Genomic DNA, 50,458 nt, shown 5'->3' with positions numbered 1-50,458 from the left:
TTCTCGCAGTTCGTTGTGCAATCAGAGGAACGACGGAAAAGCATCACGCGGAGGCGCGGAGGAACTGATGAGGCGCGGAGGCGTTTTGGGCGTTCCCTCCGCGCCTCTTCTGTTTTCTCCGCGCCTCCGCGTGAAAATCGTTACCCCCACTGCACATCGAAATCCGCGAGATGGTATCAGGGGCTGGCGAGAGGAGAGCAAGCATCGGCATCCGCGCCGGCGCCTGACAATCGGCTGCAGGGGGTGCGGGGCTTTGCATGGCTTCCGTTGGAGGAACGGCTTGCGCGTCGGTCCCGCACGCCTGACTCTTGTGTCGTCAGGCCACCATGTGCAGACCTGTACCCTAGGAGAGAAGCATGCAACAGGCGTTTGCCCCAGGATCTACGGCCGAGTTGCGATGTGAACTCTCGATGCGGCTCCGATCCTTGCAGAATACCCGAGGCTCGACCGATTCAGTCACGATCCCTATCGGTATCTGTCTCGTACTGGCTTCTGAGCATGGCGGAAACACGGTCGCATCAGAGCTGATTCAACGTTTCCACCTCCTTAACCTGGAGTCTGGAGACGCAATCGATTTCTATTACCTTGGTTGGCGTGTTGAAACAGATGGCAAGGGGGATCAGCACCTGCAGTTCTCGCTTCCTGATTACGTCGCGGCGAAACAACTGCTTCAGTCCACGGGCGTTCGCGGTTTTAGTGGAAACGCGGATCTGATCTTGGTCGATGCCTCAGTAGCGCCTGACAAGCCAGTCGAGTTGAAACTTGAATCCGCGATTCAGATCGATCTTACCCGGCTCATTGCAGCAGAAGGGGCCGTTCTTACCCTCGGCAGCTTCTTCGATATGTTGATGGAGTCAGCGCGTAATTCCCCACCCACATCCACAACCGTACACAGTTTGAGCGATCGTCTTGGTATGGAGATGGGGAAGACTGCAATCTTGAATGTAGTATGGAAGAAGATTGGCGGACTGATCGGTGCGGAGCGGCTGTCTCAGCTTGCTACTCGTGGGGTAGGGCGGCGCTTGGTTCTCGACTGATCGATGTGTGCGTTCGATGGGGGCGTCGTCGCGGCCTGAGATAACCATCGGCTGCAGGGGATACGGGGCCCTGGGCTTTTGGGGAAGGGGAAGTTGTTGTGCGCTGGCCCCGGACCTCTGACCCGTCTGTCGCTAACGGCATGGCAGAACACGGTGCGCAGCCGCGGTCTGCTTTTGGATGAGGGGCCGACGGGGACGACGGCGCGCCACGCCCGCCGTTCGTCGCCGGAATCGTCCGCTCGTCGCCGATTTGTGCCGCCCACCGGCTGCATCATCGCATCCCCGTTCATCGCGTGCGAGCTTTCGATCAAGGTATTGAAGCAGCCTCGATCGACACGCCGTAGCGATGAGATTCATGTTCAGCCCCATCACCCGCCGTTCCTGCGCCGCCGCGCTGCTCGCCATCGCCGCCGCATCGCCGCTGGCGGCACAGCCGCGCGCCGCGACGTTCGATTCCCTCGCGGCCGCAAACCTGGCGCGGGACCGCACCGTCGGCGCCGTCGTCGGCATCGCGAAGGGCGCGGAGACCCCGTTCCTGGCGCCGTACGGCAAGGCGGACGTGGAGTCCGACGTCGCGATGGGCACGGACGCCGTCTTCGCCATCGGCTCCATCACCAAGCAGTTCACGGCCGCGGCCATCCTGCAGCTGCGCGACCAGGGAAAGCTCTCCCTGGACGACGACATCACCAGGTGGTTTCCCGATTTCGACACCCGCGGCGCCCGCATGCCCCTGCGCCGGCTGCTCGATCACACCTCCGGCATCCCCAACGTGCCGGAGCTCAACCGGTTCCGGGGCGATCCCAACGCCTCACGCGACACCATCTACGCCATCATCAGGCGATCGCCGCCGCGGTTTGCGCCGGGTACCGCGCAGATGTACAGCAACCGGGCGTACTGGCTGCTGCACCTGGTCATCGAAAAAGCGAGCGGGATGACCTATCCGCAGTACCTCCAGCGGATGATCTTCGAGCCGCTGGGGATGACGAGCTCGGGGATCTGCCACGGCGCGCCGGACTTTCCCCGCCGCGCCACGGGCTACCTGGTGCGCAACGGCGAGACGCGCCGCGCCCCGGTGCTCGTCCCCGTGGCCGACCTGGGCTCCGGTGCCCTGTGCTCGACGGCGGCCGACATGGTCACCTGGCTGCAGGCGCTGCACGGCGGAAGGGTGCTGTCCGACGCATCCTACGCGGAGATGATCCGGCCGGCGACCCTCGCCGACGGCACCGCGCTGCGCTACGGCATGGGCGTCGACGTGCGCCAGGATGCGCGCGGGAACCCCTTCATTGGCCACAGTGGGGAGATCACGGGCTACGCGGCGCGCGCAAACTGGTACCCGGAAGCGCGGATGGCCATCGTCGTCCTGATGAACAACAGCCTCGATTCGTCGCCGACCGCCCTGGTTGATGAGCTCGCGGGGCAGCTGCTCCCGGGGACGCTTGCCGCTCCACAGCCGTTCGCCGGCGACGCGGAGGCGCTTGCCGGCACGTACAGCGGGACCACGGGCGCGGGACCGGCCACCCTGCAGGTGGCGCGCGGGCCAGCGGGGCTGACGATCTCGATCAACAACGCCGCGCCGCAGCCCCTCGCCTGGGTCGACGGCCTCACCTTTCGGCAGGGAGGCATCCTGCTGAGCTTCCGGCGTGCGAACGGAGACAGCGGCCCGGTCACCGAACTGCGGTACGACACGGGTACGGAGCACTCCATCCTCAGGCGCTCGTAAGCGCCGCGGCGCTGTCGCGTCGCGAACGGACCATACGATCCGCAAAAAGTTTTAGGACGATCACTGTCATTCTAAGCCCGAGAGGGTGTTGAGAAACCTGAGGTCTTCGTACGAAGCGCACAGTCATCCTGAGGGAGCGCCACGCGGAACTTTCAGGAACACAAGAGCTCGCGCGCGACCGAAGGACCTTCTCTCCGCCATCGTGGGGCCAGATGCGGGGCATGAAGCCAGCCCCACGCTTCTGCCGGCAAGGTCCTTCGGTCGGCGCCAGAGTATTGTGTATGAGCAGATTATGGAGCGGCGCCTCCCTCAGGATGACTTGGCACGATTCGAGGTTTTCTCAACACCCTCTGAGCCTGACGCTGAGTCTGAGGCTGAGGAAGGCGCCCGCCACGAGGCGTGCGGAACCGCGCGGCAGCCCGTGCGCCGACCGAAGAATCTCTTTTCGGAAACGGGCGGGACTCGCGCCAAAGCAAGTCGTAGCCGACAGGGCGGTGGGCCCATCCGGCAGATTCTTCGGGCGGCGCACAGGCTTCGGTGCATCCCGACGGGAGCGTGCGGGCGCCTTCCTCAGAATGACAGCGATCCGCAGGATCGTGTAGATGGTATTTCGATGCGAAGTGTCCGGATGTGCTGCACGGCATCCCCGAAACTTTCGGCGCAAGGTGGTCGTACGGGCCAGAAACCCACCTCTGCCACAACCGCCATACCCATCTCCATCCCTGTCCCGTCATTGTGAACGCATGAGCCATAGAACACGACTCCCGGCACCACGCCGCGCCGCCACCCTCGCGGCCCTGTGGGCGCTCGCGGCCGGCGGGGTGCCGGCGGCGGCGGATGCGCAGTCGGTCTTTCAGCCGGCAACGGCGGTCGCCCGCGCCACCGCCAGCCAGCCGGTGGAGATCGAGCTGCGGAGCGCAACGCGCGTGCTGGTGCCCGGCGAGACGGCGGCCGTCGCGATCCGGCTTCGACCGGAGCCCGGATGGCATACGTACTGGCGGCACGCGGGCGACGTGGGAAGCCCGCCGTCGGTGGAGTGGCAGCTTCCCGAGGGGTTCACGGCCGACCCGCTGCGCTGGCCGGCGCCGGAGCTGATCGCGTCGCCGCCGCTGGCCAGCTACGGCTACGAGCGCGAGGTGCACCTGCTGGGCGCCGTCCACGTTCCCAGCACCGCGCGCGTGGGTTCGACCGCCACGCTCAGGGGCACCATCAACTGGGTGGTGTGCAGGGAGGAGTGCTTTGCCGCGGACGTGGACCTTGCGCTTACCCTGCCGGTGGGCGCGGCCGCGGAGGCCGACACCGCCGCCGCCCGCGCGTTCGCGGCCGAGGATGCCCGCGTGCCGGCGCGCCCGGCCGGCTGGGCGTTCCAGTCGGCGGTGGACGCGGGCGCGATCGTGCTGCGCGTTCGCCCGCCGGCCGAGTCGGGGCTGCTCGCGGCGGGGGACGCCGTGCCCGTCCGGTTCTTCGTGGATTCGGCCGGCGTCATCGACCACGCCGCGCCGGCCGCGGTACGGGTGGACGGCGACGCACTGGAGCTGCGGCTCACGCGTTCGCCGTACGCCAGCGGGACCCCCACCCGGCTCACGGGCGTGCTCGCGTTCGCCGGCGCGGGGAGCGGTGACCAGGGCCTCGCGGTAGAGGTGGATGCGCCGGTGGTGTCCATGGCGCAGCTCGCGCCGGCCGGCGGGGCGGGGGGCGCTAGCGGCGGCAGGTGGTTGGCGCTGCTGACCGCCGGGCTGCTCGCGCTGCTGGGCGGCACGCTGCTCAACCTGATGCCGTGCGTGCTTCCCGTGCTGTCGATCAAGGCGCTGGGCGTGGCCGAGGCGGCGGCGCACGACGGACGGACCGCGCGGCGGCACGCGCTGTACTTTGCCGCGGGCGTGCTGGCGTCGATGTGGGCGCTGGTGGGGATGCTGCTGGCCCTGCGCGCGGCCGGCGCGGAGGTCGGGTGGGGCTACCAGCTTCAGAGCCCCGCCATGGTGGGCGCGCTGGCGCTGATCGTGTTCGCCGCCGCGCTCAACATGGCCGGCGTGTTTGAGCTGGCCCCGGTGGGCGGCACGCTCTCCGTCGCCGCGACGCGCACGCCGCCGGCGGCGGAAGCGTTCCTGAGCGGCGTCCTGGTCACCGCCCTGGCGACGCCGTGCTCCGCGCCGTTCCTGGCCGCCGCGGTGGCGTACGGGATCGCCGGCGGGGCGGCCAGTGCGATCGTCGTCTTTACCGCGCTGGGGCTGGGCCTGGTGTGGCCGCTGGCGCTGGTGGCCGCGGCGCCGGGCGTGCGCCGGTGGCTGCCGAAGCCGGGTGCGTGGATGGTGACGCTGCGGCAGGCGCTCGCCTTTCCGCTGTTCGCGACCGTGGTGTGGCTGGCGTGGGTGCTGGGCCGGCAGGCCGGGACCGGCGCGGTGACGGTGCTGCTGGGCGCGCTTACGCTGCTGGCGTTCGGCCTGTGGGCGCTGGGCCGCTTCGGAACGCTGGTCGCGTCGGCCGGCCGGCGCCGCGCCGCACGGGGCGTCGCCCTGGCGGCCGGCGCGGGTGCGCTGGCGCTGGTGATCACCGGCGCGCGCTCCGTACCGTCCGGCGCCGCGGTGGCGACGGCCGCGGCGAGCCCGGCCGCGGGCGCGCTCCCCTGGCGGCCGTACAGCGCGGCGGCGCTGCAGGCGCTGCGCGACAGCGGGCGCGTGGTGCTGCTGGACTTTACCGCCGACTGGTGCCTTACCTGCCAGGTGAACGAGCGTGTCGCCTTCAACTCGGACGCGGTGCGCGCGTCGCTGCGCGCGCACGACGTCGCGCTTCTCCGCGCCGACTGGACCACGCGTGACCCGTCGATCACGCGCGCCCTGGCGGAGTTCAACCGCAACAGCGTGCCCTTCGTGGTGCTCTACGGCCGCGACCGCGCCGCGGAGCCCGCGGTTCTTCCGACGCTCCTTACGCCGGGGATCGTCACGCGCGCCCTGGACGCCGCCGCGGCAGGCCCGGCGCCCGCGCTTTCCGTCGCACCCGCGCGCTGACCGCCGCGGCCGCGCCGAACTTCACCCCTTCATCCTCTTATCCCGGGCTCCGTACCATGGCTTACTCAATACGTCGCAAGCTCTCGCTTCTCCTGGCCGGCCTCGTCGTCATCGTCGTCGCACTGGCCGGAGCGGTGTTCGTCGTCCCGCACCTGCAGGAGGAAGTCAAGCTGACGCCTGCTGAATTGAGCGCCGCGCCTACCACCGGCGCGCCCGCTCCGGCGTTCACCGCGGTCGACACGCGCGGCGCCTCGCACTCGCTGGCGGCGTACCGCGGCCGGTGGGTCGTGCTCGAGTGGTTCAACCACGACTGCCCGTATACCAAGAAGCACTACAAGGACCTCGACGGCGGTCCCGGCAACACGCAGGCAATGCAGCGCGACTATGCCAACCGCGTCGTGTGGCTATCGGTCGTCTCCTCCGCGCCCGGAAAGCAGGGCTTCACGACGGCGGAGGAGGCGGACGAGCTGACGCGCAAGAAGGGCGCGGCGCCCACCGCCGTCATCCGCGACACGGCCGGCACGCTGGGGCGGCTGTACGGCGCGCGCAACACGCCGCAGTACGCCATCATCGACCCGCAGGGGGTGCTTCGCTACTCGGGCGCCATCGACAGCAACTCGTCGTCCAGCGCCAAGTCCATCGCCGGCGCGACCAACTACGTCCGCGCCGCGCTGGACGCCGGCCTGGCGGGGACGCCCATCGCGGTCGCGCAGACGCAGCCCTACGGCTGCGACGTGAAGTACTGATACCGGATCCGCAAATACACTCATCGTTCCCAACTGCAGGTTCTCACGCAGAGGGAGCAGAGGAAGCAGAGAACTGCCTGGGAAATCCTCGCCGGACTAAACGAAACAGAGGTCAGGGTACAGAGGAACTGACAACAGCCAGAGGAACAGAGGACAGAATGCGGATCACCTCTGTTCCTCTGGCTGTTCTCGGTTCCTCTGTACCTTCCGATGTTGTTTTTTCGGATCGGTACCGATTCGAACCGCTTCACGACGCGCCGGTGCAGCTACATGAGCGGGTCGATGCCGATCATTTCGGCCAGCCAGCGATGCCTGTCGGCCCGGGCTTGCTGACCGAGGTTGTGTCCCGTCGTGTACCAGAGAACCGTTTTGGGCTCCGGCGCGGCTGCGTGCAGCTCCGCCGCGTCGGCGACGGGTATGAAGATGTCCTGCATCCCGTTCTGCAGCAGCAACGGGACGTTGGCGTGCCCGACGAATCGAATCGGCTCGATGGGTGCCATCGCCCGAATCCAGGCGACACGTGTGGCACACGGGAAACCGGAAATGTGTTTGAACCCTTCCGGACCGGTGGCATGCGAAACCTGGCCGCCGTGTCCGACCACGAGCGCCGCCGCCTGGAGGCGCCGTTCGATGCCGACGAACAGCGCACCCGTCGCGCCGCCCCAGCTGAAGCCCACGAAGGCGATGCGGTCATCGTCGACGTTTGGACGTGAGCGCAATACGTCTACGGCGCGTTGCAGATCCTTGATCACCTGGATCTGCTCGGCCCGGTCCGCGGCGGTGTAGCGCATGAGCGGTCCGTCGCGGCGAGCGAAGGGCGCGTCGATCGCGATGACGAGCGCACCGTGCCGCGCGTAGTTCTGCGCAAGGCCCTCCAGGGCTTTCGCGTTGCCGGGCAGGCCATGCATGAGCACCATGCCGGGGCGCGGATCCGTGCGCGTGACCGGGTCCCACATCAACCCGGTCACCAGGCCGCCATCCGGACTGCTGAAGGAAATGCTGCTGACCTCCACGCCGTTGGCCGTGGAATCGACCGTCTTTTGCAGATTCAGTGGTGCATCGGCGTCGTAGCGGAACAGGTCCCGGTCTGCCGCGGTAGCCAGCCCTCCGAAATCGGGACGTGCGCCTCCACAGGAATCGCCGTAGACGCGAACGCGGACCGCCGGTTCGCTGGCGTTGCGCACCGTCGCCGCCGCCCCAGCGGACGCGCCCACGTGCACCACGAGGCTGTCCGCGGCACGCGTGAGCAGCGGACCGTTCTGTTCGGCCGGGTGGGTGGCGAACGCCACCAAGGGGGCGGCCGCCAACAATGCAGGCACAAGCGCGACGACAGCTTTCATAACCCCGTCCAGAAAGTTGATCGTGGACCGGACACCGCGCCGAACCGCTTCACGACCCGTTGCCGAGCGCTACATGGGGTCGATACCCATCGTTTCGACCAGCCAGGCATGCCTGTCGGCCACGGCTTGCTGATTGAGGTTGTGTCCCGCGGTATACCAGAGACTCGTTTTGGGCTGTGGCGCGGCTGCGTGCAACTCCGCCGCATCGGCGACGGGGATCAGCCTGTCCAGCGTCCCGTTCTGCAGCAACAGCGGGGCGTTGGCATGCCCCACGAACCGGATCGGCTCGATGGGTGCCATCGCCTGAATCCACGCGACACGTCTGGCACACGGGACTCGGGCGATGTGTTTGAACCCATCGGGACCGGTGGAGTGCGAGACGGGACCGCCGTGTCCCACGACGAGCGCCGCCGCCGCAAGGCGCCGCTCGATGCCGACGAACAGCGCACCCATCGCGCCGCCCCAGCTGACGCCCATGCAGGCGATGCGGTCGGGGTCGACGTCGGGGCGTGAGCGCAATACGTCCACGGCGCGCTGCAGGTCCTTGATCAGCTGGATCTGCTCGGCCCGATCCTGAGCGGTAAACCTTCTGACGGGTCCTCCGCGGCGAACGAACGGCGCATTGATCGCAAGTACGACGGCGCCGTACCGTGCGTAGTTCTGCGCGATGTCCGTCATGGCTCTCGCGTTGCCCGGTATGCCGTGCATGAGCACCATGGCCGGACGCGGACCCGGGCGGGTGACCGGGGCCGTCACCCTTCCGGTCACCAGACCGCCGTCCGGACTGCTGAACGCGATGCGGCTGACCTCCACGCCGGCATTCGTGGATTCGACCGTCTTCCGCAGATTCAGTGGCGCGTTGACGTCATACCTGAAGAGGTCTCGGTCTTCCGCGGTGGCCGGCCCCCCGAAATCGGGACGTGCACCTCCACAAAGATCCCTGGAAACGCGAACGCGAACGGAGTCACGCATGTCTGGATGGTTCGAGAGCGCGGCGCCCAGGTCGAGCCTGCCGTGACGCGGCAACCGCGCCGAGGCCGCCATGTTCCGGCCGCGAGCAACGTACCGTGCCGGCTCAGGCGTCTCGCGTACCGTTGCGGCTAGCAGAAGCGCCTGCGTACACCCGGTGTGTGTCAGAGAATCCGCCTGAGCGGCTGATTTCCCGACGGCAGGCCGCTGTGCGACGAATCTGGCGCCGGCGGAAGGATCTCGCCAGCAGCGTCCGGGGCTGGACCCGTGCAGCGTGGCCGGCCCCGCGATGGCCGGGACGAGATCCGGCGGGACGGTCTGGTGCAGGGGGGACGCCCGTCGCGCGTGTCTACGAAGGACGACCCGCGCGGCCCGCGGACACGGTGCAGCTCGCCCCCGGGGGGACGGCGATCGGCCGCGGCGCCATGGTGGCGCAGCCGTTGCCTCTTGCCGGTTGACGCCCCATTTCGTCATCATACGATCGGGGCCGGACACCCGGCGGTACGGCGACGCGGTTCACCATCCTCAGCGGCGCGATTCGCGGGTTGGATCTCGCTGAATCGCGGAGCGGTGCGGATGCGGCGGACATCATCAACGGATGGGCAGATGAAGACGATGAAGTGGCTGGACGGCCCGGTCGGCGACCCCAAGGCCGGCCCGACCGTCCGCGCGGCGCGAACCGGCACAGGCGTTCCGGGTTCCAGCTCCCGCCGAGGTACCCCCATGCGCATGCGCTCCGTTGGACTGCTCCTGTCCCTGCTCGCCGGTGCCTGCAGCCAGCCGGCCGATCCCGGTCCCGGCCTGCCTGCCTGCACCGTCCCGGCGCTCAGCGCCACGCCGGCACCCGCCTCGGCCCTGGCCACGTTCGACTACGACCGCGCGGCGGACTACGACCCGGAGCTCCAGCTGGCCGGCACCCAGCCGGGCGTGCGGATCTACGAGCTGAGCTTCCGCAGCCCGCGCGGTACCGGCCGTGCCACGGGGCTGCTCTTTGTGCCCGAGGGTCCGGGTCCGTTCGCGGGGGTGCTGCTGGGGCACGGCTTGCCGGGCAACGCCCAGCAGGTGGCGGGCGAGGCGGTGGTGCTGGCGCGCCACGGGGCGGTGGTGGTGGCGCTGGACGCCCCGTTCGCGCGCCGCTCGGGCAGCCCGGTGCGCTTTACCGAGGCCGACAGCGCCGAGCAGGTGCAGTACATGACCGACCTGCAGCGGGCGGTGGACCTGCTGGTGGCGCGCCCGGACGTGGACGCGAGCCGGCTGGGCTACGTGGGCGTAAGCTACGGCGGGGCGATGGGCGCGCTCTTCGTCGGTATCGAGCGGCGGCTCAAGACGGGCATCCTGGTGGTGGCCGACGGGGGCCTCGTCTCGCACTTCACCGGCCCCTCGGGCGCAGGCACCGCCCTGCCCGGGCTTGCCTGCGAGGACAGGCGGCGCTGGCTGGAGTCGATGATCCCCATCGAGCCCATCAAGTACGTGGGCTTTGCGTCGCCGATGCCCCTGATGCTGCAGTCCGGGCGGCAGGACGACGCCGTGCCGCCGGCAATCGCCGAGCTGCTGCACGCCGCCGTGGGCGAGCCAAAGTCGATCCGCTGGTACAACGCGGGGCACAGCCTTACCGCCGCGGCCGCGCGCGACCGCCTGGTGTGGCTGCAGCAGCAGCTGGGAATGCTCCCCCCGGCCACCTGAGCCGGCGGCCCGGCGCTCAGCGCCCGTCCCAACTCCCGCCGGGCCGCTTCGGCCGCCCGGCAGGCGCCCCGCGCCCGCGGACGCGAACCCGTCGCGGACCGCAAGCCCCGGCCATGACGACCGGCACCCGCACGCGTCATCCCTCCCACTGATCGGACCGTGGCCCACATCATCAAGGAAACTGGCGGATGAAGACGAAGGCACTCATCGCGGCCGCGACCGTGGCGGCCTCCGGGCTGCTGTGGGTGGCCCGCACGGACGGCGCACCGCCCGCCCCCGGCGGGGTGGCGATCGATGGCGACGACATCGCGGGGGTGGTGAGGGGGGCGAGCGGCCCCGAGGCCGGCGTGTGGGTGATCGCCGAGACCTCGGACCTTCCCACCAAGTTCGCCAAGATCGTGGTAACCGACGACCAGGGGCGCTACCTGCTCCCCGACCTGCCGCGGGCCAACTACGACGTCTGGGTGCGCGGGTACGGGCTGGTCGATTCGCCCAAGCAGAAGGCGGAGCCCGGGGCCACGCTGAACCTGCAGGCCACCCCGGCGCCCAACCCGCGCGCCGCGGCGGAGTACTACCCGGCCGGGTACTGGTACTCGCTCATGCGCGTGCCGGCGGAGAGCGAGTTTCCCGGCACGGGGCCGGAGGGGAACGGCATCAACCCGGTCTTCAAGACGCAGGGGGACTACGTTCGGCTGCTGAAGAACGGCGCCTGCCTGGGCTGCCACCAGATGGGGAGCAAGGGAACGCGCGAGCTGCACCCCGCGCTGGGCACCTTCGAATCGTCGGTGGAGGCGTGGCGGCGGCGGCTGCAGGCGGGCCAGGCCGGAGGCTCGATGACCGGCATGGCCCACAACATGGGCCCGCGCACGCTGCAGATGTTCGCCGACTGGACCGACCGCATCGCCGCGGGCGAGGTGCCGCCCACGCCGCCCCGCCCGCAGGGGCTGGAGCGGAACGTGGTCATCACGATGTGGGACTGGGCAGACCCCAAGGCGTACCTGCACGACCTGGTCTCCACCGACCGGCGCAACCCCACGGTCAACGCGAACGGCCCGCTGTACGCCGTGCTGGAGGCGAGCGCCGACTACATGCCGGTGCTGGATCCCAATACCCATACGGCCACCCGCGTCCCGGTCACGCTCCGCGACTCCAGCGCCGGACCCGTGGCGCCGCAGCAGGGCTTTGGTGCCTCGCCATACTGGGGGACGGAGCCGATCTGGAACAGCCGGGCGAACGTGCACAACCCCATGTTCGACGAGCAGGGGCGCGTCTGGATCACCTCCCGGGTGCGTCCGCCGCCCAACCCGGCCTTTTGCAAGGCGGGGTCTAGCCATCCGTCGGCCCGCCTCTTTCCGCTGGACGCCGCCGGCCGGCACGTGGCGGTGTACGACCCGCGGACCAAGGAGATAAAGCACGTTTCCACCTGCTTTGGCACGCACCACCTGATGTTTGCCGAAGACGCCAACCGCACCCTGTGGTTCAGCGGCGGCGGACCGGTGGTGGGGTGGCTGAACACCCGGCTGTGGGACCAGACGGGCGACGAGGAGCGGGCGCAGGGATGGACGGCGCTGGTGCTGGACATCAACGGCAACGGCCGGCGCGACGAGTACGTGGAGCCGAACGTGCCCGTGGATCCCGCCAGGGACAAGCGCATCAACACGGGTCAGTACGGCTCGGTGTACGCGCTGGCGCCGGCGCCGGACGGATCGGTGTGGGGAACGACGTTCGGCTTTCCCGGCGCCATCATCCGGCTTAGCCCGGGCGCCAATCCGCCGGAAACCGCGCTCACCGAGATCTTCGAGATCCCGTGGAACAACCCGGCCGTGGCGAACGTCGGCTTTTCCCCGCGCGGCGGTGACGTGGACCGCAACGGCGTGTACTGGGCCGCCCTGGGAAGCGGGCACATGGCCAGCTTTGACCGGCGCAAGTGCCGCGGCCCGCTGAACGGCCCCACCGCCACCGGCCAGCACTGCCCCGAGGGGTGGAGCTTCTACGCCGAGCCGCTGCCGAACCTGGGCAACGTCACCAGCCCCGGGAGCGGGGAAGGGAGCTACTACACCTGGGTAGACCAGTTCAACACGCTGGGCCTGGGCGAGAACGTGCCGATCAACACCGGCAACCAGTCCGAAGGGCTGCTGGTGCTCAAGGATGGCAAGTGGGTCGTGCTGCGCGTCCCCTATCCGATGGGCTTCTACACCAAGTGGATGGACGGCCGCATCGACGACCCGAACGCCGGCTGGAAGGGCCGCGGCCTGTGGGCCTCCATCAGCACCCGCGCCCCCTTCCACATGGAGGGCGGAAAGGGGCAGACAAGCAAGGCCATCCGCTTCCAGCTACGGCCGGACCCGCTGGCCAGGTAAGGCGACGCGCGAAGGGGGCGAGCATCGGGCTCGCCCCCTTCTCTGTCAGGCGCGGCGCCAATCGTGAACGCCACGACCGAGTGCGAGCAGATTTTTCGCGGAGCCAACATCGTCCTGTCGATTCCGCCGCCCCTCGTTCGACGTAGAGGGTGAGAGACCGATCACGACCACCACCAAGAACGAGGGATTTCCGATGAACATAGCGCTCTGGATCCTGCAGGTGCTGCTCGCCGCCGCGTTCGCCGCGCACGGATGGATGCTGGTTTCCCCGCCGCCGGAGCTGCTTGCCATCATGAACGAGCAGCTGGGCGTCGGATTCCGCATCTTCCTTGGCGTGGCGGAGATCGCGGGTGCGGTGGGCCTGCTCCTGCCCGCGATGACCCGCAAGCTGCCCTGGCTGACGCCCGTTGCTGCCGGCTGTCTGGCCTTTGTGGTCGCGAGCGCCACCGTGCTGCATCTCGCCAGGAGCGAGACCAGCGCGGCCGTGACCACCGCGATCCTCTTTCTCCTGGCTGCTTTCGTCGCCTACGGACGGTGGCGCGTGCGGCCGATCGCAAGCCGGAGCGGGGCCTCGGCGCGTACCCTGGCATCCTCCACGGCCTGACTCGCGCCCAGCCCAGCCGGGCGCTGCAGCAACCCGTGGCCGGGCATGGTTGAAGCCCCGCGCCCCTCGCCCTTGTGCCGTCAGGCCGCTGGACAAGCATTGCCGCAGCCGCGGGTGATCTCTCCCGCGGCTGCCGTGCGATCATCACGCAAGCGGTCCTACGCCCCGCGCCCTCGCCCACTGCAAGGCTCCATCGCTCGCCTCGCGCAAGCTGCTGCCGAACTCCAGCACCGATTCCGCGACTAGCAGATCCATCGCCAGTTCTTCTTCCGGTGCGTAGCGGGCGAGCTTGATCGAGGAATTTGCCGCCGCCTCGAGCGCGCCGAACCTGTCTTTCAGGATCTCCAGCGAGCGCATGGGCGAAGGCGTTTGGTGTTGTTCCATGCTCACCTCCATCTCTTGACCCGCGCCGCCGAGCAGGGCTACCGTAGAGACGCGGCGACCTTCGGGTCGTGGTCAGGCGGGTGCATCGGTGGTCTCTTGCTGGAGGAGCCGATGTATCCGCCTTGTTTTTTCTCACCTGCCACGTATAGTATAGCTGACTGCATACACCTTGTCAAGCGAACTGCATACATGGATTTCCGGGAAGCTCTGGATATGCTGGGCGAGCGGGTGACGCACGAAGAAGTAGCGTCGGCCCTCGGAGTCTCCGTGGCATCGGTGCGCCAGTATCGGCTTTCCGCCGACGCGCGCGCTCATCGATCACCTCCTCCCGGTTGGCCGGAGGTTCTATCGAAGCTCGCCCGAGCACGCGGCGAGGAGTTGATCGAACTCGCGGAGAAACTTAGCAGAAGCCAGACGAAACCACGCTGACGGACTAAGGGGAAAGCGATGTACAACCTGTTGGTAAGTGGAAGCGGCTGGGGGGAAAGACGTGACACGATGCCGTTAGGACGCATACTCGAGTACACTGAACCTCACATTGTTGAGCAGTTCAAGCCCGAAGGGGTCCTTGAAATTGAGCAACTTATTTGGCTTCCATCCCTCTTTATGGCAGAGACATCTCGTGAGAATGATCCGGTGGCCCGAGTGGGCACTATCACAAATGCGAGAATTGTTGGGCGCGACATCAGGCTAGAATATTTCTATGACTCGGACATTCCCCCGCTGACCAACAGCCGAATCGCCGCCTTCGCCAGCGAGTTGTTGATTGAAGATTTCGAATTTCATCGAACCCATTGGGCCGTAAAGGAGACAGACATCTTCCGAGCATTGCTCCGGAACGCGCAGCCGCGGCGACAGATGCCGAAGGTGTTTTCGATTGCCGATCCCGAGAATGTAGAACCCACTTTAGTATCTGTAATGATGCCGTTTCACCCTAGTTTTGATCCAGTCTATGACGTCATCAAAGAAACAGCCGCTGCTGCTGGCTTACGTTGCCGCCGAGCAGACGACATTTGGGAGGCTCCGGCCGTCATTCAAGATGTTGTCTCACTGATTGATCGGTCGAACCTGGTGATCTGCGACTGCTCACGGCGTAATCCAAATGTCTTTTATGAGGCAGGAATTGCTCATACGCTGGGGAGAGACGTTATCCTCATCACTCAAGCCGAAGAGGACATCCCGTTTGATCTTCGGCACCTCCGATATGTTCGTTATCTGAACAACAACGAAGGTCGCACTGCATTAGCGGAGCGCCTCCGAAGCCGATTCGAGGATTTGGGATAGCCGCAAACAATCGGCTGCAGGGATCCGGGGCCGTCCATGCTTTCGCCGACAACAGGCTTGCGCGCCGGCCCCGCACCCCTGACCGTTGGGGCGTTCGGACGCTTCGCGTTGCTCCATGCCCTACATTAGAGAAAGCTATATTCATTAACATGCCTAGTTCAGAACTTCTGAAGGTGCTTCGAAAGGGGAGCGACGCCTGGAATAGGTGGCGCGCTCACAGGCCGTTGTTAACTCAACCCAATCTCGACGGCATTAGTCTCCAACGACTGAGCCTTGAAGGTGTCAATCTTCAAGGGGCGAATCTCATTGGAACGGACCTCTCGGGTGCCAACCTGGCGGGTGCAGACCTGTCGAATACCAATCTGACGAATGCTAAACTGCTCGAGTGTCGCCTCGAAAATTCGAAGCTGGTGAACGCCAAGGGTAGCAATACGATGTTCTACGATGCCAACCTTGATGGCGCCGATCTAACGGAATCAAACTTCATCGAGTCGCAGATGGACGGGGCGTCTTTCCGGCGCGCAACGCTTGAAGGTGCAATGCTAGTAAAGGCTTCCATGAGCAAGGTAGACTTACAAAACGCCAATCTGCGTTCTGCTAATTTATCAATGGCGGCCATCACTAACGCTGACCTGCGCTATGCAGACTTCGAGGAATCATTCTTGGTTTCCGCCGATTTGAGCTTTTCAAATGCATCAGGCGCCAACTTCCGACGAGCATTTCTTACAAGCGTTCGGCTGGTCGAATCCGATCTCTCAGATGCAACTATCTCGGAATGCCACGTTTACGGAATTTCGGCTTGGAATCTCAACCTCGACCGGGCAAAACAGGACGGCCTTATTATCAGCGAGAATGCAGATCCGTTTAAGCTGAGAGTTGACGATCTCGAAGTAGCGCAGTTCGTGTTCCTCCTTCTGAATCACCGAAAACTTCGTAACGTGCTCAATGCGGTGACTCGGCGTGGAGTACTCTTGTTGGGCCGATTTGGGGGTGGTGGGATCGAGGTCCTGCAAGCGATTGCGGCAAGACTGCGGGAGCTTGAATACCTTCCGATTATCTTCGATTTCGAACGTCCAGATGACAGGAACCTAACCGAAACCATCAAAACGCTGGTTGGTATGTCGCGATTTGTTATCGCTGACCTCAGCGGGCCTTCCGTTCCACAAGAACTGTATGCAACGGTACCGCACTTTAAGGTGCCGTTTGCGCTTATTAGCGAGGAAGGGAGGCGCCCTCACTCGATGTCCAATGATCTTGTCGAATACCCGTGGGTCATTGGACCACCCATCGTATACTCGAACGTGGAGCATCTTCTGGCTCAACTCTCAGCTAGTGTCATTACTCCGGTTGAGGAGAGACTCGTCGAGAGACGCGCGCGCCTCAATGACTTGTTTGGTGCCATGTGACGTGTGGGTACAGAGTCCGCGGCGGAACTAGCGATTGCAGTGGTCGTTAGGCGCCGCCGGTACAGGCTCCGGTGCGGCGACAGACTGCGGTCCGCAAGCTTCCGGGCCGAGGGCGTTCGGGGCGTGCATCACCGCCGCGCACCAAGCTGCGATGCGCTTTGGCGGGCACACGTGTGGCACGGCTGTCTCGCGCGAGCCGCTGAAACAACCAGGCCCGGGTGCGCGCCACGCCGGTGCGCACCAGCTCCGCGGCCCGGCGGCGCCACCACCTGCGGTGCGCTGGTTCAGCGCTGGGGTTGACAGTCGGCCGCCTAACAATCGGCTGCAGGGGATGTGGGGCCGTCCATGATTTCGCCGCCGACAATCTTGCACCGGCCCGCACCCCTGACCCTTGTGTCCCTCCATCTCGCGTCCTCAGTCGGACGACGTGTCATCCTTCGAACTTGTGTCCGAGATCCGCCGCGCCGCAGACGTCTTCCGCAAGTCGCGAGCGCCGTGAAGCAGCGGGGGTAAGCTCCTCGCGCGTCGCGAACACTTGCGCTCCAGGCCAGCTGCGTCTGACCTTGAGGGCGTCGGAGTGCTTCCCTTTTCGGTGAGTTCCATGGCCGAACCTGGCATTTACACGCGCTTCAGATCGGCAGGCCTGTTCGCCGCCGTCCTCGCCGTGGGGCTTCCCAACTGCGGTGCCCAGGCGCCGGCACGTGCGCAGGGAGCATCCGTTGCTGACACCTCTGCGTTGGCCGCGACCGCACGGACGTTCCTCTCGACGCTGAACGACAGGCAGCGTGCCGACGCCTTGTTTCCCTTTGACCATCCGGAGCGCACCCGGTGGGTGTACGTTCCGGAGCGGCGCACCGGCATCCCTCTGCAGGCGATGGATGCCGGGCAGCGTGCGGCAGCGTTCGAGTTCCTGGGCACCGGTCTGAGTGAGCGCGGGACGGGGCTCGCGCGTGGTGTCATCGAACTCGAAGGCATTCTCCGCGACCTGGAAGGAGGGAGTCCCTGGGGGCTGCAGCGCGATCCGGAGCTCTACCACCTGTCACTCTTCACGGGGCCGGGTGGTCCGTACCCCTGGGGCTGGAGCTTCGAGGGCCATCACCTCTCCGTGAACGTCACGGATCTCGGGCCACACGGGCAGATCGTCGCGCCGCTCTTCATGGGTGCCGCCCCGGCGCGCGTTCCCAGCGGCCCGCGGCAAGGGACTCGGCTGCTCGCCGCGGAAGAGGACCTCGCCTTCGAGCTGCTGCACATGCTCGATCCTGCCCAAACTGCCCGCGCCACCATCGCCGCGCAGACGTTCGGGGAAATTCTTACCCGCAGCGTCCCCGTGGTGGGACCGATGGCATTCGCCGGCCTGCCCGCGGCCGATATGACGGCTGCCCAGCAGCGGCAGTTGCGCCGGCTGCTGGAATTGTACGCCGGGCGGATGGCGGACTCCGCGGCATCCAGGCAGTTGCAGCGTATCGAACAGGCGGGGTTCGAGCGCCTGCACTTTGCCTGGGCGGGTGCGCACCAGCCCCGCGAGCCGCACTACTACCGCATCCACGGACCTACCGTGCTGGTGGAGTACGACAACACACAGGACAACGCGAACCACATCCACACGGTCTGGCGTGATCTGGAGAACGATTTTGGAGGTGATCTGCTGAGGAGGCACTATGCACGGCAGCCTCACCGGGAGTGAACCCGGCTTCATCCCCGAGCCTTGATCTCCTGAGAGGGGTTGCCAAACCTCCACATCAGATCAGAAGCTCAGTCATCCCGAGGGAGCGCACCACGTGTAACCAGAAGTCACACCAAGACCTGCGCGCGGCCGAAGGACCTTCTCTCCGATCGCAGAAAGGCATGCTCCACGCCGGAAATCCAGCCTCCCGATTCTGCTGGCAAGGTCCTTCGGTCGGCGCCAAAGCTTTTGGTACGAGCAAGATACGATGCGGCGCCTTCCTCAGGATGACTGATCCCGGCGAAGGTTCAAGCAACCCCCTGGGATGATATCGCCAAATCGTCCACAATGTTGACTTCCTGGGGGAGGCGGCGCTCCACAGACTGCTTTCACGCAAAGCATTGGCGCCGACCGAAGGGATCTTGAACAGATCCGAGGGCTGGGCCTTGCGCGACCCGACAAAGATCCTTCGGTCGCGCGCAAGTGTTTGTGGTCAGCAAAGTTAGGGGTGTGCGCTCCCTCAGGATGACAGTGGGGGCTCCGGCGGGATCAGGTGAGGTTTGGCAACACCCTGTGAGGGAGCGCGCCGCGGGAGCGTGGGGGCTCCGGTAGCATCAGGTGAGGTTTGGCAACACCGTCTGAGGGAGCGCGCCGCCGGAACCTGACGCTACGCAAGTGGGCCGCGGAAGCTTCGTCCTCAAGAGAAAGATCTTGTTGAATGGTCGAGGAGCAGCGGAGTCGTCAGCTCTGGATGGAGACGGCGCTCATCTTCGCCGCGTGGACCGTCTTTGGACTGATCTCGGCGAACCAGGTTTACGTGCAGTTCGAGCTGTTCGAGCGTCCCATCCCGTGGCGGCACGCGCTGCTGCAGGGGCTGTTCGAGGCGTATCTCTGGGCGTTCGCCACGCTCGCCATCTTCTGGCTGGCCCGGCGCTTTCCGCTGGAGCGCGGGCGCATGCTGCGGGGCATCGCGGTTCATCTCGCCTGCGCGCTTGTCCTTTCGCTGGCGCGGGTCGCCGTCATCGTGGAGGTGAGCCGGCACGTGGACTGGCTGGGGGAGCGAAGCTTCGATCGCCAGTTCTGGGGACGGTTCCACCAGTACTTTCTCTACTACGCGCTCCTGCTGGGCATCGCGCACGCCGTGCTCTACCACGGGCGCTATCGCGAGCGCGAGCGAGCGGCCGAGCGGCTGGCGGCGGGCTTGGCCGAGGCGCGGCTGCAGGCGCTCAAGATGCAGCTGCAGCCGCACTTTCTCTTCAACACCCTCAACGCCATCTCGGCGCTCATCCCCGACGAAGCCAAGCCCGCCAGGCGAATGGTCGCGCGCCTGGGCGACCTTCTGCGCATCTCCCTGGAGCACGAGGCCACGCAGGAGGTAACCCTGCGCGAGGAGCTTGCGTTTCTGCAGCCCTACTTGGAGATCGAGCAGGCGCGCCTGGAGGACCGGCTGACGGTGGCGCTGGAGATCGCGCCCGAGACGCTGGACGCGCGCGTCCCCCATCTGCTGCTGCAGCCGCTGGTGGAGAACGCCGTCCGCCATGGCATCGCGCCACGCATCGGGCCGGGGAGGGTGGAGATCTCCGCGACCCGCGGGGCGGACGGCCGCGTTCTGCACCTGGAGGTGCGGGATGATGGGCCTGGGGTGGACCGGGACGTCCAGGCCGGAACCCGCAAGGGGGTGGGGCTGGCCAACATCCAGTCCCGGCTGGAACAGCTCTACGATGGTCAGCACCGCTTCGAGTTCGCGAATCACCCCGGGGGCGGGGCGGTCGTGCGGATCTCTCTCCCCTCCCGCCGCGCGGATCACGGGGCAGGGAAGGAAGGGTCCGCCCGATGACGATCCGCGCCCTGATCGTGGACGATGAGCCGCTGGCGCGCCGGCGCATCCGCGGCCTGCTGGCGGAAGCAGGGGACGTCGGTGTCGTCGCCGAATGCGCGAACGGAAGGGAAGCGATCCAGGCCATCGATGAGTCGCCGCCGGACCTGCTTTTTCTGGACATCCAGATGCCCGAGGTCGACGGCTTCGACGTGCTGCGGGCGATCGGCGTGGGTCAGGTGCCCGTGGTGATCTTCGTCACCGCCTACGACCAGTTCGCCCTGCGCGCGTTCGAGGCGCACGCGCTGGACTACCTGCTGAAGCCGTTCGACGACGAGCGCTTCGAGGCGGCGCTGCAGCGCGCGCGCGAGCGGATCCGCCAGCAGCAGGGAGGCGACCTTGACCGCCAGCTGCGCGCGCTGCTGCAGGAGGTGCGCGGGGACCGCGGCTACCTGCGGCGGCTGGTGGTGCCCACCGGCCCCCGCAACGTCTTTGTCCGGACGGAGGAGATCGACTGGATCGAGGCCGATCGCAACTACATCCGCCTGCACGTGGGTGATCGAACCCACCTGCTGCGCGAGAACCTGAGCCGCATCGAGTCCGCGCTGGATCCGGCGGCGTTCTGCCGCATCCACCGCTCCACCATCGTGAACGTCGATCGCATCCAGGCGGTGGAATCGCTCTTTGGCGGCGAGTACCTGGTGCTGCTTCACGACGGAACCAGGCTTACCTCGGGCCGCAGCTACCGCCGCAACCTGCACGCCCTGATGGGCAAGGAGAGCTGATGCCGAACCGGCAAAAGAGTACCCACATCATCTGGCGGACGGTGTCATTCTGAGCCTGAGGGGGGTGAAAAACCTTAGATGTCCCCACAGAAGCGCGGCGTCATCCTGAGCTGAGAGGGTGTTGAGAAAACCTCAGTTGTTCCTCAAGAAGCACACTGTCATCCTGAGGGAGCGCACGCCTGAACCATCATGGCCACAAGAGCTTGCGCGCGACCGAAGGATCTTTCTCTGGTTGCACCAGACCCAGCCCTCGGGAGCCGTTCAAGACTCCTGGTTCTGCAGGCAAGGTCCTTCAGTCGGCGCCGAAGTGTTGTGTATCAGCAGATTGCGGAGCGGCGCCTCCCTCAGGATGACTGGGAGGTCAAGGTTTTAAAAAATCCTCTCAGGATGACACCGATCGCCAAACAGCTACTGTTTTCGCGGATTCGCCATGCCTGTGCGTGAGGCTTTCCTGTCGCGGACCCGGAACGAGCCAGGACGTTCGTACCCCTCCCCACGTCGTTCGTACTCATGGATCCGCGGTCGGGAACAATTTCCTCCTTTGCACCACACGCGGCCGGTATTCTGGTCCGGAGAAGTCTGTTTGCCCCGGGAGCGAGCGCGGGTGCAACGCCACGTATGGATGAGATGAGAACCAGCGCGAGTCGCCAGCTGAAGGAGAGCAGGGGAGGCCGGTCCGGCCGCCCGGGCATGGCTGCGCTCCTGGCGCTTTTCGTCGCGCTCGCCGCATCGGTGGGGCCCGCGCTCCTCGCGCAGACCGGGCGGGCCCCCCTGCTCGCCACCCAGCAGGATACGACGCCGCGCAGCGAGGCCAGGCTGGTGAGCGACGTCGCCTCGATCCGCCCCGGCGAGCCGTTCACCGTCGGCCTCCACCTTACGCTGGACGAGGGGTGGCGGACCCCGTGGAAGAACGCAGGCGACGTGGGCAACGGGCTGATCGCGACATGGAGCCTGCCGAGCGGGTTCAGCGCCGATTCGCTTGCCTACCCGATCCCCGAGCGGATCTCCAACCCGCCCGTCACGAGCTACGGGTACCACGACGAGGTGGTCATCCTCGCCACCATCACTCCGCCAGCTGGCCTGCAGGCCGGGCGCTCCGTGCGGCTCAGCCTCTCGGCCGACTACGTCGTCTGCGGGCACACCTGCATCCCCGCGCACGCGGAGCAGTCCCTGGAGCTGCCCGTACGCGATGCGCCGCCCACGACGTCGGGAGACGCGGCGCTGATTCGCCGCTACGCGGACCGCCTGCCGGTGGAGCACGCACGGTGGAGAACGCGGGCCGCCCGGACCGACGGCGGCTTCGTCGTCGGCATCGCACCCCCGGCGGACTGGAACGGCTCCCTGGCCGGCGCCTGGTTCTTTCCCACCAACCCGGGGCTGCTGGACCATGCCGCCGCTCAGCCGATCGGGCGCACGGCGGCCGGGGAGTACCACGTCAGGCTCACCGGGTCGGCATACTTGGCCGGCGAGCCGAAGCGGATCGAGGGCATCCTCGTGCTCCCGGACGGTGGCGCATTCGATTCGGCCGGGCACCGGGGCCTGGTCGTGAGCGCTGCGGTCGCGGACGCGGCATGGGCCGCCGAGCCCACCGAGCCAGTCGCGGCGCCCGGGCTGGCTCCGGCGGCGGGCGCCGCCGGCGAAGTGACCCTCCTTTTCGTCGTTTTGTCCGCGCTGGCCGGGGGCGTGATCCTGCCTCCGAAAACTATCCCTGTCCCAACCACAAGGAGATGACATGAGAAGGACCCCGTTCGCGATTGCGGCCGTGCTGGCGCTGGGCCTTGGGACCATGGCCGCCGGTGTGGTGGCGCCCCCGGAGATCGGCAGGCCGGCGCCCGCGTTCACGCTCCCCGACACGCGGGGCGCGCAGCACTCCCTGGCGCAGTACCGAGGGCGGTGGGTCGTCCTGGAGTGGTCCAACTACGGCTGCCCCTACGTACAGAAGCATTACAACAGCGGCAACATCCCGCGACAGCAGCAGAAGTGGCGGGACCGGGGCGTCGTCTGGCTGTCGGTGATGTCTTCGGCGCCCGGGGAGCAGGGCCACTTTGCGCCCGCGGCGATGAACACGGAGTCGGGGAGGATGGGGAGCAACGCCAGCGCGGTGCTGCTGGACCCGGCGGGCACGGTGGGCCGCACGTACGACGCCCGGACGACGCCGCACCTGTTCGTGATCAACCCCCAGGGCACGCTGGTCTACATGGGCGGGATCGACGACGTTGCCACACCGCGGCAAGAAGACCTGGCGCGCGCCAGGCAGCTCGTGGACGTCGCGCTGGAGCAGGCCACGGCCGGGCGTCCGGTCTCCACGCCCACGTCGCGGCCCTACGGGTGCAACGTCAAGTATCGCTGAGATGAGAACCAGAGCGAATCACCCGCTGAAGCCGGCCGGAGGCCGCCCGGGCATGGCTGCACCCCTGGCCCTTTGGGTCGCGCTGGCCGCATCGGCGGGGTCCGGGCTCGCCGCGCAGACCGGGCCGGCCCCCCTGCCTGCCGCCCAGCAGGATACGACGCCGCACAGCGAGGCCAGGCTGGTGAGCGACGTCGCCTCGGTCCGCGCCGGAAAGCCGTTCACGGTGGGCCTGCACGTCACCCTCGACAAGGGGTGGCACACCTACTGGAAGAACCCGGGGGATGCCGGCAACGGGCTGCTCGCCACGTGGACCCTGCCCAACGGGTTCAGCGCCGACTCGTTCGCGTACCCGGTCCCCGAGCGCATCCCGTATCCGCCGATGGTGAACTACGGGTACAGCGACGAGGTCGTCTTCCTGGCCACGGTCACCCCTCCGGCCGGCCTCGAGGCGGGCCAAGCCGTGCGGCTGACGCTCCTGGCCGAATTTCTCGTCTGCGCGGACGTCTGCATCCCCGCAACCGCGTCGCGGTCGCTGGAGCTGACCGCGGGCGATGCGCCGCCCGCACCCTCCGCCGACGCGGCGCTGATCCGCCGTTTCGCCGGGCGAATGCCCGTGGAGCAGGCGCAGTGGGCCACGCGCGCCGCCCGGACCGACAGCGGCTTCGTCCTGGAGGTGGCACCGCCGGCGGGGTGGAAGGGGTCGCTGGCCGGGGCGTACTTCTTTCCCGCCGACCCGGTGCTCCTGGACCACGTCGCCGATCAGCCCGTGGGGCGCACGGCGGACGCGCGGTACCGCCTCCGGCTCAAGCAGTCGGCGTACCTGCCCGGCGAGCCGCGGCGGATCGAGGGCGTCCTGGTCCTCCCGGAGGGCGGCAGCTTCGACGCGGCGGGGAACCGGAGCCTCGTAATACGCGCGGCGGTGGCGGACGCGAAGGTGGCCTGGGCCGCCGAGGCCACGGAGCCGGTGACGGCGGCCGGGGTGGCGGCCGGGCAGGCGTCGGGCGCGGAGGGTGGGGTGGGACTTCTGCTCGCCGTTCTGTTTGCGATGCTTGGCGGCGTGATCCTGAACCTTATGCCGTGCGTCTTTCCCATCCTCTCGCTCAAGGCGCTGGGCCTGGCCGGCCGGGGCGGCGACGGGGCGGGGATGCGGCGGGACGGGCTGGTGTTCGCCGCCGGCGTCATCGTCACGTTCCTGGCGATGGCCGGTCTGTTGATGGCCGTGCGGGCGTCCGGCGCGCAGGTCGGCTGGGGGTACCAGCTGCAGAGCCCCGCGATGGTGGCCGCCCTGGCTGCCCTGATGTTCGTGATCGGGCTGGTCCTCGCCGGCGTGTTCGAGGTCGGCGTGTCGCTGACGCGGCTGGGCGGCTTGGGCGGGTCGGGCGAGGGATCGGCGTTCCTGACCGGCGTGCTGGCCACCGTCGTCGCCACGCCGTGCACCGCCCCGTTCATGGGCGCCGCCGTGGGGGCGGCGCTGGTCCGGCCGCCGGTGGAAGGGCTGCTCATCTTCGGCGCGCTGGGCGTCGGCATGGCGGCACCCTACGTGGCGCTCTCGTTCTGGCCGGCGCTGGCCCGGCGGCTGCCGAAGCCGGGCCGATGGATGGAGACGTTCAAGCAGGTGCTGGCGTTCCCCATGTTCGCCGTCTCCATCTGGCTGGTCTGGGTCTTCGGGCTGCAGACGGGGATGGGCGGCGCCGCGCGGCTGCTGTTCGGGCTGCTGCTGCTGGCGTTCGCCGGCTGGCTGATCGGGCGCTGGCCCGCGATCTCGATCTCCACCCGCACGCGGCTGGCGACCCGGGCGCTGGCCACCGTCGCGGTGATTGTCGCGCTGGCGGCGGGTGCCACCGCCACCCGCGGCGAGACGCCGCTCCCCGCCGGCGGGGACCAGGCCGCGACGATGGAGTGGCAGCCCTGGAGCACGGCCGCGGTCCAGGAGCACCGCAGCGCGGGACGCCCCGTTTTCGTGGACTTTACCGCGGCCTGGTGCATCAGCTGCCAGGTGAACGAGCGTGTGGCGCTGGAGACGCCCTCGGTGCGGCAGGCGTTCACGGACCGGAACGTGGCGCTGCTGAAGGCGGACTGGACGCGCCGCGACTCCGACATCACGGGCGCGCTGGCCTCGTTCGGCCGCAGCGGCGTCCCGCTCTACGTGTACTACCCGGCGGACCCCGCGGCGCAGCCCGTCGTGCTGCCCGCGCTGCTTACGCCGGCGATCGTCCTGGGTACCCTCGAAACGGAGAAAACGACATGAGAAGGACCCCGTTCGCGATGGCGGCCGTGCTGGCGCTGGGCCTTGGGACCATGGCCGCGGGCGTGGTCGCGCCCCCGGAGATCGGCAGGCCGGCGCCAGCCTTTACGCTCCCCGACACGCGGGGCGCGCAGCACTCCCTGGCGCAGTACCGGGGGCGGTGGGTCGTCCTGGAGTGGTCCAATTACGGCTGCCCGTACGTGCAGAAGCATTACAACAGCGGCAACATCCCGCGACAGCAGCAGAAGTGGCGGGACCGGGGCGTTGTCTGGTTGTCGGTGATGTCTTCGGCGCCCGGGGAGCAGGGCCACTTTGCGCCCGCGGCGATGAACACGGAGTCGGGGAGGATGAGGAGCAACGCCAGCGCGGTGCTGCTGGACCCGGCGGGTACGGTGGGCCGCACGTACGACGCCCGGACGACGCCGCACATGTTCGTGATCAACCCCCAGGGCACGCTGGTCTACATGGGCGGGATCGACGACGTTGCCACACCGCGGCAAGAGGACCTGGCGCGCGCCCGCCAGCTCGTGGACGCCGCGCTGGAGCAGGCCACGGCCGGGCGTCCGGTCTCCACGCCCACGTCGCGGCCCTACGGGTGCAACGTCAAGTATCGGGGAGCCTGACCGCTGGCGGCCTCGCTTGTGCTCGCCGCCCACGCCGTTCACTCATCAGAGGAACGACGACGGAAAAGCATCACGCGGAGGCGCGGAGGAACTGATGAGGCGCGGAGGCGTTTTGGGCGTTCCCTCCGCGCCTCTTCCGTTTTCTCCGCGCCTCCGCGTGAAAATCGTTCCCCTCTCTGCACATCGAAATCCGGGAGATGGTATGACATCCTCATCCCCAGGATTTCACCTGCATGCCAGGTCTCCTCATGCTTCCTCGTGCGTGGGCGGAGCTGCAAACACTTGTTGCCGGACGCGAGGGTGGGGGATAAGATTCAGCGCCCGCGGAACCTGTTGTTTCCGGCGCGCTCGACACCCTCGCGACCATGCAGGTTGGTATGTCCGGCCAGATCAACCAGGAACTGCAGAACAGCAAGCCCGTGGCTTCCATCGAGGTTGAGGCGGCGCTGAACATCCAGCGCACGGGGCACTTTCTGGAGCAGTGGACGGACACGGTGCTGGAGCCGGTGGGGCTGCGGGGGGACACGTTCAACATCCTGCGCATTCTGCGCGGCGCGGGGCCGGAGGGGCACCCCAGCAGCGAGGTGCGCAAGCGGATGATCCACGACACCGAGCGCTTTCCCGCGCTGATCCATGCCCTCCGCTCGCGCAACCTGGTCACCGGCACCCTGCGCCTTACCATCACCGACGCCGGCCGCGAATTGCTGGCCTCTACCGACGGGCTGCTGGAGGGCGCCATCCGCGAACGATTCGGCCGCATCGAGCCCGCCAAGCTCCGCACGCTCATCGAAGCGCTGGAGCGGCTGCGCGCGGACGGCTGAACCGTTGCGCGTGGCGAATGACGAAGGGCCGGCATCGTGGAGGATGCCGGCCCTTCGTCCTGTCACCCGCGGGGCGTCAGATCTCGCGGCAGGTGGTCCGGGTGGACGGCGGCGGGCAGAACCGCGCCACGTACGATGCGCCGGTGGTGCAGCCGCAGGTGGCGTACGGCGGGGTGGGCGCCTCGTAGGCTTCCACCGTGCCGGCGTCATAGCTTTCGCCGGCCATGCGGAACGATTCCACGGCCAGCGTGTCGAGATCGAGCTTCATCTTCTGCATCGTTGTCTCCTGGTAACGTGGTCGATGGTTTCCGGGGTGGCGCATTCGTCGCCCCTGGAGAATGGCTTCGCGGCGGAAAAGCCGCCCCTGTGCCGTCCTGCGAAGATGGTTGAGTGCAGATTGTGGCGCAAGCTGCAACTAGGTCCACTTCGATCGTGGGTCCGTGCGATCCGCTCCGGCCCACGTGCATTCCACGCTGAATCAGCGGCCCCGCGGCCATTCAAGCTGCGGGGCCGCTGTGCTGGCATCCGGATCCAGGACGGTTCTCCAGATCGCGCATCAGGTGGTGCGATCGACGGTTGCCGGTGCACTCCGTAGATCATCCGCCGATCCGCACGCCGATCCAAAACGCGGATGGCTCCCCGCCGGATTCTGTCCCTCTCCCGTTTCCGGCATCCCGCGCCCCCGCCGATCCCGCACGATGCAGACGAAACGGCACGAGAAAACTCCGTTGACCCCGTTAACTCCCTGTGAGGCCCGTTCTTTTGCGGATCCAGGACCAACATCCGTTCTCTAAAAAACGCGGATGGCTCCCTGCCGCATTCGTTCCTTCTCCCGTTTCCGACATCCCCCATCTCGTGTCTGGTCGACCGCCAGCGCGATGCCCAGGAACGGCACGAGAAAACTCTGAGTCCGGTCTAAGAAGTCACGAATGCCGTTCTCCACGTCAACGTGGAGAAAAATGGGTCTCAAGGATGCTCTCAGACGGCCGATCGTGACTTCAGGATAGTGCGCATGACCCTGAAATCTGGGGTGTCGACCGCCAATGCGGACTGTTAGACCGGACTCAACTCTGTTGACTCTGCTGACTCTGTGTGAGCCCAGGTCGTTTGTGGACTCGGAACGAGGCAAGTGGCTGCGTCTTGGTCCGGTCATCCGCCAGGCGAACCTGATGTCCAAACTATGCCCAATCATGGCGCAGGGATTGCCGAGAGATCCGCTCCCGGATTCGGCCCCGTATCCGGAGTACCGGCACGTGCCCCGGGTCGTGCACGCCGGTTCGCCATTCACCTGATTTTCGTAGAGGGCGCATGAACAAGAGCAGGCGTGGGACCATCTGGACGGCGCTGGTTGCGTCGGCCGTACTGCTGTCGGCGTGCGAGGGCTCCACCGGGCCCACGGGGCCGCAGGGACCCGCCGGCCCCCAGGGCCCCGCCGGACCGGGCGGCACCCCGGGCACTCCGGGCACCCCCGGTACGCCGGGAACTCCGGGAGCGCCAGGAGCCCCGGGCGCGCCGGGATCGCCGGGCACCAGCTTTTCGGGACGCACCATCTACGCGATCGACAACAACAACACGCTCATCACCTTTGGCGCGCTTACGCCGGGCACCCGCGTGGGGTTCATCGGCATCAACGGCCTGGCCGCCGGCGAAACCATCGTGGGCATCGACTTCCGCCCCCTGGACGACCAGCTGTACGCCGTGAGCAGCACCAGCCGCCTGTACACCATCAACATGTCCACCGGGCTGGCCACGGCCGTGGGCGGCGGCGTCATCACCCCGCCGCTCAGCGGCACGGCCTTTGGCGTGGGCTTCAACCCCGCGGTGGACCGGCTTCGCATCCACACCAGCGACGAGCAGAACCTTCGCGTCAACCAGACGGCCAATCCGCTGGTCACCCTGGTCGACGTGCCGCTGGCGTACGCCGCGGGTGACGTGAACGCCGGGCAGAATCCGCTGATCGCCGGCACCGCGTACACGCTGAGCGTGCGGCCGGCGCCCACGTCGACGGAGCTGTTCGCCATCGACGCCGGGCTGGACGTGCTTACGCGCCTCAACTCGCCCAACGACGGCCAGCTTACCACCGTGGGCAGCCTGGGCTTCGACACCACCGAGGACGTGGGCTTCGACATCGCCGGTGACACCGACGTGGGTTACGTGACGCTCACCCCCGCGGGCACGGCGGGCGGGCCGTCGCGGCTGTACACGGTGAACCTGCGCAGCGGGCAGGTGACGGTGGTGGGGCAGGTAGCCCATCCCGCGCCCATCCGCAGCATCGCCGTGGCGCCGGGCGCGCCGCCGGCCCCCAACCGCTATCGCCCGTAATCAGCGGAGCGGGGGAGTAACACGAATCGGCTGCCCGGCACGTCGCCGGGCGGCCGATCTTCGTCATCCGCGCGAGATCAGGGAAGGGTGACGGTGATCTCGATGCGGCGGTTTTGCGCGCGGTTGCGGTCGCTGGTGTTGGGCACCTTGGGCTGCGTTTCGCCGTGCCCGGTGGCCTGCATCCGCGCCGCGGGCACGCCCTGCGCCGTGAGCCAGGCCACGACGGACTGCGCGCGGCGCTCCGAGAGCGTCTGGTTGGCGGCATCCGCCCCCACGTCGTCGGTGTGGCCGTCGATGGTGATGCGGCCGTTGGGGTGCGGGTCGATCATCGTCCGCTTGATCTCCCCCAGCAGCGTTACCGCGGCCGGCGTAAGCTGCGCGCTGTTGGTGGCGAACAGCACGCCGCCGCTCATCTCCGCGCGCAGCCGGTTCCCCTCGCGGCGAAACTGCGCCGGGGCCAGTGCCGCGAAGTCCAGCGGCCGCAGGTTGTCCGAGTCCGGCCCCCACTCCAGGATCAGCGCCACCTCTTCGCGCGGACCCTGAAAGTACTGCACCCGCACGTCGTGCAGTCCCGCCGCCAGCTCCGCCTCGCCGTCGATCGCGCCCGGGCCGTGGATGCCGTCGTTGTCGATCACCAGCTCGCCGTCGATGAACAGCTTTGCCCCATCGTCCGACGTCAGCCGAAAGGCGTAGGTGCCCGCCTGGGGGAGCATGATGCGGCCCTGGTAGTCGATGGCGAACCACTCAAAGCGGTTCGTCACGCCGGGAAAGCCCACCGTAAAGCTCTGCGGCTGGATGTTGAGCACCGTGGTAGAGATGGTGCCCTGCGGCCGCAGCCGCGAAAAGTCCGGCAGCGTCTCGCTGTTCTCGGGGATGAAGTACACGCGCCCCTGCAGGGCGAACGGCACCGTCCCCGCGGTTCCAAACCCGCCGCCCTGGGCGGCGATGGGGTGCGCGGCGGCTAGCGAGAGCGTGACGGCGGCAACGGCCAGGTGTCTGTGCATTCAGCGGTTTCCGGTCTAAAGGTGAGACGAAACTGCAGAACGGGCGGGATATACGAGGTGCGCGGAAAAATGATTCACGGCATGTTCGTCGACAAGCTTTTTGTTTACGGAAGGGTGCGGATGGGGAGTAGGGAGGAACGTACGGGGCGGGTGAGGAGGCGGCGAGATCAGCAGGCGGCGTTGAGCGTACTCCCTCGATCCGACCCACCTGGTCGCGTGCCGTCCGCCTGCAGGAGCGAATGAATTCGCCGCTACAACAGCACAAAGTCCACCTTCGTGGACTCGGCGGCCCTGCCGTGTGCGGCGTCCCACGCACCTGCGCGTCCGCAACGGTCGACGCCGACGTCGTCGTGCGCGATGGCCGGGCGACGGAGTGCGGACCTTCCCACACGAGCAGGTGAAGCCCCGCCTGGCGAGCTCCGCGAGCCTTGGGCGGGGCTTGTGGCCGTCCTAGCCGCAGGCTTTAGCCTGCCCGTAATGTTGGCGGCGCGGACCGTTGTGCCCGTGTGAAACGCACCGCGGGCATTCGGACGCGTATACCCTCTCCCGCGTGCGGGAGAGGGTGCGAGCCTACGCGAGCGGGTGAGGGTCCCCCACGGCGCGACGGTAGCTTTCCAGGCTCACGCGTGCGCCGGCGGAAAGGAACTGGCGCACCGCGTCGATCATCTCCTCCACCTCGTGGGGGCGCTCGCGGCGCACGTGGCGGCGGATGGCGGCCGCCAGCTCCTCGGCCAGGATCTCGTGCTCGCGCACCACCTCCGATTCGGCCCACCCCAGCCGGGCGCGCTGCTCGCCGTGCCGCTCGCTGATGCGGCGCTGGATGTCGCTGCCGTCGCGCATCAGATCCGCGTCGGAGCCGGCCGCCAGGTCCATCGCGCCAAACGTCTGCGCGATGTCGGAAAGAAAGCTGGCCAGGTGGTCCTCCAGCTCGGCCTCGCTGCGGGCGTGCGCGTTGGGCGTGGCGGGATCGCTGCGCAGGCGCGCCACGAACGCGTACAGCAGCCGCTCCATCTCGGCAAAGATGGCGTCGCGCACCTCGCGCAGCACGGCAGTGCTTCCCGGATCCGCGACCGCCTGGTCGCCCATCCCCGCGCGCACCATCTCCGCGGGCGCGGCGGCCAGCCAGAGAAAGAAGGACGAGCCTGTCCCCTCGGTGCTGCGCACGGTCAGGTCGCCGCCCATCAGCCGCGCCAGCTGCCGGCTGATCGCCAGCCCCAGCCCGCTGCCGCCGTGCTGCCGCGTGAGCGACATGTCGGCCTGCACGAAGGGCTCGAAGATGGCGTCCAGCCGCTCGGCCGCGATCCCCTTGCCGGTATCCTCCACCCGCAGGTACACCCACGGACCCTCGCCCTCCAGCCGCGCCTCGGCCGGGGGCTGCAGCGCCGCCCCCGCGCTTACGGTAATGCGCCCGCCGGCGGGGGTGAACTTTACGGCGTTGGTGAGCAGGTTGAGCAGGATCTGCCGCGCCCGCTCCGCGTCGCCCCAGGCCGTAAGGCTCGACGCCAGCCCCGAAACCAGGCTGGCAAGCTCCACCCCCCGCTCAGCGGCCGGCTGCTCCACCAGGCTGAGCGCCTCGGCCAGCACCACGTCCACCTCCAGCACCGCGCGCCCCACCACCATGCGGCCGGCTTCCACGCGCGACAGGTCCAGCACGTCGTCGATGATCCCCAGCAGGTGCTGGCTGCTGGTGCGGATCTTGGAAAGCTGCCCGCGCTGCCCGGGGGTGAGCGGGCCGGCCATCTCCATCCCCAGGATCTCCGTGTACGCCATGATGGCGTTGAGCGGCGTGCGGATCTCGTGGCTCATGGTGGCCAGGAACAGGCTCTTCATCTGGCTGGCCTCTTCGGCGTGCCGCCGCGCCTGCTCCGCCGCCTCGTGCGCCGCCACCAGCGCGGCGTCGGCGGCGCGGCGGGCGGTAAGGTCGCGGGTCACCTTGCCGAACCCGATGAGCGTTCCCCCGGGATCGCGCATCGCGGTGAGCGTGACGCCGGCCCAGAAGGTGGAGCCGTCGTTGCGGACGCGGTGCCCTTCGCCCGTGTACTCGCCGTCGCGCGCCGCCTGCAGCAGGTGCTCTTCGGCGGTGCCGTCCTCGGAGCCGCCGTCAGGGTACAGCAGGCGAAGGTGCCCGCCTTCGGTCTCTTCGCGGCTCCACCACTTCATCAGCCGCGCGCCTTCGCCCCAGAAGATGATGATCCCGTCCGGATCCATCAGGAACACGGCGTAGTCGCGCACGTTCTCGGAAAGCGCGGCAAACGCCTGGCGGGCAAGATCCGGGTGCGCCAGGCCACTGTGCGGGTCGCGCGGCGGCTCCTCCCCGCTGGCCCTGCGCGCGGCCAGGGCTTCGGCGCGGCGCCAGGCTTCCTCGCGCTCCAGCGTCTCGCGGCCGGGCTCGCCCAGCGGCGGGGCGGCGGGGCTTTCGGCGGTCCCCGCATCCAGGTTCGGAACGCGGCTGGATGGGTCAGGCGCGGCGTGCGGGCCGCTGGACGGCTGATCGGGTTGGGCAGTACGCATGACGGCCCCGTTTTGCAGAACCCAGACCATCGTGGCGGCGAATCCGGTGCGGCGGCCGCCCCGCGGCCCCACCCCGATCCGACCCTTCGCTTCCGGTCCCGGCGGTGAAACGCTAGATTTCTGGATTCCGGTTTACGCTCCGTCCGCTGCCCGCGTCCCGGTGCCCGCCCGCGCGAGCCCCGGAATCCGTTCACGTCGCATCATCCCATGTCCCGCATGTTCCGCGGCCTGCCCGCGCTTTTTGCCCTGTCCCTGCTCGCCTGCGAGTCCACGCCGTCAATCCCGCCGGAGCCCGTGCCGGCACTCCTGGAGCCGCGGGGCGGCGGCGGCCAGACCGCGCTGGTGGGCGCCCCGCTCCCCGAGCCGCTGCGCGTGGCCGTCACCAGCTCGCGGCAGACGCCGATGGCGGGGGTGTGGGTGCGGTGGCAGGTGCCGCAGGGGGGCGGGCGGCTCTCCGTGGATTCGTCGCGCACCGACGCGGCCGGCGTGGCGCGGGCGGAGCTGACGCTGGGGACGCAGCCGGGGCCCTGGCGCGTCACGGCCGGCGTGGCGGGGCTCGCCCCCGTGGAGTTCACCGGCACGGCGCAGAGCCACTGCCAGGCGAGGATCGTGCGCTCCCTGCGCATCGCCGGCGGCGACGGCCAGTCGGCGCTGACGCACGACTCGCTGGCGGCGCCGCTGCAGGTGCAGGCGTTGTGCGACGACGCCACGCCGCTGGCGGGGGTGACCGTGCAGTGGAGCGTGCCCGGGGGCAACGCGACGGCGGGGGCGCCCGCCTCGGTCACGGACGCGAACGGAATGGCGGCCACCTCGCTGCGGCTGGGTGCGGCGCCGGGTCCCGTGGCGCTGTACGCCGGCGTGGGCGCGCAGTCGCTGGAGTTCCGGGCCACGGCGCTGGACCGCTGCGCCCCGCGGGCCACGCTCTCCGCGGGCGAGGTGGCCGGCCGTATCCTGTCGGTGGACTGCGACCAGGACCCGGGGCTGTTCGGCCGCTCACGCTTTGCCGTCTACACGCTGCGGATGGAGCACAGGCAGCTGGTGCGGCTGGAGCTGGACGTGACCGCCGGCGGGTACCGCAACGAGCTCAAGCTGTGGGACGCGGAGGGGACGCGGCAGCTGGCGGCGGCGGAGGGGTGGATGAACGTGCTGCTGGAGCCGGGGACGTACCGCCTGTGGGTGGCGGTCACGGACCCGGCGGCCACGGGCGCCACCTACCGCCTGGTGCGGCGGGACCTGGACGCGCCGCCGTGCACCGTCAACGCCGGACAGGGGCCGCCGGTGTGGCTGGTGCGGCCCACCGTGTCGGAGGGCGCCCTGTCGCCGGACAACTGCGGCCACTTCTTCGGCGCGCCCGGCCGCTACGACCACTACGTCGTGCGGCTGCGCGCGGGCGAGGGGGTGGACGTGAGCCTGCGCCCGCAGGAGGGGCTGAACGCGGCGCTGGCCTTCGGGGTGTCGACCGAGGGTGGCTTCGCCCTGCAGCGGTACAGCTATCCCGCCGGCGGAGAGGCCGCCGACAGGCTGGTCGCGCCCGCGGACGGCAACTACGCGATCGTGGTGATCACCAGCGACGCCACCACGGGAAAGTACGTGCTGCAGCTGTACTAGCGGCAAGCGCCGGGATCCGCCGCGGCGCGGACTCGATCGGATAAAAAGGAAACCGGCACCGCGGCACGTCCCGCGGTGCCGGTTCCTGCTTCGGCGGCACCTTCAGATCGGGCATCCGCACGTGCGGTAACACGTGCCGGGACATGTGTTACCGCACGACATTTGGCATGAGATGGGACACGTTGTTCCGCACGTGGGGAAGCATGTGCCATTTAGCGACGCGTGACCATGGACGGTGCCGCTGTCATCCATGCTGGTGGATGCTGGATGGAATGACTCCACCCGCAGGCCTTCCATCTCCAGCCTGAGCTTCTTCATGACGCGCCTCCTGGAGGAGCAGGGTCAAAGATGTAGCGACCTCTGGGTGTCGCCCTGGATCAGCCATACGTTACGTACGTTCGAACATGCTCACAAGGAAGAGTGTGGCAGGCCGTCCTCCTTGCGACGGAAGGACGGCGGCTCGCTTCCTGGTGAAGCGAACTACGAAACCACCTCGGTAGATCGAGCGGGTGCGCCCAACTACGTGCGGGTAGCGTCCCTCAATCCTCCGAGCGGCGAATCGGAACGGCCTCGAGTAGCGTTGCCGGGGCCGCGTGGCAGCCCCGTCTCGGAAGCGGGCGGCAAGGCACTCCCCGTCCTTGCCGGGCCGGTGGCGGACGGCTAGCCTGCTGCATCCGCGTCTCCCATCCACCACGACCCGAATCTACCGATGAGCCATCCCATCACCCGCCGCGACTTCGTACGCACCGGCGCCGCAGCGGGCGTGGCGGCCGCGCTCCCCGGGCCGATGGCCGGCGCGCCGGCCGCCATCGTGCGCGGCGACGCGCGGCCGGTGGTCATCGCGTCGGGGAACGGCAACGAGTACCGCAACGGCGGGCCCATGGCGGCGGTGGAAACGGCGTTTACGCGGATGACGGCGGGCGCCGACGTGCTGGACGCCATCATCGCCGGCATCAACCTGAACGAGCTGGATCCCGCGGACACCAGCGTGGGCTTTGGCGGGCTGCCCAACGCGGAGGGCGTGGTTTCGCTCGACGCGTCGGTGATGCACGGGCCCCGCAAGCGCGCCGGCGCCGTCGCGGCGCTGGAGGGGGTTCGCACGCCCTCGCTGGTGGCCAAGGCGGTGATGGATCACACCGACCATCATTTGCTGGTGGGTGAGAACGCGCAGCGTTTCGCGCGGCAGATGGGCTTTGCCATCGAGGACGACCTGAACACGCCCGAGTCGCGGCGGCTGTGGCTGGAGTGGAAGCGCCGCACGGACCCCGCCCGCTTCCTGGACCCCGAGCGCCGCGCGCAGGCCGGTCACGAGGCGGGGCTGCAGATGGTGGCGGAGGGGCTGATCCATCCGCACCACTACTACGGCACCATCAACTGCAACGCCATCAACGCCCGCGGCGACATCTGCGGCGCCACCACGACGAGTGGCCTGGCGTGGAAGATCCCCGGCCGCGTGGGCGACTCGCCGATCCTGGGGGCGGGGCTATACGTGGACAACGGCGTGGGCGCCGCGGGATCGACGGGGCGCGGCGAGGCCAACCTGTACAACCTGACCTCGTACCTGATCGTCGAAAACCTGCGGCGCGGAATGTCGCCCAGGGACGCGGGGATGGAAGGGCTGAAGCGCATCGTGCAGAATACGGTGGAGCGCCGGCTGCTCAACAGCCGCGGCACGCCCAACTTCGGCATCCAGTTCTACGTGCTGAACGCCCGCGGCGAGCATGCCGGCGTCACCCTGTACCCCGGCGGCACCTATGCCGTGTGCGACGAACGGGGGCCGCGGGGGGTTGAGATGGAGCCGCTGCTGCAGGGCGGCGCGCAGGATTGACGGGAGCGGGGCCAGCGGTCCGCGCCGGTGGAAGGCGGAAGGATGAAGCAGAGTCGCACAGGAGGCCGCAATGGACTGGAGAGTCGATTTCGGGCAGACGGAGAAGTACGTGGTGGTCACTACCCGCGGCGTGTTTTCGTCGGACGGCCACCGGCGAATGACGGAAGACATCGTCTCGCGGCCGGAGTGGCACGCCGACGCGGCGGTGCTCTTTGACCACCGCCAGCTGGACTTTGGCGACAGCGGGCTGGAAGTCATGCAGCAGGCGGGCGAAACCCACCGCGAGCATGACAGCCGCATCGGAAGCGGCAAGGCCGCCGTCCTGGTGAACACGCCCGTCAACTTCGTCCGCACCCGCCAGTTTCAGCTGCTCACCGAGGGACGCGTGGGCGCCCGGATGCAGATCTTTCTGAACGAGGCAGAGGCCATTCGCTGGCTGCTGGAAGACTGATTCGGAAACCGAAACGAGTACCGCCCGTCCGGCGGATCGGTGTCATCCCGAGAGGGCATCGAGAAACCCGGTTCTTCGTACGGCAGCGCGCAGTCATCCTGAGGGAGCGCCACGCGGAACCTTCAGGACCACAAGAGCTTGCGCGCGACCGAAGGACCTTCTCTCCGCCACCGTGGCGCCTGATGCGGGGCATGAAGCCAGCCTCACGCTTCTGCCGGCAAGGTCCGTCGGCGCCAGGGTAGTGTGGATGAGCCGGTTATGAAGGTGCGCTCCCTCGGAGTGTGCTCAAGAATCTATCAGGAGCTTGATTTCCAGAGGGAGGCGCCGGTCCATAACCTGCTGCCACAAAGACACCTGGCGCCGACCGAAGGATCTCGCTGGCAGCACCCGAGGGCTGAATCTGTGCCGCCAAGCCAGCCCCGCGCTCGCCGAGACGAGATCCTTCGGTCGCGCGTAAGCGGTTTAGTGAATACAAGTTGAGGAGACGCGCACCCTCAGGAAAACAATCTTCGGGCTATCTGAAAGATCAGATTCTTAAACACAGTCTCATACCGTTTCTCGCAGTTCGTTGTGCAATCAGAGGAACGACGGACAAGCATCACGCGGAGGCGCGGAGGAACTGATGAGGCGCGGAGGCGTTTGGGCGTTCCCTCCGCGCCTCTTCTGTTTTCTCCGCGCCTCCGCGTGAAAATCGTTCCCCTCACCGCACATCAAAATCCGGGAGATGGTATCAGATGGCTGGCACGCTCCGCGGCTTCTCAACACCCTCGGAGTGAGGCGCACTCCCGGTTCTGTCCAGGACGATGTCGGGATCGATGAAACGGCCGCGCGCGGGGCTCTCCCGTGCGCGGCCGTCTTCATCCACCGTCTTCCGATCCCGCCGTCAGCGCGCGTCGCGGTTCTCCGCGCGCGATGCCGCACCCCGCATCCGCGCCTGGCGGTGGATCACTTCCTTGAACTCGTAGACGATCACCCCGTCCTCCGTCACGCTGGACGCCACGCGCACCCCGTCGTCCATGGACGTCAGCACGCGCTCCGCGTCGGCCAGCGGGATGTCCAGGTCGGTGGCCACGTCGGTCACCGTGAGCACGCCGTCGTGCTCCATCGCCAGCATGAGCGTGTCGTGCTTCACGCTCTCGAGCCATTCCTGCTCGTCCAGCTGCGCCCCTTCCTCCACTTCGTCGCGGTCCAGCGAGCGGTACGTCCAGTACGCCGCGCCCGCGGACACCAGCATCAGAAACACCACCGCGCCCGGGTACGGCGTTCCCTTTCTGAGCGTCAGGATGTACAGGCATGCCAGGAAGGTAAAGAACAGGTACCCGGCCCACTTGAGTGTTTTCTTGATGCGCCTGGATAGCATTGATCCGTGATGCGTGGGGGGAGGATGGAATGTGGAGGGTGGTGCGCGGAGCCCCGAATCTGCGGCTGCAGCCGAAAACGTGCAAGCCGATCAGGGAGACGTGCCCGGGTTCAGGGCCAGAGCAGGGAAGCCGACAGCGGGAGCCCGTTGCGAACGAATGCCGCCCTGTACTCGTCCAGAACAAGGGGTGGACGAGACAGTCCCCGCCGATGCTCTTCCAGTGCAGCACGGGCGGTTTCCGGGTCCATCGTCACCAGCATGTGGATGAACTCGTCGGCGCTGCGTGCGACCAGTCCATGCGGCGAAAGGGCGGACGGAGGAAAGTCTCGCAGGTTCTGCGTACGTCGCGCAGAAATACGAATAAAGGACACTGGTGTCCAGTACCGCCCGAACCGTCTCGCCGCCGCGCGACATCCGCTATCGTACGAACTCCGTGGACGGCTCGTCGTACAGACCTGCCTCCTGGGCCTCTCCAGCGATTTCATCCAGAAAGGCGCGACGGCGATCTACGATGTTTCGCTTGTACGCGGCGAGGTCCGCGAGCCGAACGCGGCGGTGCGAGCCGGCCATTCGCCGCGGTAGCAGACCGGTTTCGATCAGCTTTACCACGTGTGGACGCGAGACGCCCAGGAAGGCGGCCGCGACGGAGGTGCTGACCTCTTCCGCCTCGCTCACCAGCGCCACCGTGTGCCCCTCCGCCATCTCCTCGAGCATGGAAGCCATCAAACGCGCGACGCCGTGCGGAAGGTGCTCCATCTCGCCCGATCGGCTGCGCACCATCAGCCCGGCGCCGTCCGCAGCCGGCTCGCGACACGGCGCGCCGCGTCACGATCCAGTTCCGCGTCGTCGGGATCAAGTGCATCCACGAGCGTTCCGGGACTGGATGGCTGGTTGATCATGCTGTATTTGCTCCAGTTGAGATCCGTCGGAATCTACAACCACTTGACGCTATACGCAACAAACGAAACGAGCTGATGCCAGGATCGGTGTCTGTAGCCGATCTGGCGCGAGGTGCCGCGGATGCTCTTTCGTGGACCTGGCTTTCCCGGCGAGCACGCCTCCGTTTCCCGCCGCCCGTGGGTCCAGACGTGCCAAGGAATCGAATCCTCCCGCTGATCGCGCTCCTCTCGCTCGCTGCGTTCCCCCTGCGTGCGCAGACGCCGCTCGCGGCGCGGATGCAGGCGTTTCTGCGCGAGATCGGCGACGAGCCCAACACGGAGCTTGCGGTGTTCTTTCCACGACGCGGCGACTGGACGTGGGTGCAGACCGCACGGGACGACAATCGTGGCGGCGTCGTAAAGCGCATCGGCGTCTGGCGATTTTCCGGCGCGGAGACGCCGCGGGTGATCGGTGAGGACGGGCCCGCGTGCAGTTCGTTCGACGTACTACGAGGTGGGCTGGGCCCGTTCGAGGGGCGGTTCGGGATGCAGGCGCGGATGAACCGGGGACCCTGGCGGCGCGTGCGGGGCACCCGCTTTGTCCCGGCCGGCACATCCGACGACTCGCCCGTGATCGTGGAGTGGCGGCGCGAGGACGGGGTGTGGGTGGTATCCGCGTTCGGAGACCTGGACGCCTACCAGCCCCGGGTGCTCGGACGGCCGCGCGGCCCGTTCGCCCGCGATACGGTGGGCGTGCCGGAAGACGCGGCGTTTGCCGCCGCGGACTGGCACGTGATCACCCTGAACGGGCTGCGCTACACAAGGTACGGCAGCCCGCGCCCGCTGAACGAGGCGGACCGGGCGCGCCTGGCGCGCATCGGCGTGTACCAGCGGGTGAGCGTTTTCGCTCCGCGGGAGGAAGCGGATTGGCCAGGCCACGTATACCTGCTCACGGCGCCCGGGCAGTTTCAGCCCTACGAATCACCACACGGCGGCCGCTACGTCTGCCGGTAGCTCCCCAGAGGAAATCCGAAGATTCTTGTCCCGCCGGGGTGGGCAGAGCATCTTGGCATACCCGATCGCCACGGCACGCGCCGCGCCCGATCCCCGCCCGGCGCGATTCTACGCCGTGACACCTCTCGCCCGCCCCTGAAAGGGAGCGTGGGATTTGATGAGGACTCTGCCCGTTCTGTCGCCGCCACGGCACCGCCGCCCTGACGGCCGCGCTATGTACAACCGCTGGTTCAACTGCGTCCAGAACCACACGGTCCTCCGCTACGTCCGCGGCTGGGACCGCGTGGACCGCAACGAGTGAAGGGGCGTTTCTCACGTATCGTGCTGGACCATCAAGCCAGGATCGTTCGGATTCGCAGTGCGAGTTCAGGGACGCTTGAGACGGCTAGCGGTTTTTCTGCAATGTCGATGATCATGCTGAATTCCATGGAGAGTCGCAGATGTTGGAACTCGTGATCGGGGCTGTTGGAATCTTCGTTGGTCTGGGCGTCGGGCTCTGGCAATCCCACCATGCACGCCAGGCAGCCAACGAGCAGATTACTCACGCGAAGGAGCAGATTCGAATTGCGGAGGCGCAACTTCGCCTGGCGGAACTTGAGCATGTGCGGCTGGAGCCGGGTGGAACCGATTTGATGCTGAACGGGGTGGAACTGAATCACGATCAGAACGTGATCGGGATGTACGAAGGTCATTCATGGGATAACAAGATGACGAAGTCAGGGTGCATCCCGGTCGATACCGCGAAGCACCTCGACCAGTTCACGATCAGCGGCCAGGGCGGAAAACTAACGATCGTCGGCACATCCTTCGACCTGGCAACCGGCGCACAGGCGTCAGTCTGGAGCGGTGCTGTTTGGCATCGAGACCATGACGGAACCCTGGTTTTCGGCCTGCGAGTGACATACCGGGGGAGGCCCGAGTTGGGGAATTTGAGCCTGAACTTTCGGGGAGACATCGCAGAAGGGTTCTACTATTCCGGCGATCCGGGAAACAAGTTCATCAACAGCGTCAAGGCGCAGAAGGTGGACCGATTTTCCGGGATTGGGGGTGGATTGTCTCTCTCGCCTGAAGCCACGCACGTACCCAGGTAGCGCACCTTTTCAGGATTGACCACGAATCCATCGCCCTCCACCACAAGCCGTTCTACCATGAACGTACTTGTCTTCGGCGCCACGGGGGCGGCCGGGGGCTCGGTGCTGCGCGCGTGCCTGGACTCGCCGCAGGTGGATGAGGTGCGCGCGATCGTGCGGCGGCCGCTGGCGGTCACGCACGAAGAGCTGCGCGTCTTCATCCACCGCGACTTTCTGGATTACGAGGCGGTCGCGGACGCGTTCGACGGGATCGACGCGTGCCTGTTCTGCCTGGGGATCTCGGTGCGGCAGACGTCGGGCGAGGCGGAGTATCGCACGATCACGCACGATTACGCGCTGGCGGCCGCGCGGATGCTGCGGCGGCACAGCCCTGACGCGGTGTTCCACTTCATCAGCGGGCAGGGGACGGCGCTGGACAGCCGCATGATGTGGGCGCGCGTGAAAGCAGAGACGGAGCGCGACCTGATCCACGAGTTCGGCGCGGTGTGCTGGCGGCCGGCGTTCATCGACGGCGCCAACTCGGACAACGCACCGCGGCTGTACCAGGCCATGCGCCCCGCGTTCCGGCTGCTGCGCGGGTTGCGTGGGATGTACGTGGCGGGCGAGGACATTGGCCTGGCGATGATCCAGTCCACGCGCGATGCCGAGCGCGGCCGCATCACCGGCAACCGTGAGATCCGCGCGATCGCGGACCGCGCGCGGGGTAGGGGATCGGCACGGCAGCAAACGGGGGGCTGAGGCGTTTCATCTCCAACCCGTTCAACCGTCGCATCCTCCCGGAGACTCCGATGCGAATGCCGCCCCCGATCCGTCTCGCAGCCGGCCTGCTACTCGTTTACCCGGCGCTGATCCTGGTCGTGAACGTTCGGGCCGCGGTGCTCGGCCGTACGCCGCATTACCTGCTCGAGGGGCTGCTTCTGGCGCTGTTTCTGATCGCCGTCGGCGTGTACCTGTGGCGCGGCCGGCGGTGGGCGTACGCCGCCGCGCTGGTCTGCAGTGCTGCCCTGGCGGCGATCCTGGTGCTGTACGAAGCAGTGGTCTGGCGACTAGCCGGCGATGAGATGTGGGAGGGGTGGACCCGCGCCGAACAGGTGCTCCATTTTGTACCCGTTGCTGCGCTGCTCGCCGCGTTCGCGCTGCTGGTGCGCGAGCCGGACTTTGGCGCGGCGCGCAGGCGGACGCTCGGGGTGTGGGCTGCGGCCTTTGCGGTGGAACTGGTGCTGATGGCGCTGATCGCCCGCTTTGGCGTCGGAAGTCCCTTCGGCGGGAACCCCTGGTTCCAGGACGTGCTGAGCTTTTCACAGGTTCCGGGCGAGATGATCCTGACCCAGATGGGGATGTGCTGCGGGTACGCGAACCACACGATCATCTCTGACTGGTTCACTCCGCACTGGGGCGGGATTACGCGGGATGGCATTCCCGTCCTGGTCACCGCGAACGCGCTCGGGCTGGTGCCGCTCTTCTCCCTCATCCGCGCCGCGCTGGCTCGCCGTTCCCGCGCACGCGGAGCCGCCCCGGCCGTAGCCGCGTGAGCCGCCCAGGACGCGCCGTCCGCGAGTTCGCGGGCTCGCGGGCCGGGCGGCTGGCCCGCTGATGAAGCTGTTCCTGGACGAGGCGCCGGATCGCGCGACGAGCTGAACGGAGCCGGATCGCGGCGGCGTTCTCCATCAACCAGACACCTTTCTCGAAATCCGCTGATGCCCGGATCGATTACGCGTTACGTGCTGGCTTTCTCCGTGGCGAGCGCCTTCGCCGCCTCACCCGCGGCCGCGCAGGTGCTGCGCTTCGCGGAGATGGACGCGGCGTCCATCGGGCGGCTGGACCGCGCGCGGACGGTGGTCATCATCCCCGGCGGCATCCTCGAGGAGCACGGGCCGCTGCTGGCGGTGGACGCGGACGGCTTTCGCAACGAGCGCATCGCCCAGGACGTGGCCGCCGCGGTCGCCGCGCGGCCGGGGTGGACGGCGGTGATCCTGCCCACGGTGCCGATCGGATCGGGCGGTTTTGAGCGGATGGCCGGGCGGGCGGGGTTCGCGGGCTCGGTGCCGGTGCGTTCGTCCACGCTGCAGGCGGTATTCACCGACATGGCCGATGCGCTGGGGGCGCAGGGATTCCGCAACGTCTTTGTGGTGCACGGGCACGGCGACCCCAACCACAACTACGCGCTGGACCAGGCGGCGGACTACTTCAACGACACCTACGACGGGTTGATGGTGCACCTGCTGGGGCGCGTGGGGTGCCAGGCGGAGAGCGTGGGGACGCCGCCAGAGGCATTGTTCGGCGCGGCGGCCGCGGCGGCCGACGCCGGCTCGCCGCACGCGGGTGCGCTGGAGACGGCGCGGACATGGTACCTGCGTCCGGACCTGGTGGATTCCGTCGCGCTGCGCCGCGCGCCCGACGTGACCGCCGCCGGGCCGGGCGAATGGATGGCGGCGGGCCAGGCGGCGGACTGGCCGGGCTACGTGGGCGCGCCGCGCTACGCCACGCTGCAGCTGGGCCGCTGGATCTACGAGCGCGAGGCGGCCAACTGCACGCAGATGGCGCTGCGCCTGCTGGACGGCGCGGACGAATCCACCATCCCCCGCTACGCGGACGAGCTGCGCGCCATCCCGCCCGTGCGCGAGGTTCTCGATGCGCAGCTGCGCGAGGACGACGCGCAGGGCGAGCGGCAGGCCCGCTGGCGTGCGCAGGCGCCGCCGCGTCCGTAGCCGCGCGCCGTCCCCACGGTTAGAGGGGGCGGGCGAATGGCTGCGTCGGGCGTGGTCTGCTGACGGGGACACGGCGCGGGCGGCGGACCCCAGGCGGTCCGCCGCCCGTTTTCGCGCCTTCGGCAACCGCGGTGTTGCCGAATCCGGTGCATGCGTGTCATCCTGAAGCAGGCGCCGCCGGCGCGTGGCCGGGTCACGCCGCCTGATGCAGACCGCCACCACGTCGTGCGGCATCACTCACGGTTCATCTCCATCGGATCATGGCCACCATCTTTATCTCCTACAAAAACGAGGACCGCGCGCTTGCGACTCGTCTGGCTGAACTGCTCAGGGCGGCCGGCCACACCATCCGGGTGGATACGGACGCGGTGCTGGTGGGGAGCTCCTGGCGGGACGCGCTGATGAGGGCGCTGATGGAATCGGATGCCCTGGTGGTGCTTCTAACGCCCGCGGCACTGCAATCCCAGTTCGTGCTTGCCGAGGTGGGCGCCGCGCGGGCGTTCTCGCAGACGGAACGCAAGATGGGGCTGTTTCCCGTGGTTCTGGGCGACATGGAGATCCTGCCGTTCATCCAGGACCTGTTCGTATTCCGTTTGCGCGACGTTGATGAAGAGAGCCTTCGCGTCGCCGCCGCGGACCTGGATACGGCCGTCAGGGAGCACGTGCTGCAGCGAGAGGCGACCAGGGGTCCTCTGCTGTTCATCAGCCATCGGCACAAGGACGAGGCGATCGCCAGAGCACTCGTCGAAACGCTGCAGGCCGCCTTTGAGCTCGATCCGGCGGACATCCGGTGCACGTCGGTGCGTCCGTACCGGCTTCCGGTGGGAGAGCGAACCGCGGAACGGCTGCGTGCCGAGCTACGCGGGACGGGTGCGGTCCTTGGGATCATCGCGCCCGATACGCTTGAATCCAGCTACGTGTTGTTTGAGCTTGGGGCTGCCTGGTCCAACGGCATTCTGACCTGTCCGCTGCTGGTGCGCGGGGCCACGCACGTCAACATCCCCGATCCCATCCGTGACCTTAGCCCGCTTTCGCTGTCCAGCGGTGGCGATTGCCAGCAGCTTCTGGACGATCTGGAGGACGTTCTGAAGCTGAAGCCCAAAGCGGTCACCCGGGGCGCCCTGCACGACAGGATCGACGCGCTCGTACGCGCCGCGGCCGCACTGGTGGCGTAACGCTCAACCGGTCGTGGCGACGACGCAGGAGCCATACACCGGCGATCGCCGTTTCCATCTTTCACCCGAAGCGCCCGTGCCCGGTCCCGCGTACCGCATCCAGACGCCCCGCCTGGTCCTTCGCTGCTGGCGGCCGGCGGACGCGCCGCTGCTGGCGCAGGCCATCACCGCCAGCCTGGACCACCTGCGCCCGTGGATGCCGTGGGTGCACGCCGAGCCCGAGCAGCTGGAGGCCAAGGTGCAGCGCCTGCGCGGCTTTCGGGCAAAGTTCGACACGGACGCGGACTACGTCTACGCCATCTTAAGCCCCGACGAGCGCGCGGTGATCGGCGGCACGGGGCTGCACCCGCGCATTGGCGCGGGGGCGCTGGAGATCGGCTACTGGATCAGCGCCCGGCACATCGGCCTGGGATACGCGACGGAGGCGACGGCCGCGCTCACCCGCGCCGCGTTCGAGATCCATGGCGTGGAGCGGATGGAGATTCGCTGCGATCCGGCCAACGAGCGCAGCTCGTCGGTGCCGCGCAAGCTGGGCTACACGCTCGATGCCACCCTGCGCGCCAGCGTGCGCGGGGCGGACGGGGCCATGCGCGACACCCTGGTGTGGTCGTTGCTGCGCGGGGAGTATCCGACGTCCCCCTCCGCCGTGGCGCAGATGCAGGCGTTCGATGCGGCCGGCCGCGCGCTGCCGTGACCGCGCGGCAGACGCTGGCCCACGTGGCGCTGCTGGTGCGCGACTACGACGAGGCGATTGCGTTCTTTACGCAGACGCTGCGGTTCCGGCTGGTGGAGGACACGCGCATCAATGACGAGAAGCGGTGGGTGCTGGTCGCGCCGCCCGGCACCACGGAAACGGCGCTGCTGCTGGCGCGCGCGGCCACGCCCCGGCAGGCGGCGCAGATCGGCGACCAGGCCGGCGGGCGCGTCTTTCTCTTTCTGCGCACCGACGACTTTCGCCGCGACTACGACGAGATGCGGGCGCGCGGGGTGCGCTTTGTGGAAGAGCCGCGGCACGAGGCGTACGGCACGGTGGCCGTGTTCCTGGACCTGTACGGCAACCGCTGGGACCTGCTGCAGACGACATCATGACCGACGCAACCATCCGCATCGCCCGCCCCGACGAGTACCCGCGCGTTCTCGCCACGTACGAGGCGTGGGGTTACGGCGGCGGCGTTACGCCCGAAGACCGCATCTACCTGGCGGAACGCGGCGGTGAGCTGGTGGGCATCGTGCGGCGCACGCGGGAGCACGAGGTGACCATGCTGCGCGGGATGCAGGTTGCGGCGGAGTGGCGGGGCCGCGGCATCGGCGCGCAGCTGCTGCGGGCGTTCGTGGCGGAACTGGGCACCGAGGAATGCCTCTGCGTGCCCTACACGCATCTTACGGAGTTCTATGGCTCCCCCGGCTTCGTCCAGATGCCGGAGGAGGCCCTGCCCCCGTTCCTGCGCTACCGGCTGGCCGGGTACCGCACCCGCGGCCTGTCCGTGCTGGTGATGCGCCGGCCGGGCAGCGTGTCAGTGGACACCTGAGCGGGTGTGATCGCAAAATCCCTCCCAGCAACGGTCATCCTGGGACGAAGGGTGTCGCCAATCATCACCCGTTCCGTGGAGGCGTGGTGTCATCCTGGGGGAGCGCACGCCCGTAACTTTCATAACGATAAAAGCTTGCGCGCGACCGAAGGATCTTTGTCGGGTCGCGCGGAACCCAGCCGTCGGGAGCCGTTCAAGTTCCTCAGAGGGTGTTGAGAAACCTCGAATCGTGCCAGTCATCCGCAGTCATCCTGAGGGAGGCGCCGCTCCATAACCGGCTCATACACAATACCCTGGCGCCGACCGAAGGACCTTGCCGGCAGAAGCGTAAGGCTGGCTTCACGCCCCGCATCTGGCCTCACGGTGGCGGAGAGAAGGTCCTTCGGTCGCGTGTAAGCGCTTGTGTTCCTGAAGGTTCCGGGTGGCGCTCCCTCAGGATGACTGGGCGCTTCGTACAAAGAACCGCGGTTTCTCAACACCCTCTGAGGCTCAGGCTCAGCCTCAGGCGGGCAGACAAGTGATCTATGACAAGGTGGGGATGACGATGGACAGTGCCTGGAAGCAGATGCTGTGGCGCCAGTACGCCGCGGCGATCGACATGCTGGAGAACGCGATCGCCGCGTGCCCGGACGACCTGTGGGGAGATCGCGAGCGGCGGCCGGAGTTCTGGTACATCGCGTATCACACGCTTTTCTTTCTGGACCTGTACTCGTACGGCACGGTAGATGGATGGGCGCCGCCGCAGCCGTTCAACCTCGACGAGATAGATCCCGCGGGCGTGCTTCCGCCGCGTGTGTACACCCGCGACGAGCTGCTGGCGTACCTGCAGGTGGGCCGCGGCAGGGCGCGCGCGGCGGTCGAGGCGCTGACGGACCACACGGCGGGGCGGCGCTCCGGGATTCCGTGGCTGGAGCTGAGCGAGGGGGAACTGATTCTGGACAGCATGCGCCACGTGCAGCATCATACCGCGCAACTCAACCTGATCCTGCGCCAGGTGACGGACTCCGCGCCGCGCTGGGTATCCTCGTCGCGAAGGGACGGATGACCGACCCCATCGAACGCCTGCGCCGTGCGTGCCTCGCGCTCCCCGAAGCGACGGAGCAGGAGGCGTGGGGCGAGCCCACCTTCCGCGTGCGCAAGAAGATCTTCGCCATGTACGCCGCCGCAGGGAACCATCACGGCGCCGGCCACGAATCGGTGTGGTGCGCCGCGCCGCTGGGGGTGCAGGAGATCCTGGTGAACTCCGATCCGGAAAAGTTCTTCGTGCCGCCGTACGTGGGGCCCAAAGGCTGGCTGGGCGTTCGCCTGGAGGCGGTGGATGACGACGAGCTGCGGTCGCTGATCGTCCAATCCTACTGCAAGATCGCGCCAAAGAAGCTGCAGGCGCTGGTGGCCGATTAGCGCCGCGGACCGCACCCGGTCCGGCGGGGACGATCCCGACGGCGCGCCTCCGCACCACGCGCGCAACCGCGCCACCGCGGAATCAAAGCTGCGCCGCGGCGGAAAGCACTGCCCGGTCTGCCTGGCGCCGCTACGCAAGAACCTCCCTCGCACGCGGCTGGTGCGCAGCTGCGGCGAGTGCCAGGCGCACGTCTCCCGCGGGAAGCGCTGTCTGAAGTGCGGCGCCCAGTCCATCTGGGAGAACAAGGCAGGCGCGGCGTGCCAACGCTGCGGCGTTCACGGGCCCAGGCGCGACGTCGTGGCACCGGCGGATGGGCCCTGTCTCCCGCACCCGGCATCCAGCGAGTCGTGACGAGCGTCAGGAGCGCCGTACGCGTTGCTGGATCTTCATCCGTCTACCGAATCACCAGAGCCCAGCATGGCCACACCGTTCTGCACCGACTGCCAGCGCAACATGGAGGGCGGGTTCGTGCTGGATAACAACCACACCGCCCAGGAGGCGGCGTCGTGGATCGAGGGGATGCCGGAAAAAAGCTTCTGGGGCGGGTTGAAGATCAAGGGCCGCCGCAAGCTGACGATGTACGCCTGGCGCTGCCCCAGCTGCTCCGTCGTGCGCCTCTACGCGCCATGAGGGTGTCTTCCCCCTGTCCCCTCGAACCGTCATCCTGAGGGATGCGTCGCGCCCTATCTTGTTTGTACGGAGGACCTTGGCGCCGACCAATGGACCTTTTCTCCGCCGGCGAGGGGCACGTCCGGGCAGGAATCCCGCCTCACGATTCTGCCGGCAAGGTCCTTCGGCCGCGCGCAGGCGATTGTGTGCGTGCAGGTTATGGGTGGCGCTCCCTCAGGATGACCGGCGCTGGATTGCGGACGGAGACGTTGGCGACGGCATCGAAGGAATGGCGACTCTCCGATGTCCGATGCGGTGCGCGCCTGTTGCTTTCGGTGGCGGAAAACGCCTTATTACGGCGAAGCTCTCCCGGGTATCCCATCCACCCGATTCACACTCCCATGCAACAGATCAAGGGCGCGATCCTCAAGGCTCGCCTGGGCTTCGTAGAGCAGCACTGGGGCAGGGCGGGGCTGGACCAGGTGCTGGCCGCGCTGCCGGACGACGACCAGCGCGCGCTGCGCACCCTGCTGACGGTAAAGTGGTACCCGTTCGGCATCGGCGAGCGGCTGGACAAGGCGATCGTGGACGTGCTGGGCGACGGCCGCACCGAGGTGTTCGAGCGGCTGGGCGCGGCGTCGGCGGACGCCAACCTGTCCACCGTCCACAAGCAGTTCCTTACGCCGGGCCGCCCGCACGTCTTTCTGGGCAAGGCGCCGGCGATCTACGGCTTCTACTACGAAACCGGCCGCCGCACGTACGAGCAGACGGGCGAGAGCTCCGGTGTGCTGACCACGTACGAGGCGGAGACGTTCAGCGCGCCGGACTGCCTGAGCGTGATCGGCTGGTACAAGCGCGCGCTGGAGCTGTGCGGCGTGCAGAACGTCGCCATCACCGAGGACGAATGCCGCGCTCGCGGCGGCCAGGTGTGCCGCTACCAGGTGCGCTGGCAGAACGCCCCCGCGGCCTGACGGGCCCCTCACCCCCCAACCTCCTCTCCCGCAAACTGCGCGGGAGAGGGGGAGGCTACTCCTCGCGCGATTCATCGCGCTTCATCCATCTACCCACGATCATGACGACCCTTGCCCCGGCGGCCGCCGACGCGCTGCCGCAGACCATCGACCAGGTGCTGGTGCGGCTGAACGGCATTCTGGACGACGCACTGCGCGGCGGAACGCGCATCGGCTACTTTGCCGCGCTGTACGAGCGGGTGACCACCAACGTGCGGCGCGCGCTGGTGGCGGGGAACGTGTTCCAGGACAACCCGCGGATGGAGCGGCTGGACGTGGTGTTCGCCAACCGCTTTCTGGCCGCGTGGGACCAGCACGCGTCCGGCGGCACGCCGTCCGAGAGCTGGCAGGCCGCGTTCGCGCTGCTGGACGATCCGGGCCCGCTGGTCGTTCAGCACCTGCTGATCGGGATGAACGCGCACATCAACCTGGACCTGGGGATCGCGGCGGCGACCGTGGCGCCCGATCCGGCGCAGCTTGACGCGCTGTGGCCGGACTTCAAGCGCATCAACGACGTGCTGTCGCGGCTGGTGATCGTGGTTGAGGACGAGCTGGGCGAGATCTCGCCACGCCTCAAGCGCATCGAGGACTTTGCCCCGGCGCTGGAGGACAAGCTGTTCGACTTTGGCATCGACGTGGCGCGCGACGTGGCGTGGGCGCTGGCGAAGGAGCTGGCGCGCACCCCGGCCGACGGCTGGGACGCGGTGATCGCGCGGCGCGACGCCGAGGTGGCGGCGGTGGGACGGGCGCTGTATCCGCTGCACGGCATCCTTGTCGCCCCCGTGGTGAGCTGGATCCACGCCGCCGAATCCACCGACATCCGCTACAACATCCAGGTCGTGGCGGAGTAGGGGGGACGATTCTGGCCGCCGATCACGATTCATCCCGAATCCGCAAAAACTTTGGGCACGCAGAGGAAGCGGAGGAAGCAGAGAACTGCATGTAGAAACTCTGCTTCCTCTGCTCCCTCTGCGTGATACCATTTCTCGCAGTTCGTTGTGCAATCAGAGGAACGACGGAAAAGCATCACGCGGAGGCGCGGAGGAACTGATGAGGCGCGGAGGCGTTTTGGGCGTTCCCTCCGCGCCTCTTCTGTTTTCTCCGCGCCTCCGCGTGA

The 50,458-nt window shown here is 67.9% G+C and carries 44 protein-coding genes; 36 read left to right on the top strand and 8 right to left on the bottom strand.

The window, feature by feature from the left end:
- The first annotated feature begins 356 nt into the window (after positions 1–356).
- From ACOJUJ_RS00635 to ACOJUJ_RS00620, 4 genes are all read left to right on the top strand, one after another.
- A complete protein-coding gene (locus ACOJUJ_RS00635) occupies positions 357–1,037 on the top strand; it encodes a hypothetical protein (protein WP_420124906.1) in 681 nt (226 codons plus the stop codon).
- Positions 1,038–1,383: 346 nt separating this feature from the next.
- Positions 1,384–2,757, top strand: a complete 1,374-nt coding sequence (locus tag ACOJUJ_RS00630) for a serine hydrolase domain-containing protein (protein WP_420124905.1) — start codon at positions 1,384–1,386, stop codon at positions 2,755–2,757.
- A gap of 743 nt (positions 2,758–3,500) precedes the next feature.
- The gene (locus ACOJUJ_RS00625) at positions 3,501–5,762 is read left to right on the top strand and encodes a protein-disulfide reductase DsbD family protein (RefSeq protein ID WP_420124904.1); all 2,262 of its coding nucleotides are present in this window, start codon (positions 3,501–3,503) and stop codon (positions 5,760–5,762) included.
- Between the two features lie 56 nt (positions 5,763–5,818).
- Positions 5,819–6,508, top strand: a complete 690-nt coding sequence (locus tag ACOJUJ_RS00620; protein WP_420124903.1) for a redoxin domain-containing protein — start codon at positions 5,819–5,821, stop codon at positions 6,506–6,508.
- 266 nt (positions 6,509–6,774) lie between these two features.
- On the opposite strand, the gene ACOJUJ_RS00615 is transcribed toward ACOJUJ_RS00620, so the two are convergent.
- Together ACOJUJ_RS00615 and ACOJUJ_RS00610 are read right to left on the bottom strand one after the other, a co-directional pair.
- Positions 6,775–7,848, bottom strand: a complete 1,074-nt coding sequence (locus ACOJUJ_RS00615) for an alpha/beta hydrolase (protein ID WP_420124902.1) — start codon at positions 7,846–7,848, stop codon at positions 6,775–6,777.
- Between the two features lie 69 nt (positions 7,849–7,917).
- The gene (locus tag ACOJUJ_RS00610; RefSeq protein ID WP_420124901.1) at positions 7,918–8,892 is read right to left on the bottom strand and encodes an alpha/beta hydrolase family protein; all 975 of its coding nucleotides are present in this window, start codon (positions 8,890–8,892) and stop codon (positions 7,918–7,920) included.
- A gap of 531 nt (positions 8,893–9,423) precedes the next feature.
- Here ACOJUJ_RS00610 and ACOJUJ_RS00605 point away from each other — a divergent pair.
- The 3 genes from ACOJUJ_RS00605 to ACOJUJ_RS00595 all read left to right on the top strand — a co-directional run bounded on the left by ACOJUJ_RS00605 (position 9,424) and on the right by ACOJUJ_RS00595 (position 13,464).
- Positions 9,424–10,500 (top strand): alpha/beta hydrolase, encoded by a 1,077-nt coding sequence (locus ACOJUJ_RS00605; protein WP_420124900.1) that lies wholly within the window; start codon positions 9,424–9,426, stop codon positions 10,498–10,500.
- 188 nt (positions 10,501–10,688) lie between these two features.
- The gene (locus tag ACOJUJ_RS00600) at positions 10,689–12,860 is read left to right on the top strand and encodes a carboxypeptidase regulatory-like domain-containing protein (protein ID WP_420124899.1); all 2,172 of its coding nucleotides are present in this window, start codon (positions 10,689–10,691) and stop codon (positions 12,858–12,860) included.
- Between the two features lie 193 nt (positions 12,861–13,053).
- Positions 13,054–13,464: a DoxX family protein gene (locus ACOJUJ_RS00595; RefSeq protein WP_420124898.1), complete on the top strand. Its 411-nt coding sequence runs from the start codon at positions 13,054–13,056 to the stop codon at positions 13,462–13,464.
- A gap of 144 nt (positions 13,465–13,608) precedes the next feature.
- Here the strand turns inward: ACOJUJ_RS00595 and ACOJUJ_RS00590 are convergent, their stop codons facing one another.
- Positions 13,609–13,821, bottom strand: a complete 213-nt coding sequence (locus ACOJUJ_RS00590; protein ID WP_420124897.1) for a hypothetical protein — start codon at positions 13,819–13,821, stop codon at positions 13,609–13,611.
- 474 nt (positions 13,822–14,295) lie between these two features.
- Here ACOJUJ_RS00590 and ACOJUJ_RS00585 point away from each other — a divergent pair, with 474 nt between their 5' ends.
- The 10 genes from ACOJUJ_RS00585 (at position 14,296) to ACOJUJ_RS00540 (ending at position 26,841) form a co-directional block, all read left to right on the top strand.
- Positions 14,296–15,132: a hypothetical protein gene (locus ACOJUJ_RS00585; protein WP_420124896.1), complete on the top strand. Its 837-nt coding sequence runs from the start codon at positions 14,296–14,298 to the stop codon at positions 15,130–15,132.
- Between the two features lie 149 nt (positions 15,133–15,281).
- Entirely contained in the window at positions 15,282–16,538 is a 1,257-nt protein-coding gene (locus ACOJUJ_RS00580) for a pentapeptide repeat-containing protein (protein WP_420124895.1), read from the top strand.
- A 601-nt stretch (positions 16,539–17,139) separates the two neighbouring features.
- Positions 17,140–18,222 (top strand): DUF3500 domain-containing protein, encoded by a 1,083-nt coding sequence (locus tag ACOJUJ_RS00575; protein ID WP_420124894.1) that lies wholly within the window; start codon positions 17,140–17,142, stop codon positions 18,220–18,222.
- A 730-nt stretch (positions 18,223–18,952) separates the two neighbouring features.
- Positions 18,953–20,038, top strand: coding sequence for a sensor histidine kinase (locus tag ACOJUJ_RS00570; protein ID WP_420124893.1), 1,086 nt, complete (start codon positions 18,953–18,955; stop codon positions 20,036–20,038).
- Positions 20,035–20,802, top strand: coding sequence for a LytR/AlgR family response regulator transcription factor (locus ACOJUJ_RS00565; protein WP_420124892.1), 768 nt, complete (start codon positions 20,035–20,037; stop codon positions 20,800–20,802). Before ACOJUJ_RS00570 ends, ACOJUJ_RS00565 begins: the two co-directional genes overlap by 4 nt.
- A 690-nt stretch (positions 20,803–21,492) precedes the next feature.
- A complete protein-coding gene (locus tag ACOJUJ_RS00560) occupies positions 21,493–22,533 on the top strand; it encodes a protein-disulfide reductase DsbD domain-containing protein (RefSeq protein ID WP_420124891.1) in 1,041 nt (346 codons plus the stop codon).
- Position 22,534: 1 nt separating this feature from the next.
- The gene (locus ACOJUJ_RS00555; protein ID WP_420124890.1) at positions 22,535–23,152 is read left to right on the top strand and encodes a redoxin domain-containing protein; all 618 of its coding nucleotides are present in this window, start codon (positions 22,535–22,537) and stop codon (positions 23,150–23,152) included.
- 52 nt (positions 23,153–23,204) lie between these two features.
- Complete coding sequence (locus ACOJUJ_RS00550) at positions 23,205–25,400, top strand: protein-disulfide reductase DsbD family protein (RefSeq protein ID WP_420124889.1); 2,196 nt, start codon at positions 23,205–23,207, stop codon at positions 25,398–25,400.
- On the top strand, positions 25,397–26,020 hold the full coding sequence (locus ACOJUJ_RS00545) for a thioredoxin family protein (protein ID WP_420124888.1): 624 nt from the start codon (positions 25,397–25,399) through the stop codon (positions 26,018–26,020). The genes ACOJUJ_RS00550 and ACOJUJ_RS00545 overlap by 4 nt, the downstream gene beginning before the upstream one ends.
- Positions 26,021–26,397: 377 nt before the next feature.
- Positions 26,398–26,841, top strand: coding sequence for a hypothetical protein (locus ACOJUJ_RS00540; protein ID WP_420124887.1), 444 nt, complete (start codon positions 26,398–26,400; stop codon positions 26,839–26,841).
- Positions 26,842–26,917: 76 nt separating this feature from the next.
- Here the strand turns inward: ACOJUJ_RS00540 and ACOJUJ_RS00535 are convergent, their stop codons facing one another.
- A complete protein-coding gene (locus tag ACOJUJ_RS00535; protein ID WP_420124886.1) occupies positions 26,918–27,118 on the bottom strand; it encodes a hypothetical protein in 201 nt (66 codons plus the stop codon).
- A 1,031-nt stretch (positions 27,119–28,149) separates the two neighbouring features.
- Here ACOJUJ_RS00535 and ACOJUJ_RS00530 point away from each other — a divergent pair.
- Positions 28,150–29,163 (top strand): DUF4394 domain-containing protein, encoded by a 1,014-nt coding sequence (locus ACOJUJ_RS00530; protein WP_420124885.1) that lies wholly within the window; start codon positions 28,150–28,152, stop codon positions 29,161–29,163.
- 77 nt (positions 29,164–29,240) lie between these two features.
- Here the strand turns inward: ACOJUJ_RS00530 and ACOJUJ_RS00525 are convergent, their stop codons facing one another.
- Together ACOJUJ_RS00525 and ACOJUJ_RS00520 are read right to left on the bottom strand one after the other, a co-directional pair.
- Complete coding sequence (locus ACOJUJ_RS00525; RefSeq protein ID WP_420124884.1) at positions 29,241–30,167, bottom strand: OmpA family protein; 927 nt, start codon at positions 30,165–30,167, stop codon at positions 29,241–29,243.
- 570 nt (positions 30,168–30,737) lie between these two features.
- On the bottom strand, positions 30,738–32,678 hold the full coding sequence (locus tag ACOJUJ_RS00520; protein WP_420124883.1) for an ATP-binding protein: 1,941 nt from the start codon (positions 32,676–32,678) through the stop codon (positions 30,738–30,740).
- Positions 32,679–32,885: 207 nt separating this feature from the next.
- Here ACOJUJ_RS00520 and ACOJUJ_RS00515 point away from each other — a divergent pair, with 207 nt between their 5' ends.
- From ACOJUJ_RS00515 to ACOJUJ_RS00505, 3 genes are all read left to right on the top strand, one after another.
- The gene (locus ACOJUJ_RS00515; RefSeq protein WP_420124882.1) at positions 32,886–34,286 is read left to right on the top strand and encodes a hypothetical protein; all 1,401 of its coding nucleotides are present in this window, start codon (positions 32,886–32,888) and stop codon (positions 34,284–34,286) included.
- Positions 34,287–34,995: 709 nt separating this feature from the next.
- Positions 34,996–36,114, top strand: coding sequence for a N(4)-(beta-N-acetylglucosaminyl)-L-asparaginase (locus tag ACOJUJ_RS00510; RefSeq protein ID WP_420124881.1), 1,119 nt, complete (start codon positions 34,996–34,998; stop codon positions 36,112–36,114).
- A 70-nt stretch (positions 36,115–36,184) separates the two neighbouring features.
- Positions 36,185–36,565 carry a hypothetical protein gene (locus ACOJUJ_RS00505; RefSeq protein WP_420124880.1) on the top strand — a complete coding sequence of 127 codons (381 nt, stop codon included), beginning with the start codon at positions 36,185–36,187 and terminating at the stop codon, positions 36,563–36,565.
- A gap of 883 nt (positions 36,566–37,448) precedes the next feature.
- Here the strand turns inward: ACOJUJ_RS00505 and ACOJUJ_RS00500 are convergent.
- Together ACOJUJ_RS00500 and ACOJUJ_RS00495 are read right to left on the bottom strand one after the other, a co-directional pair.
- Entirely contained in the window at positions 37,449–37,925 is a 477-nt protein-coding gene (locus ACOJUJ_RS00500; RefSeq protein ID WP_420124879.1) for a hypothetical protein, read from the bottom strand.
- A 417-nt stretch (positions 37,926–38,342) separates the two neighbouring features.
- Positions 38,343–38,705: a helix-turn-helix domain-containing protein gene (locus tag ACOJUJ_RS00495; RefSeq protein ID WP_420124878.1), complete on the bottom strand. Its 363-nt coding sequence runs from the start codon at positions 38,703–38,705 to the stop codon at positions 38,343–38,345.
- Between the two features lie 308 nt (positions 38,706–39,013).
- Here ACOJUJ_RS00495 and ACOJUJ_RS00490 point away from each other — a divergent pair, with 308 nt between their 5' ends.
- The 15 genes from ACOJUJ_RS00490 to ACOJUJ_RS00420 all read left to right on the top strand — a co-directional run bounded on the left by ACOJUJ_RS00490 (position 39,014) and on the right by ACOJUJ_RS00420 (position 50,192).
- On the top strand, positions 39,014–39,817 hold the full coding sequence (locus ACOJUJ_RS00490) for a hypothetical protein (RefSeq protein WP_420124877.1): 804 nt from the start codon (positions 39,014–39,016) through the stop codon (positions 39,815–39,817).
- Positions 39,818–39,974: 157 nt separating this feature from the next.
- On the top strand, positions 39,975–40,118 hold the full coding sequence (locus tag ACOJUJ_RS00485; RefSeq protein ID WP_420124876.1) for a hypothetical protein: 144 nt from the start codon (positions 39,975–39,977) through the stop codon (positions 40,116–40,118).
- 139 nt (positions 40,119–40,257) lie between these two features.
- Entirely contained in the window at positions 40,258–40,908 is a 651-nt protein-coding gene (locus ACOJUJ_RS00480; protein ID WP_420124875.1) for a hypothetical protein, read from the top strand.
- 57 nt (positions 40,909–40,965) lie between these two features.
- Positions 40,966–41,646, top strand: coding sequence for an NAD(P)H-binding protein (locus tag ACOJUJ_RS00475; protein WP_420124874.1), 681 nt, complete (start codon positions 40,966–40,968; stop codon positions 41,644–41,646).
- 56 nt (positions 41,647–41,702) lie between these two features.
- Positions 41,703–42,440: a hypothetical protein gene (locus tag ACOJUJ_RS00470; RefSeq protein ID WP_420124873.1), complete on the top strand. Its 738-nt coding sequence runs from the start codon at positions 41,703–41,705 to the stop codon at positions 42,438–42,440.
- A 165-nt stretch (positions 42,441–42,605) separates the two neighbouring features.
- Positions 42,606–43,616, top strand: coding sequence for a creatininase family protein (locus tag ACOJUJ_RS00465; protein ID WP_420124872.1), 1,011 nt, complete (start codon positions 42,606–42,608; stop codon positions 43,614–43,616).
- 260 nt (positions 43,617–43,876) lie between these two features.
- Positions 43,877–44,791 carry a toll/interleukin-1 receptor domain-containing protein gene (locus ACOJUJ_RS00460; RefSeq protein ID WP_420124871.1) on the top strand — a complete coding sequence of 305 codons (915 nt, stop codon included), beginning with the start codon at positions 43,877–43,879 and terminating at the stop codon, positions 44,789–44,791.
- 76 nt (positions 44,792–44,867) lie between these two features.
- Positions 44,868–45,485 carry a GNAT family N-acetyltransferase gene (locus ACOJUJ_RS00455; RefSeq protein WP_420124870.1) on the top strand — a complete coding sequence of 206 codons (618 nt, stop codon included), beginning with the start codon at positions 44,868–44,870 and terminating at the stop codon, positions 45,483–45,485.
- On the top strand, positions 45,482–45,880 hold the full coding sequence (locus ACOJUJ_RS00450) for a VOC family protein (RefSeq protein WP_420124869.1): 399 nt from the start codon (positions 45,482–45,484) through the stop codon (positions 45,878–45,880). Before ACOJUJ_RS00455 ends, ACOJUJ_RS00450 begins: the two co-directional genes overlap by 4 nt.
- Complete coding sequence (locus ACOJUJ_RS00445; protein WP_420124868.1) at positions 45,877–46,320, top strand: GNAT family N-acetyltransferase; 444 nt, start codon at positions 45,877–45,879, stop codon at positions 46,318–46,320. Before ACOJUJ_RS00450 ends, ACOJUJ_RS00445 begins: the two co-directional genes overlap by 4 nt.
- 538 nt (positions 46,321–46,858) lie before the next feature.
- The gene (locus ACOJUJ_RS00440) at positions 46,859–47,365 is read left to right on the top strand and encodes a DinB family protein (RefSeq protein WP_420124867.1); all 507 of its coding nucleotides are present in this window, start codon (positions 46,859–46,861) and stop codon (positions 47,363–47,365) included.
- Positions 47,362–47,721, top strand: a complete 360-nt coding sequence (locus ACOJUJ_RS00435; RefSeq protein WP_420124866.1) for an MmcQ/YjbR family DNA-binding protein — start codon at positions 47,362–47,364, stop codon at positions 47,719–47,721. The genes ACOJUJ_RS00440 and ACOJUJ_RS00435 overlap by 4 nt, the downstream gene beginning before the upstream one ends.
- Positions 47,722–48,139: 418 nt before the next feature.
- Entirely contained in the window at positions 48,140–48,352 is a 213-nt protein-coding gene (locus tag ACOJUJ_RS00430; protein WP_420124865.1) for a hypothetical protein, read from the top strand.
- 380 nt (positions 48,353–48,732) lie between these two features.
- Positions 48,733–49,302, top strand: coding sequence for a TIGR02265 family protein (locus tag ACOJUJ_RS00425; protein ID WP_420124864.1), 570 nt, complete (start codon positions 48,733–48,735; stop codon positions 49,300–49,302).
- A gap of 101 nt (positions 49,303–49,403) precedes the next feature.
- Positions 49,404–50,192, top strand: coding sequence for a DUF5995 family protein (locus ACOJUJ_RS00420; protein WP_420124863.1), 789 nt, complete (start codon positions 49,404–49,406; stop codon positions 50,190–50,192).
- Positions 50,193–50,458: the final 266 nt, after the last annotated feature.

Origin of the sequence: Longimicrobium sp., from assembly GCF_048594345.1 — a bacterium.
GTDB lineage: Bacteria > Gemmatimonadota > Gemmatimonadetes > Longimicrobiales > Longimicrobiaceae > Longimicrobium.
The sequence above is the reverse complement of the archived record's forward strand: the minus strand, read 5'-3'. Positions and strand labels throughout refer to the sequence as shown.

Excerpts from the sequence above, each read along its gene's own strand:
- ACOJUJ_RS00635 (WP_420124906.1), top strand. The coding sequence starts at position 357 with ATGCAACAGGCGTTTGCCCCAGGATCTACGGCCGAGTTGCGATGTGAA.
- ACOJUJ_RS00630 (WP_420124905.1), top strand. The coding sequence starts at position 1,384 with ATGAGATTCATGTTCAGCCCCATCACCCGCCGTTCCTGCGCCGCCGCG.
- ACOJUJ_RS00625 (WP_420124904.1), top strand. The coding sequence starts at position 3,501 with ATGAGCCATAGAACACGACTCCCGGCACCACGCCGCGCCGCCACCCTC.
- ACOJUJ_RS00620 (WP_420124903.1), top strand. The coding sequence starts at position 5,819 with ATGGCTTACTCAATACGTCGCAAGCTCTCGCTTCTCCTGGCCGGCCTC.
- ACOJUJ_RS00615 (WP_420124902.1), bottom strand. The coding sequence starts at position 7,848 with ATGAAAGCTGTCGTCGCGCTTGTGCCTGCATTGTTGGCGGCCGCCCCC.
- ACOJUJ_RS00610 (WP_420124901.1), bottom strand. The coding sequence starts at position 8,892 with ATGGCGGCCTCGGCGCGGTTGCCGCGTCACGGCAGGCTCGACCTGGGC.
- ACOJUJ_RS00605 (WP_420124900.1), top strand. The coding sequence starts at position 9,424 with ATGAAGACGATGAAGTGGCTGGACGGCCCGGTCGGCGACCCCAAGGCC.
- ACOJUJ_RS00600 (WP_420124899.1), top strand. The coding sequence starts at position 10,689 with ATGAAGACGAAGGCACTCATCGCGGCCGCGACCGTGGCGGCCTCCGGG.
- ACOJUJ_RS00595 (WP_420124898.1), top strand. The coding sequence starts at position 13,054 with ATGAACATAGCGCTCTGGATCCTGCAGGTGCTGCTCGCCGCCGCGTTC.
- ACOJUJ_RS00590 (WP_420124897.1), bottom strand. The coding sequence starts at position 13,821 with ATGCGCTCGCTGGAGATCCTGAAAGACAGGTTCGGCGCGCTCGAGGCG.
- ACOJUJ_RS00585 (WP_420124896.1), top strand. The coding sequence starts at position 14,296 with ATGTACAACCTGTTGGTAAGTGGAAGCGGCTGGGGGGAAAGACGTGAC.
- ACOJUJ_RS00580 (WP_420124895.1), top strand. The coding sequence starts at position 15,282 with ATGCCTAGTTCAGAACTTCTGAAGGTGCTTCGAAAGGGGAGCGACGCC.
- ACOJUJ_RS00575 (WP_420124894.1), top strand. The coding sequence starts at position 17,140 with ATGGCCGAACCTGGCATTTACACGCGCTTCAGATCGGCAGGCCTGTTC.
- ACOJUJ_RS00570 (WP_420124893.1), top strand. The coding sequence starts at position 18,953 with ATGGAGACGGCGCTCATCTTCGCCGCGTGGACCGTCTTTGGACTGATC.
- ACOJUJ_RS00565 (WP_420124892.1), top strand. The coding sequence starts at position 20,035 with ATGACGATCCGCGCCCTGATCGTGGACGATGAGCCGCTGGCGCGCCGG.
- ACOJUJ_RS00560 (WP_420124891.1), top strand. The coding sequence starts at position 21,493 with ATGGCTGCGCTCCTGGCGCTTTTCGTCGCGCTCGCCGCATCGGTGGGG.
- ACOJUJ_RS00555 (WP_420124890.1), top strand. The coding sequence starts at position 22,535 with ATGAGAAGGACCCCGTTCGCGATTGCGGCCGTGCTGGCGCTGGGCCTT.
- ACOJUJ_RS00550 (WP_420124889.1), top strand. The coding sequence starts at position 23,205 with ATGGCTGCACCCCTGGCCCTTTGGGTCGCGCTGGCCGCATCGGCGGGG.
- ACOJUJ_RS00545 (WP_420124888.1), top strand. The coding sequence starts at position 25,397 with ATGAGAAGGACCCCGTTCGCGATGGCGGCCGTGCTGGCGCTGGGCCTT.
- ACOJUJ_RS00540 (WP_420124887.1), top strand. The coding sequence starts at position 26,398 with ATGTCCGGCCAGATCAACCAGGAACTGCAGAACAGCAAGCCCGTGGCT.
- ACOJUJ_RS00535 (WP_420124886.1), bottom strand. The coding sequence starts at position 27,118 with ATGCAGAAGATGAAGCTCGATCTCGACACGCTGGCCGTGGAATCGTTC.
- ACOJUJ_RS00530 (WP_420124885.1), top strand. The coding sequence starts at position 28,150 with ATGAACAAGAGCAGGCGTGGGACCATCTGGACGGCGCTGGTTGCGTCG.
- ACOJUJ_RS00525 (WP_420124884.1), bottom strand. The coding sequence starts at position 30,167 with ATGCACAGACACCTGGCCGTTGCCGCCGTCACGCTCTCGCTAGCCGCC.
- ACOJUJ_RS00520 (WP_420124883.1), bottom strand. The coding sequence starts at position 32,678 with ATGCGTACTGCCCAACCCGATCAGCCGTCCAGCGGCCCGCACGCCGCG.
- ACOJUJ_RS00515 (WP_420124882.1), top strand. The coding sequence starts at position 32,886 with ATGTCCCGCATGTTCCGCGGCCTGCCCGCGCTTTTTGCCCTGTCCCTG.
- ACOJUJ_RS00510 (WP_420124881.1), top strand. The coding sequence starts at position 34,996 with ATGAGCCATCCCATCACCCGCCGCGACTTCGTACGCACCGGCGCCGCA.
- ACOJUJ_RS00505 (WP_420124880.1), top strand. The coding sequence starts at position 36,185 with ATGGACTGGAGAGTCGATTTCGGGCAGACGGAGAAGTACGTGGTGGTC.
- ACOJUJ_RS00500 (WP_420124879.1), bottom strand. The coding sequence starts at position 37,925 with ATGCTATCCAGGCGCATCAAGAAAACACTCAAGTGGGCCGGGTACCTG.
- ACOJUJ_RS00495 (WP_420124878.1), bottom strand. The coding sequence starts at position 38,705 with ATGGTGCGCAGCCGATCGGGCGAGATGGAGCACCTTCCGCACGGCGTC.
- ACOJUJ_RS00485 (WP_420124876.1), top strand. The coding sequence starts at position 39,975 with ATGAGGACTCTGCCCGTTCTGTCGCCGCCACGGCACCGCCGCCCTGAC.
- ACOJUJ_RS00480 (WP_420124875.1), top strand. The coding sequence starts at position 40,258 with ATGTTGGAACTCGTGATCGGGGCTGTTGGAATCTTCGTTGGTCTGGGC.
- ACOJUJ_RS00475 (WP_420124874.1), top strand. The coding sequence starts at position 40,966 with ATGAACGTACTTGTCTTCGGCGCCACGGGGGCGGCCGGGGGCTCGGTG.
- ACOJUJ_RS00470 (WP_420124873.1), top strand. The coding sequence starts at position 41,703 with ATGCCGCCCCCGATCCGTCTCGCAGCCGGCCTGCTACTCGTTTACCCG.
- ACOJUJ_RS00465 (WP_420124872.1), top strand. The coding sequence starts at position 42,606 with ATGCCCGGATCGATTACGCGTTACGTGCTGGCTTTCTCCGTGGCGAGC.
- ACOJUJ_RS00460 (WP_420124871.1), top strand. The coding sequence starts at position 43,877 with ATGGCCACCATCTTTATCTCCTACAAAAACGAGGACCGCGCGCTTGCG.
- ACOJUJ_RS00445 (WP_420124868.1), top strand. The coding sequence starts at position 45,877 with ATGACCGACGCAACCATCCGCATCGCCCGCCCCGACGAGTACCCGCGC.
- ACOJUJ_RS00440 (WP_420124867.1), top strand. The coding sequence starts at position 46,859 with ATGACGATGGACAGTGCCTGGAAGCAGATGCTGTGGCGCCAGTACGCC.
- ACOJUJ_RS00435 (WP_420124866.1), top strand. The coding sequence starts at position 47,362 with ATGACCGACCCCATCGAACGCCTGCGCCGTGCGTGCCTCGCGCTCCCC.
- ACOJUJ_RS00430 (WP_420124865.1), top strand. The coding sequence starts at position 48,140 with ATGGCCACACCGTTCTGCACCGACTGCCAGCGCAACATGGAGGGCGGG.
- ACOJUJ_RS00425 (WP_420124864.1), top strand. The coding sequence starts at position 48,733 with ATGCAACAGATCAAGGGCGCGATCCTCAAGGCTCGCCTGGGCTTCGTA.
- ACOJUJ_RS00420 (WP_420124863.1), top strand. The coding sequence starts at position 49,404 with ATGACGACCCTTGCCCCGGCGGCCGCCGACGCGCTGCCGCAGACCATC.